Below are 57,671 nucleotides of genomic sequence, written 5' to 3'. Positions count from 1 at the left end.
CAGTGCCTAGAAAAAGTAGGGTGAAAGTAACAGCTAATCGCATACGCTTGGGTTTTGTCTTGTTGTTGCCCGGGAAAAAGCTGCCCGGGGGGCAGTATCAGTCCTATTGTTGTACGTATCCCCGCTGAAATAGTTGGGATTGACGGCAATACAACCGTCAAATTGCTATATAAATTGTGGAACTGCAACTTTTTTTATGAATCAGGGCGGAGCTGATCGATCTTTTCCGCCAGCCAGCTCCGGTTGAAAATGGTGGGGGTGCGTTCAAAATCTTCCATCAGCCGCTTTAGATCGCGGCGGTAGCGCTCAGCGGTTAAGAACTCGCCCTGATACTTGAGCACAGCGGCCCTGCGGGTGAGCTTGAACAAATTGTAGTAGCCCTGCCTGCGGCTGTCTGCCATAAGCTGATTTCTGACCAAGTATTGCTTGAAAGAGTCTACCAGGGAGAGCAGGGGCTCAAAGGCGCCTAAGTCATAATAAGTGCGCAGCATGAGGGCTTTGGCCCCAAGGCTGTAGCGCAGGTCGCTGTACTCGACCTGTGCGAGCAGCGCCAGTGCTTTCCCGTACTCGCCTGCAGCATAGTGGTAAGCCGCTAAGTTGAACCGGTAGGCATTGCCCCTTACGCTATCTGGCAGCAGGGGGGCGTATTGGGGCAGGAAAGACCTGCACCAGGACAGCTCGCCCAGCCGTATAGCGGTGGTGACGATGTTCTTGTAATGCCACTCTGAGAGGAGGCCGTTCTCCAGCAGCAGCCCCATCTCCAGCTGTGCTTTGTACAGCCGGAAGATCTCTTGCAGGAAGGCCCCATCTCCTGCGTTGATTTTTTGGATACAGAAATTTTGGAGGTAGTTGTAAATCCGTTTGAGCTCTTGCTCTTCAATGCCTGCTTGTTCCTCTTGAACGACCCTGAAGGCGGCCGCATACTGCTCGTTAGTGCTCTGCCGTATCATCTCGTACAGGCTCAGGTAAGCCTTGGTGAGGGCGGGCAGCTTTCCGGGCGGGCAGCTGCGGGCGTACTGTACGGCTAAAGGCTCAAAGAAATCCTGGTGTGCGGTGTTCAGCAGCCGCCCTCTGATGATGGCTTCACAGCTGTCTTTTAGTTTGGCTGTGGCAAAAGCATGGTTCAGGTGCTGCTGTTTTTCGGGCAGGCTATTCGCTGATATGCCGATTGCGTGGGCGCTGAAAAGGTGGTCTGCTTCGGCAGCCAAGGCATACTTTTGCCACAATTGCCCCTCGCCGGCAGCCTCCTCCGCCAACAAGCTTCTTTTGGCCTGTGCCAGCTCCTTTTCGAAAATGCCCCAGAGCCCTCGGTGCCGCAGGGCTTGAAGCCTCAGCCCGCTGCAGGTGCCTTCGCTTTGGCGGAGCTGCTCGAGCTCTAAAAACGCTAAGGCCAGGCGCCAAGTGTAAGTAAACAGCAGGGCCAGCTTGGGCTGATCATGCTCCTTTCCGGGGAATAGCACTGCCCATAATGCCTCCCTGCTGCAGCGGGCAGGGCTGAAATCGGGGTAAATGCTGCTCAGGTGGGCAGAAAGCCGCTTCACCCCCTCATGCTTGTTGTGGTAGGGCGAGTGCGTAAATTCCCGGAAACGGGACATCTCCCGACGGTCGAATTGAGCAAGGGCCTGGAGTAGTTTGTGCTGATGCAATTTTATCCAAATATAAGTTGAGTTAAAAAATTGTTAATCATAAAGTTAAGGGTAAATACGATGATGAAAATATCAAAAAATCTCTAAAAATGTAGTTGTTGAGGGGCTGGCTTAATTGCATTTTTGTAATGTGGAGCCGAAATCAGTTGTCCAAGTACTGTGCCCGGCCCAGACCATAATCCAATATTTTGCAGAAAAATAGCCGCCTTATGCTTTCAACCATGAACAAAATCCTGCTGCGCTCTATCCTGATCACCCTGTTGGGGGCCCCTTTTGCCATAACAGCCCAGCCACTGTGCCTGGACTTTGAGGGTTTCCCCGAAGGCCCTGCATTTGGCCCGTTGCTAGGCCAAAGCCCTGGCGACACCCTGTTCGACAACCAAGGGCTTGTGGCGATCGCCCGCCCGTTCCAGTACCTCAACGGGCAGACTGGATTCCTCAATGCCTCCATCGAAGGGCCCGGGCTGGGCTGGCTGGATAGCCGCTTCCTTTTTATGGGCAATAATGCGCTGGAGCTCCGTTACCCGGAAGCGGTGCAGGAGGTGTGCTTTGATTTTTTTGATGGAGGCGGGGAGATCAACCTTAGCGTAAACGGGGGCGAGCCGCTTCTGCTGACCTCCTTCAGCGGTATACCAGAGGGGGCTTTTCCCGGGGTCGCTGTAGAACTGACGCTCCAAACAGGCAACAGCGCTCTTCCTCAAGGGCAATTGTGCCTAAGGGGCAACATCACAGCCCTGCTTGTCGGTGGGCAGGAATTGGGGATAGACAACGTCTGTGCAAGCCAAGAAGCAAGCCAGGATAGTGGGTGCATCGGCTTCAACGCGTTGGCTTCAGGCGCTTACGGCAGCAGCTCAGGTGTTCAGCCTGGCACCACTTTTTACACGGAAGCTGGCGTCCCCATGCTCCTGCTGCCGTTCCAATCGCTTTTTTGGGCTACTGCTTATGGAGATGTCATTGCAGGGGCTGCAACAGGCAGTTTTACTGCAGCTGCCGGGCATGCGGCCCGTTTTCAGGAGGCCAACCTGGTGTTGGACCTTACGGGCTACCCTGAGCCTGTAGTAGAAGTGGTGGCAGATTATTATTATGAGGGCGGGGCAGTCAACTTTGCTGCCAACGGCGCGCCTTTTCTTATTCAGGGCAGCCTGCAGGCAGGCTTTTTTGCTTTAGCTCCTGGTGCAACCCTCGAAGTGGTGCCGGACAGCCCAAATGCAGCACAGGGCACCCTCCGCTTTTCAGGGGGCTTGCAGACCCTCCTCATGGGAGGGGCTGATGGGCTTTGGCTGGACAACATCTGCATCAACCCTGAGCCTCCTGCCTGTGCGCTTTCCGGCTTGGCGGTAAGCTTCCTGCCCTGCGAGCAGAATGCCGGGTTCTTTGTGGAAGTGGATGTGTCTTATGAGAACCCCGTGTCAGATACCTTAGCCATCTCTGTCGGGGATTTTGTTTTCTACCAGGCTTACGCCGACCTCCCTGCAACAGTCGGGCCGATACCGGCTGCCCCTGCTAACCTTTACGAGGTCTTTGCTTTTGATGAAGCCGACCCATCCTGTTTTGTAGCAGACACCCTGGCTGCTGCCCCCTGTGCCTCCTGTACCATGTCTGGCATGACACTGGCCCCGGCGGGGCTCAACGAATGGGGGCAGCAGCTGGCTACGCTGGATTTCGATTTTACGGCCAGTGCTTCCAGCCCGTACTTTTTCTCCTTGTATTTCGATGGGGAACTGTTTGGCTATTTCAACAACAACGAGCTGCCGCTGACTTTCCCCGTGCCCTGTACATCCGGCCCTGTGCCTGTGCTCAGCGTTTGCCGTGGCAGCAATAGCCTGTGCTGCACAGAGCTGCCCATAATATTTGCGCCATCGTGCGAAGCAGCATGCAGCTTAGAATGGGCGGGCAATGGCCCGGTAGGGCTGCCCGAATGTACGCCCGGGGCTGAGGGGTTCTACGATGTCAGCCTTAACTTTCTTGGTGTAGAAAGTGGGGACACTCTCCTTGCGGTATCAACCCTTACCGGTGGCGCTGCAGTTGGGGTAGTGGATGAGGGGGGCGCAACTTTCACCCTGCCGCTCATCCCTGGCAATACGGATGAGATCTACGTGATGGCTTTTGGCAGCCCCGGCTGTTTTACCCAGCAAATTGGATTTGACATTGCCTGCGAGCTGTGCGAGGTCTCCGGTTTTGTTATGGAGCCCCTGCCTTGTTCGCCCGGCGATACGGCCTTTTATGCCAATATCGACTTTGAAGCGAGCGGGATACATAACGATACCTTTCGGTTTTACGTAAGCAATACTTACCAGACGATGGTATCCCAATCTGATCTGCCTGCCACGGTGGGGCCTATCCCATTTTCCTTCACGGGCATCAACTATGCTACAATCAGCGATTTGAACGGCGGCTGTGGCGCTACAGTAGCCTTCATTCCGCCAGATTGTGAAGATGGCTGCCCATTGGGCGCCCCTACCGCCGTGGGCACTGGCGCTGGCTGCAACGAGGACGGGACCTACAACGTGCCCATTTTAGTGCCTGGGGTGCTGCCCGGTGAACCTCTTGCCGTTGCTTCCCCGGCAACAGGGTTTGCCCAAGTCGTGCAGTACGGGGCAGGAGGCAGTGCCATCCTACAGCTGAACGGCTGGCCCGCCCCGGAAGGAGGGCTGGACAGCTTGGTGATCTGCCTAGATGAGCAGCCGGGCTGCTGCACGGCAGTGGAGGTAGAAGTGGATTGTGAGCCGAACTGTTCGGTAGATGCTGTTCTTGATATCGTTTGTGGCAATCAGCCGGGGACCTTTCTGGTGTATGTCGCAGAGGCCTCCCCCGGGCCGGTATTCACGCTGGCCACCTCTTTGGGAGAGTCCAGTCAATTCCAAGCGGCTCAGCTCCCTGCCTTTGTAGGCCCCTTTTCCTATCCTGGGCCGAATGCGAATATCAGTGTGGAAGTCAGCAATGGGTCCTGTGCGCCTTTTGTGTCAGAAGGGCATAGCCTAAACTGCTTAGAAGCTTGTGGGCTCGGCTTCACCGGGCTGGCGAATGAGCCAGAATGCGACGATGAAGGTTTTTACCATGCTACGCTGCAACTGACCGGTGTGTCGCCGGGCGATAGCATACTGGTCATTGGCCAGTTCAGCAATTACCAAGCCCTGGCCGAGGTAGGGCCCAACCTTGGGGTAGAGGTGAACCTGCCAGACCCTGGCACTGGTTTTGATGCGGTGACCATTTGCAACCTCGAATTGTCCGACTGCTGTATCGAGGCGAGTTTCGATATTGAGTGCCCCCCTCCGGCCGAGTGCCAGTTCCAGTTTGTAGAGGCCAGCCCTTCCGTCTGCGAAAACGGGCAATTTTGGATAGAGCTCTCCGTCGGGGTACAAGAGCCGGGCAGCTTGGGCTATCTGGCTTTTGTAGATGGCCAGGTCTTTGGCCCATTCCCGTATAATGGGCAGGCGGTCAACCTAGGCCCATTCACGGCGGGCGGAGCGGCGGTTTACGATATACTCGTACTTGACTTCGAGTTGCCTACCTGTTTTGGCTACACGGAGATCGGGCCGATAGACTGCGAAACGGAGCCTTGCGCAATTTCAGGGCTTACAGCGGTGGCAGGCCCTTGTGAGCAAGATGGCACCTATAGCCTTTTTGTAGATTTCGAGCTGGCCAGCCCGGGCAATGAATTCGTAGAATATTTCATCAACGGTGCTTTTGCCGGGTTCAGCCCGGCCAGCGAATTCCCAGGGGCCATCGAAGGGCTAATGCCGCAAGGCGGGGGGCTGTTTACTTTTGAAATTTGTGTGAACGACCAGGCCGAGTGCTGTGCGTCGGCCACCTTTGAAGCGCCAGACTGCGACAACACGCTCTGCAATATTTCCGACTTGCTTGTGGGCTTTGTCGAGTGCGATGAGGAAGGGTTCTATGTGGAGGCCTCGTTCAACAGTACCGGGGTGGAGCCCGGAGAGGAGTACCAGGCCGTTGTGAATGGGGTTGCATACGGGGTATTCACCTACGGGGGGGCTTTTCCAATCCTTGGCCCTTTTGACCCTTTCACCGATCAGCTTTATGAGCTGACAATAGCAGACTTAGGCCATCCCAATTGCACGGCCTCCACTGAATTTGTAGCATTTGATTGTACAGGGCTGGGGGAAGAAGGGTGCTTTATGTTCGAGCCCTATACTGGTTTTGCAACAGAGCTTGCCGGTGCAGGCGTGCTAGGTGCCATGGAAGGCTTGCAGGTAGGCTATGAAATAGCAGAAAACGCAGTTCAGCCTATCGTAAGCGTGCGTGAGGTTGGCAATATCCCTGGCTTCCTGACGGGCACGGGCGCGGCTTTATACTTCCGCAATGCACAATTCACCGTAGAGCTCGGCAGCTTGCCGGCTAACACTTCAGCACGTACCCTGAGCATGGATTATTGGCTGGGGGCAGGCACAGACAGTTTGTGGGTGACCGCCAATGACTGGTCTGAGCGCATTTATGTGCCCTTCGTTTCCAATACATATACTTTAGAGAATGGCATAGTGCTGGATTTTATGGTCCTGGCGAGCAATTATGGGCGCCTTTCGGTAACGGGCCCGCTCGAGTACTTTGCGGTTCAGGCTTATCCATGGCAGGCAATGGCCATCGACCACCTTTGCGTAGGTGCTTTCCTTGAAGAGGATGGCTGCCTAACTTTTGAGCCCTTTGCAGGCTTTCAGAGCCCGTCTTCTACCGGTGGGGATGATTGGGCTGTGGTTGGGACAGCCTCCGGGGTAGAGCTGGCTTATCTGCTGGGCGATTTCTGCAATTGTGCCCTTTGGGTACAACCCTCTGCCGGAGTCAGCTATTTTGATGCTGCGGCAGGAGAGATGTTGGGCATGGAGCAGGCTTTGGCCCGGTTCGTTTTTCAGCAGCCTGCTGCTCAGGTCAGCTTCGATTATTCCATTCAGGAGTCGGACTTGAGCTACCTCCGCATTGACGAGTTCATTCACGTCGGTTTGGATACCCTGGGCTTCAACATTCCGATAGCCCTTCCCGATGGGAATGTCCTGGAAAAACGTTGGCCAGCCGATAGCCCCAACGGGGGGAACAGTGCACAGGTCATCATCACCGGAGCGCTCAGCGAGTTTTATTTAGATGGTTCAGGGTTTGTGGACAACCTCTGCTGGGAGCCTGTGGAAGAAGAAGTCTGGCCGGGCGATGCCAACGCGGACAACCTGGCCCATCATGTCGACCTGCTGAGCATAGGCCTGGCGTACGGTGCGCAGGGGCCGGAGCGGACGGCTCTGGGCAATAGCTGGGAGCCCGCTTCTTCCATGAACTGGGGGCCTTCCTTTGCCGATGGCACCAACTTTAAGCACGCCGACTGCAATGGAGACGGTATTATTGATGAGCAGGACATCGCAGCCATCGAGCTCAATTATGGCTTATCGCACGGCCCGCAAAACAACTTGCCCGAACTGCCGGGCACTGCCCTCGACCCGCCTGCTTATGTGGATTTCCCCGACAACCAGCCAGATGGGGCCATTTTCCAGGCTCCGATCATCGTGGGGGAGGCCGCTCAGCCGGTCAGCAACGCCTATGGTATTGCCTTCACCGTGACTTTTGACCCGGAGGTCATAGACCCAAGCTCCATTGAAATCGTTTACCCCGTAAGCTGGTTTGGCGAGCCGGGCATCAATACGGTCAATATCCACAAGATATATCCGGAAGAAGGGCGCATAGAAATGGCCCTGAGCCGCATCGACCACAACAACGTTTCTGGCCATGGGCAAGTCGCATACATTATTGGAGTAATTGATGACATTGCTGGGATACAGGAATCGGGCATAGCGCTAGAGCATATCCTTTGCCTGGATAAGGACGAGGACCTGTTGCCCATCCAAGGGCTGGAAACCCACTTCACGGTGGTGCGGGATACCGGCAATGAGCCGCCTGAGGGCGAAGGGCTGTTTAGGGTGTTCCCCAATCCCACCACAGGAAGGGTAGCGGTTGTCAGCCCACAGGGGCTGCCACTGACCGGCTTGAAACTGTACAGCATTCAGGGGCGGGAGCTGAGCCTTCCTGCAAGCACAGCGCCCGGTGTCATTGACCTGGGGCACCTGCCTGCCGGCGTTTATCTGTTAGGGGTATCAACGGGGGAGGCCACCATCTACCGGCGCATTATCCGGCAGGCCCCTTAGCCAAGGATTTGGATTGAGCCCTGCGGGGGCGGCCCGGTTGGAGCGGGCTGCCCCCGCAGTTTTTGGGCGATATCGCTCCTTGGGGTAAACAATCCCCGGCACTGGCCTTGTTCCTTTTTCAGATTCTCAAAACTGAATGAAATGAGCAATATGGAACATTGGAGCCTGGAAGGGAAGACGGCCTTGGTAACGGGCGCAAGCAAAGGCATAGGCAAAGCCGCAACTGAAGAACTGCTGCGCTTGGGGGCGTCTGTGATATTCCTGGCCCGTTCTGCTGATCTGATCCGGGAGAATCAGCAAGCTTGGGAGGCGAAAGGCTGGCCGGCTTACGGCATGGTGGCTGATATAGCAGAGGCAGCCGGCCGGGAACGGGCAGTGGAAGCGGTCCAATCGCGTTTTGGCAACCTGGATATCTTGGTCAATAATGTAGGCACTAACGTAAGGAAGCCTACCCTGGAAGCCACACCGGAGGATCTGCAGGAGGTCATGCATGTGAATGTCGCCACCGCTTTTGATCTTAGTCAGCGCCTGTACCCTTTGCTCAAATCTGGCGCGGGGGGCAGCATCATCAACGTTTCCTCCATTGCTGCTCAAACGGGCGTGATGTGGACCACGGGCATTTATGCCATGTCCAAAGCTGCTATGGACCGTATGACTCAATTCTTAGCGGTAGATTGGGGCTCGGACAACATCCGCGTCAATGCGGTCAACCCTTGGTTTATTTCCACTTCCCGGGTAGACCGGGTCTTAAAGATACCAGAGAAAGTAGCCGAGATCAACGCTGCCACCCCGTTAGGCAGAGTAGGCACCCCTGAAGAAGTCGCCCGCACAATCGCCTTTCTGGCCATGCCGGCATCTTCTTACCTGACCGGGCTGACTATCCGTGTGGATGGCGGGTTCTCTCAAGTTGGGATTCAGTAGATATGGAAAAGACAGATATGCGCCCGCTTTACCCTTATCCAGCTTGGGCGCCCCCTGGGCTAGAGCTCGAAGCCTGTGTGGAAACTTTAGAGGAAGCTTTGGCAGCTGAGGCAGCAGGGGCTACTCGGCTTGAGCTTTGTTCCCGCCTTGATCTGGGCGGGCTGACCCCCGCCTTCTCATTGCTCAAAGATGTTTTGGCGGCAGTACGCATACCTGTCAAAGCCATGTTGCGTGCCCGGGGAGGGGGCTTTTGCTACAGCATAAGCGAAAAACAGGCTCTGCTGCCAGCCCTGCAGCAGATGTTGGACGCCGGGGTGCACGAGGTCGTTACCGGCGCCCTACAACCAGACGGCAATCCCGACCTCGAGTTCATGTCAGCGCTGACGAGCCAAGCGCCGGGCATCCCCTTCACCTTTCACAAAGCGATAGACGAAGCATCAGAGCCAGTTGCGGCAGCCCGTCAGCTCAGTCAGGTAGAGGGCATACGGTACATCCTGACCTCAGGAGCTCAGCCCCGTGCCCTGGAGGGGGCGGCTACCATACAGAAAATGCAGGCCGCTGCAGGCCAAGGCATCATCGTCATCGCAGCTGGGAAGGTGACCCGGGAAAACCTGGCCGGCTGGCACCGCAGGATTGGAGCCCGTGAGTACCATGGCCGGCGCTTGCTGGGCCGTTTAATAAAGGGTTAAAAACCATAGGGGGGTAGCAGCCTACCCCTTTTTTGCTTAATTTTGTGTCTTAATCTCTTCTAAGGAAGTGGTTTTATTAAGAAGGGTGGAGAGAACAGGCTCTGAGAAACCCTGGCAACCGCGCCGCTTGGCGAAAGGTGCCAATTCCTGCCAAAGCTGCCTGTGGCAGCGCTTTTTGGGACAATAAATCCATTTATGTACGCAGTTTTTTATCCCCTTTGATTTTCCAGGGGCCCGCTGGGCCGGGCCCAGATATTTAGCAAAGGTTCAACCAAGCGCCAAGGGGGGAGCGTACTTCATTTTAAAGCGGCAGCATGTTGGAGTATTTAAAGATTAATGACGGGCTGAAGCTCGAAGGGGGAGGGGCGCTCCCTGTAGTAAACATTGCTTATGAGACCTTTGGGGCAATGGCCCCCGGCCGGGATAATGTAATCTGGGTCTTTCATGCCCTTACCGGCAATACTGCTGTAGACGACTGGTGGGCAGGGCTGTTTGGCAAGGGCAAACTGCTTGACCCTAGCCGCTATTTCATTGTGTGTGCCAATATGCTGGGCTCCTGTTACGGGAGCACCAATGCCAGGAGCCTGAACCCCAAGACCGGGCAGGCTTATGGCAAGGATTTCCCGCTCATCACAGTGCGGGATATGGTAAAGGCGCATCAGTACCTGCAGGCGCATTTGGGCATCAGCCAGATCCGGATGGGCATAGGCGGCTCTATGGGCGGGCAGCAACTGCTGGAATGGGCGGTATCAGACCCGGGCCTTTTCCAAAGCATTTGTGTGCTGGCTACGAATGCTGTCCACTCCCCGTGGGGCATTGCGTTCAATGAGGCTCAGCGCATGGCGCTTCAGGCAGACCCCACCCTATACGATGCAGGCCCTCAGGCTGGGGCTGCTGGCTTGGCTGCGGCCCGTTCTATCGCTATGCTTTCTTACCGCAATTACCGGACCTACCAGAACACACAACAGGAGGCCGCCCCCGGTCTGCTGTCCGGCTTCCGTGCGGCTTCCTATCAACAGTATCAGGGGCAAAAGCTCGTGCGCCGCTTTGACCCGCTGTCCTACCTTGCCCTTGGGCGGGCAATGGACAGCCATGACCTTGGTCGGGGCAGGGGAGGTGTGGAGAAAGCCTTGAGGCGAATCACTGCTGACGCCCTCGTGGTCGGCATACATTCCGATGTTTTGTTCCCGGTAGAGGAGCAGGCGCTGCTCGCAGCCCATATCCCCCGGGCACAGTTGGAGCTGTTCGACAGTACCTATGGGCATGATGGCTTCCTGATTGAATACCAGGCCATCGACCGCCTGGCCAGGCCTTTCCTGGAAGGCAGGGCAGAGCTGCAGGAAGCCGGCAAGTACCGGCTGAGGCGTCAGCGGCGCAACGGGTTTGGCTTCCGCCCGCTTCAGGCACTGCCTGGCACAGAGCATTTCTAGGGGTAGTTCTTTTGCCCTATGCGTTTTATGCCGGGATTTGGCACTTCGGTTTTGGGCCGAGCACAGGGCAAGCTATATTTTTTGCTGCAGCAGCACAGATTTCGCCTCCGCAGGAGAACAAAAAGGATGAAAATATCATTTTATTCCTATCTGAATTATATGGAATAAAACTCATCACTTTAAATTCCCAACGATTATGTCCTTACGACTAGGAGAAGAGGCTCCCAATTTTACCGCCAAAACCACTGAAGGCGAGATCAATTTTCATGAATGGCTGGGCGATAGCTGGGGCGTTTTGTACTCCCACCCTGCAGACTTCACTCCAGTCTGCACCACCGAGCTGGGCCGCACTGCAGCCTTGAAAGGGGAGTTCGCCAAACGCAATGTCAAGGTCATTGCCCTTTCTGTAGACCCCTTAGCAGAACACCTGAAATGGGTGGGGGATATAGAGGAGACGCAGTCTGTCAAAATGAATTTCCCGATCATCGCCGATGAGGACAAACAGGTGGCGGTTGCTTATGATATGATCCACCCTGAGGCCAATGAGAAGTTCACGGTCCGGTCGGTTTTTGTGATTGACCCCAATAAGAAGGTGCGCCTGACGCTGACCTACCCGCCCTCTACCGGGCGCAATTTCAATGAGATTCTGCGCGTCATCGATTCCCTTCAGCTTACGGACAACTACAGCGTAGCTACTCCTGTAGACTGGGAGGACGGGGATGAGGTTGTGATTTCCCCTTCGGTTTCTAGCGAGGCTGCCCGGGAAAAGTTCCCTAAAGGGTTCAATGAGGTGAAGCCTTACCTGCGGCTTACGCCTCAGCCCAACCGGGATTAAGCGCTTGTTTGTAGCTTTTGCTGTTGAAGATCCATACTTTATGAACTTGCTTCCTCACTGGGTTTTCAGTTGAGCCCCTAAACTCAAATGGGCGCAAGCTAGATTGTCGTTTTTTGCTTGCCCAGCTTGCTTCGCGTGATGGGCCTGCCCCTGCCATAGGGCAGGTGCCGCTATGCTGCGGGGCTCGCTGTCCGCTCGGCCCCTCGCCCTACAGGCGTCGGGTCTGGCCTTCGGCCACCCCTTCGCAGCGCTAGGCCAATGCCAGGCTAGTGCCTTAAGCCCGAAAAGCATAAACGCCTGCGGCATGTTGGTTCATGCCCGCTCAAATCTAGTGGCTTTGCCAGAACCTAGCCGGTCGTGCTGGTACAGCAAGTGGGGGTGAATCCTTGATTTTCTTGACCAAAACGCCCCAAACTGGGCAATGTGCAAAGCTGAGAAAGGGCTGGCCGTTTACTGCCGGCCCTTTCTCATAGGGTGCAGGCATAGCGCGGGCCTGACGGGCACAAGCCCTGAGTCCGCCCGGTAAGGGCAAAGGCAACAGCCGATGAGCAAGGCGGCCACCACGAGGTGCAGGCTGAGGGAAGCCGTCAGGAAGGCCAGGTGCCGTTGAGGGATCATTGGGCATCGAGCCAAAACCGGCTGGCCCGGTCAGCTCCATCCTCTGAACCGCTAGGCAAACACTAGGGCCGCTGTGACGAGGGGCGGTATCCCGCGCTTACTGTAGGAGTGGGGTGATCCGCGCCGCCCGATGGTGCCATGTTCCCCCAAAATGGCTATTTTGAGGTAAAAAGGGCATGAAGCGTTCACTTTTCCGGCCAGTTGGCGAGCTGCTCTTCATTTTGGCTATGGCATTTGCCCTTTTACAGCCCTACTTGTGGTTAGATTTTTGGAATGACGAGCTGTATACGCTGCGTTACTTCGCTTTGAAACCCTTGTCTACGATAGCCACTGACTACCACGTCCCGAACAATCATATCTTTTTCAACCTGCTCAACCGGCTGTATTTGTCAACAATCGGGGTGGCAAGTTTTGATGCGTTGTTGTCTCATCCGATTTGGCTGCGGCAGTTGTATCTGTTGTATGCTTTCCTGGCCATATCGGCCGTATACTTTGTAGGCAAGCGTTATGCCGGGCATTGGGCTGGGCTGATTGCAGGCATATGTCTGGCAGGCATGCCAGGTTTTATGAATTTCGTGCTGCAGGCGCGCGGGTATGGGCTGAGCATGTTCCTTTTGTCCATATTGTTGTACGGGGCATGGGGCTTTTGCCGCAGGCCCTCATGGCGGTATTGGTGGCTGCAGGTTTTGGCCGGAGGGCTATTGTTTTATACAGTAGCCTCCAATTTGTATGTGCTGCTTGGGCTGGGCGGGTATTGGTTTGGCGAGCTGGCCCTATCGTTTTGGCGGCGTGATGGCAGGGGCAGCCGCACCGCTTTTTGGGGCGGGAGCGCGGCAGTTGTTGGCATTGTTTTAGGCTTGTTCGCTTACAGCCCGGTTTTTGGGCAGGTGTTCAGTAACCCGTACGTGACCTATTCCCCTTTTCAGCTAGACCGGCTCACCTATCCGCTGCGTGGGGCATTCCTGGCCTTTATAGGAAGGAAATGGCTTCTGCTGCCCTTGTTGTTGCTGGGGGGCTGGGCCGGTCTCCGCCAGAAAAGCAAACCTGAAGCCTGGCTGTTGGCATCGATATTGGCTATGCCTTTTTTGTTGGCTTTTGCCTTTGGCAACCCTGCCCCGCAACGGGTTTTTGTTGTGCTTGCTCCAGCATTTGCATTGCTTAGCGGGCTATTGCTCGAACAAGCTTTGCGGCTCGTGCCCTGGCCGGCACAATGGGGCAGGGCAGGGCGTTATGGGGTCGTGCTAGCCTTAGCAGCTTATGTGCTGGCCACTTGTTTCCAAGAGCGGCAGGCGGTGGACAAGCGTTTGATGGAGGATATCAAAACGGGCGGGCGGAGCCAAGATGCTTTTTATCAGTATTATTCAGCCCATTATCAGCCACGGGCAGAAGTGTCCCGGCTGAGCCAGCTTTTGCCCCCTTCTGGCGCGCCCGTTGGGATTATTGGCTGCGAGCCACATGGGCTGACTTATTTCCTTGCAGCAGAGGGTATTGCGCATGCCCAAGATGCAACGCCCGAGGAGCTGCTGCAGGGAAGGGATACTGCTTTTGTATTCAGCAGCAGGCCGCTGAGGGTGCTGAGTGATGCTTTCGGCTGGGGAGGGGAGGTCCTCAGCCCTGAGCTCAATTACCATACCTTGCTCAGGGTATGGGTTGAAAAGGAGGGCAAAGCGGCAGTAGGCGAGCTTTCCAGTATGGCGCTTGCTGGCCAATATGCGGCAGAGGGTGTGCCGCAGCTATGGCTGCCAGATAGCCTGCCTGCGCTATCGGAGGCAATGGCTATGGCCGATACGGCATTCCTGTTGTCTGGGCCTGGGAGAAGGGGGCAGCATCAGTCTACTTGGCTAAAGTATGGCATCCGGGCAGATACTGTTGGTTCAAAAGGCGGCATTGCGCTTCTGCGCTTAGCCCCCCGGTTGATGCAGAGCCCCCCTGAGCAGCTTGCAGAAAGCACTGCTGTATCTGGGCAGCAGCCTTACAGCCCACCTTTTTGGGACACCCTGTCCCCAAGCCAGGCCATGGCCGAGGTGATCTGGCTCAGAGCCAGCCTGAGCTGCGCGGCCGGGCAGTGCGGCACCTGGGTGGCAGAATGGCAGCGTGGGGGCGAGCTTTATCATTGGGCAGGGGAAGACATCAATGTTTGGGCACCAAGAGGCGGCAGTGGCAGGCCGCTGCTCATCCCAATAGCTGTTCCTGATGGAGTGGCCCCCGGCGATGTCCTGAAAACTTATTTTTGGAGCCACAACGGTGGGGACATGCAGGCCGGCCGCGCTTCTTTGTATTTCCGGCAGCCGGGATAGGCTGTCAGTGAAGGCCAGGGGCCGCCGCAATTGGTGAATGGGCAAAGGCAATAAAGGGGCGCAAACCAGATTGTCGTTTTGTTTTAGCCTGCCCAGCTTGCTTTGAGGATGGGGCCTGCCCCATCTGTAAGGATAGCTGTCCCCCCCTATGCCCCTTCTCGAGCATGGCTGGGCTGGCACAGATGAATATCGAAGCCCTTGTTGCCCGGGCAGCCCTAGCCAGCTGTATGAGGCGAGCGGTAGCCCTACAAAAGGAAAGGAGCAACCACTTGCGTGGCCACCCCTTACACTATGAAACACTATTCATTAATTTTTAACAGTGGAGTATGGGTGAAATCGGGCACAGGCTTGAGCGGTATCGGGATAGCGTACTTTGACCTCTTAGAAGACCTTCCAAAGTTGAGTAAAAAACGGCGTTTTTACAAGAATATTTTCCCGTTCCACCACCCCTGCTCAATGATGGCGCCCTTTTTTTTATAAAATTCAACAGCAGGGGCATTCCAGTCCAGCACCTGCCATTTAGCTAGGGCACAGCCCCGCCGGCGTGCTTCCGAAAGGAAGGCGTCGAAAAGTTGGCCCCCTATGCCCTGCCTGCGGAAAGGCTCCGCTACCACGAAGTCTTCGAGGTAGAGCATTTTCCCCTTCCAAGTGGAATAGGTCATGTAGTACAGCGCCATGCCGGCTATGCTTCCGTTCTGCTCGGCTACGAGAGCCTGGAACACGCCTTCGTCAAAGTGAGCATAGTAGTCTTCCAGTGTAGCGACGAACTCGCCTTCTGCCTTTTCGTAGCGGGCCAATGCTCTGACCAGTTGATGGATGGCAGGGAGGTCTGTCCTTTCTGCGGGCCTTATGGTAGTCATTGGATTTTCAGGTTTAGCGTAAGTAAGAAGCCCCGTTGACATCTAGGATGCAGCCGGTAGCGTAGGCTGCCCCTTCTGTAGCGAGGAAAAGGATACAGTGGGCGATCTCCTCCGGACGTGCTACCCTGCCGGTAGGGCTTTGTGCTTTTACAGCTGCCCCGCCCTCGCCGTCGAGCACATGAGCTGCCATATCGGTTTCTACAAAACCTGGGGCTACTGCCCCCACAAAAATATGGTAGGGGGCGAGTTCCTGTGCCAGAGACTGCGCCAAGGCATTCATGCCAGCTTTGGAAGCTCCGTAGGCGGTATGTTCGGGCTCGCCCCGGAATGCCCCCCGGGAAGAGACAAACAGGATTTTTCCAGGCATGCCCTGCCCCATCATCTGCCGGGCTACGCAATAACTGGTATGTGCAGCGCCCATGAGGTTGATGCCGATGGTTTGGGACCAGCTCTCCTGCCAGGCGGCATAATCGCTCTGTGCAACTGGATGAGGAAAAAAGACCCCGGCATTATTGACCAAGATGTCGATCCCTCCGAGCTCTTCAGCAACAGCACCGACCATTCGGAATACGGCATCGGGCTTGCTGATGTCTGCCCGGACAGCGAAGTGCCCGTTCCCGGGCATAGCTTTGATGGCTTCCTCTGCAGCCTCCTTGTTGGAGTGGAAGTTGATGGCGACCCGTGCTCCTGCGCGGGCAAAAGCCACAGCCGCTGCCCGGCCAATGCCGCGGGAGCCACCGGTTATCAGTACGCGCTTTCCAGTAAAATCCATAGCTTTTTTTGTTGGTCTACCGAAGGTAAGGAATCCCTTGCCGATTACCTCAGCAGGGCGAACAGGAATTGAACGTAGACGATTTTTATCACCAAGGAGATGGGCAGCATAAGGGTGAAGCCCACGTTGGGCAGTTTGTTACCTGCTTTTTCTAGTGCGAAATCGAGTATGGCAGGCTGGCTGCCGACCATGCCCATCAGGAAACTGAACGGGATTTTGAGCACTTTGTACCCAATGAAAAGGGTGGCTACTGCCGTCAGGAAACTGATGATGGTGCCTGCCAGGAAGATGATGCCGCCTCCGCCTCTTGACACGGTATCTACAAAAGTATGCCCTGAATTGACGCCTACGCCGGCCAATAACAGGATGAGCCCAATTTGCCGAAGGGTAAGGTTGGCACCGTAGGGCAATGTCCATACCACCGGGCCGGTACGCCGCAAAGCACCCAGCACAAGCGCTACGATGATGGGGCCGCCGGCATAGCCCAATTTAAAGGATACGCCGCCGGGAAGCTCAAAGGTGATCATGCCAAGCAGCAGCCCCAGGGCCATCCCCAATCCAAAGGAGAGCAGGTTGATCCGGCTAAGGGCATCGTAGGAGTCGCCAAATAGCTGGGAAATCCTTGGGATATCCTGCCGCCGGGCCACAAACCGTACCCGGTCTCCCAGCTCGAGCACAGTCTTGGAGTTGGCCAGGAGGTCGATATCGCCCCGCCTTACCCGGGTGATGATGGCAGCAAAGCGCTCGTTCAGGTTGAGGGTAGACAGCCGCTCGCCCGCGATATCAGGGTTGGAGACAAAGAAGCGCCGGGTATCATATTCCGAGCGGTCGTAAGACAGGCGGAAGGGCAGTATCGGCCCAATGATGGGCGAAAGGCGTTCGATCTCTTCTATGTCTGCCACTACCGCCAGCTGATCTCCAGCCTGTAATATGGTATCCGGGTTGGTCAGCAGGGTTTCTTCCCCACGCTGTAGCCGGCCGAATACGGCGTTCACCTGGTACTTGCGCTTAAAGTCCCGTAATGCTAAGCCTGTTGCTTCAGCGGTTTTGACTTCCAGGGTGCGGCTGGTCACGGTTTGCCTAACGGGGTACTCCGCTTTTAGCGCTTGCTCCTCCTTCCGGAAATCAATGCGCAGTAGCCGCCGCATCAGGTTGATGGCCACCATGACCCCAAGGACGCCCATAGGGTAAGAAAGGGAGTAGCCTACTACAGCACGCTCGCTCAGCAGTTTGGCTTGGGCTGGCTCCATGCCAAGGTTGGTGATGGCATCCAATAAGCCAGCTAGAGCTGGAGTATTGGTGGTACTGCCAGCGTAGATGCCAGCAGTGGTGCTAGCCTCAAAACCAAAGAGGTAGTGTAGCCCGAAAGCGGCACTGGCTGAGAAAGTCAGCATGAGGATGACAAACAATATGTCTCTAGAGCCCCGCTGCTGGAAGGTAGAAAAAAAGCTCGGCCCGCTGCTCAGCCCTATGGTGTATACAAAGATGGCCAGCCCCAGGAAGATGATGATATCCGGTATGTGAAGGTCAGGGCTCAGCCCGCCAAATGCCAGCCCGACAAAAAGGACTGCTGCGACGCCCAAGTTGCTGCCCCGGATGCGGATGCTGCCGACTCCGTAGCCTATGCCAGCTACGATAAAAAGAAGAAGTACGGGGTTTTCAATAAATGCTTCTACCATAGATGGGGCGGCGTTTGGGCTTTTGTGCCATTCTGGTGGGGGAGGCCCGCAACAAAACTACTAAAGTAAGAAGAACTTGGGCATAGTTGTTCAGCCTATCAGTGGCATTTGGTGTTCTTTGGGTGCTATAGCCCCAAAATAAAATCAGCCTGCTGAGCAAAGAGTAGGTCCCAGCAGGCTGATGTCGGGCTTTGGCCCAGTGAGGTTATTTGAGGTTGCCGACGTACTTGAACAACCGCTCCCAGCGGATGCCATTAGCCATACTGCCCTCTTTGGTAGAGAACCAGATGATAATGGGCTTGCCGACCATGTGGTCTTCGGGGACAAAGCCCCAGACCCGGCTGTCTTCTGAGTTGTGCCTGTTGTCGCCCATGGCCCAATAGTAGTCCATCTGGAAGGTGTAGGAATCTGCAGCCTCCCCGTTGATGAACACCTGGCCATTTTTAACGGAGAGGTCGTTGCCCTCATAAGCACTGATGACCCTCTCGTAGAGGGCGATGTTCTCCGGGCTGATAGCGACCGTAGCCCCTTTTTTGGGCACATAGACCGGGCCGTAGTTGTCTACCGTCCAACCTGGGAAGTGAGCGGAGTCGTGAGGGAATAGCTTTTCCGGGTTGTTATCGAATTTGCTGACGTCAAAAGGCTCGATAGCAATGCCTGCATCCATGGCCTGCACTTTCTCTTTTTGCTCATTGGACAAGACGATGATGAACGCATTGTTGCCCTGCTGTGCGATGACGTCTTCGGAAGAAATGCCCCAGTCGCTAAAGGGCTGGGTGTTGATCTGTGCGTTTGGGAAGCTGACCAAGTACATGAACTGCAGGTGCTCGGGGTTGTCTGCGGGCTTCCCGTTGATGAAGACCTGCCGGTCGCGGATAGAGACGCTGTCCCCGGGTATGCCGATAGCGCGTTTGATATAGTGGTCTTTTTTGTCCATAGGGCGGGTCACCAGTTTTTTGGCGCCGCTTTTTATTTGTTGGGCATAGCGCGGCGGGATAGCCCCCCTCCGGTAATCGTGTATGCTCCAGGTACGGTTGGGGAAGATGTAGACGCTGTCCCCTTCCGGATAATTGAAAACGATAGGGTCGTTGCGGTCTATGGCCTCAAGTGCAGGCAACCGGTAATAGGGTAGGCTAGGCTTCTCCAGGTAAGACTCTGCGTCTACTATCGGTGCACGGTTGTGCAATAGTGGGATCATGGCGATCGTCTCAGGGGTGCGTATGCCATAGTGGGCTTTGCTGACAAAGAGGAAGTCGCCCACAAGCAGGGAGCCTTCCATAGAGGAAGTAGGGATGACGTAGGCCTCAATGAGGAACATACGGATGAAAGCAGCGGCAAACACAGCGAAGGTGATGGCTTCTACCCACTCCCTGACCGGCCCTTTTTTGTAGGGGTTGCTGGCCATGAGCTTATTGTACTTGCGCGTCTGATTGCTAGCTTGAGCCTCTTCCAGCTCAGCTTTGAAAGCAGCTTCCTTGGCCAGTGCCGGGCCGTCGTAAGTTTCATCTGCTTTGAAAGCGAGGTAAAAGAAATAGAAAGGCGCAAAGAGCACTGCGAGCACACTGTCCCAATAGCCATAGTGGCGGAAAGAGCGGGCCATGTCTATCATCAGGCCGGCGTAGATGAAGATGTTGACCACAGGGAAGAGCATCCATACGGCATGGGCAGGTTTGCGGCCCACCAATTGGGCAAGGACAATGAAGTTCAGCCCGGGCACGAGCCCTTTCCAGCCTTCTTCTCCGGCTTTCGGGAAGAGGAAAAACAAACTGGCGCTCAACAATAGGTAGCCCAGCATCAGAAAAACGAGAAATCCCATAAATAATGATTAGCGGCCTGCGCACTGCGCAAGCCAGTTGATGTTTAGCCGTTGCTCCCGGCCGCCTGCAAATATACTTCTTACAAATTGCTTTGCAACTGCACAGGGGCAATTCGCTATGGCGCCGGCCTAGCGATGCGAAGGGGTGGAAGCCCGCAGGGCCGAGCGGATAGCGAGCCCCGCAGCGTAGCGCCGCCTGCCGTCAGGCAGGGGGAGGCCCCACAACGAAGCTATATGGCTTGTGCTCAAGCGCTAAGGTAACAGGCAGGAGGGTGCTTGCTGTAAGCCAATAGATGAACAGCAGCCGTTTTGGGGCCAGCGCAGCCTAAATGTGCCAAGTTTTTGGGCAGCCGGCAGATAATTGCGATATTGAATTTTAATTCCTAAACCCCTGGCCTCATGCACAAACAAACACTTGCACTTCTGCTCTTATTATGGCCCTCTGCCATTCTTTTTGGGCAGGATCCTTTTTCCCTTCACTTTTTTGGCAACCAATCGGTGTTCAACCCTGCCCTGACAGGGCACCGGGGCGCTCTTTCTGCAGATTTCAAGGTGAAGTCCCAATGGGCTTCGGCCCGGGTGGCGAATTTCCGTTCGGCCCGTATCAATGTAGAGGAGAGCCTGCCTTGTAGCATCTTAGACTACGGGCTGCAGCTGGGCTTTGATGAGGAGGGGGATGGGCGGTTTCAGACGCTGGATGGGGCGCTGAAATTTGCGGGCACATTGCCTTTTGTTGGGCCGAATAGTGTGCACAACATCCGTGTGGGCGCTGCGTTGGGGTGGTCCCAAAAGCGGATCGACTTCAGCCGGCTAGTCTTTTCGGATCAGCTGGATGCCAAGTACGGCAATATTTTTGGCACCTCCTTCACGCCCCCCAATGGGGGGGAGTCCCGGGTGTTCTTCACACCTTCTCTGGGGCTGGCCTACAAGGCCCTATTGAATGCTGGCGCTAGGCAGGCGACGAGCCTTGCTGCCGGTGTCAGCCTGCATAATGCGTACTCTCTGGGCGAGGATATTTTTGGCAATGAGGAGTCTGTATTGGGTTTTGGCGCGCGCATACCCGCTCGTTTTTCTGCTTTTGTGGAAGCAGAGTTTATCCCTTATGCGAGCCGCCGTTCCTTTTTCAGTATCCGCCCGCTGCTGCTGATGGAGCGGCAGGGGGAAGACTTATGGCGGCCTGGCGGCCGCCTCAGCTATGTGGAGGCCGGTGCCCGCTTTAGCCTCAACCGGGCGCTGGGGCTGGGCATTTTTTATCATTTCAATGGGCGGCCTGCAGCAGATGGCTTTCATACCAATTGGTTTACTTTCACTGCGGAGGCCGGCACGGTCTTCGGCAGCAGCAGCAATCAGCGGGTAGACTTGGGCTTTGCCTATTCCAACAACTTCACAGGCTTGCGCAATGCTGTGGGGGCGCTGTATGAGTTTACGCTCTCCTTCCACCTGCTCAGCAGCCCCGGCTGCCGTATCATGGGGCGCCCGGGCGGTGGCCCTGGGCAGCAAATGCCCTGCCCTGCGATGCGGGCATCCTCCCGCCAAAAACTTTTTGAAAACATCTGGTACTAACCCCGCCTAACCTCCATGCTATTATGAAACAGTATCATCTCTTTTGCATCTTGCTCACTGGCCTGAGCCTGCCCGCTTTCGGGCAGAGCTGTGACTGCCTAGAGGATGAGTGCGGCGACATCATCTCTTCTTACACCATCGCAGGCGATCAGACGGTAGTGTGCGATGGGTTTGAGTTCACGGTGCTGAACACTTCCCCGGCAGTCGATTACGATTACTTTGTTTGGGATTGGGGCGATGGCACCCTGGATACGACTTTCACTACAGAGAGCATTTCTCATACTTACAATATCCCGGACAGCCTGGTCTGTGAGGACGACAAGACCAACTTCTTCATCTGCCTCACGGTCTATCGGGAGTGTGGCACGGGCATCAGCTGCCACAATACGAGGCAGCCGGTGGGGGTTGTGCACCGCCCGTTGGCACAATTTGATGCTGAAAACGCCCTTTGCCAGGATGACGAGCTGGGCGTACAGAACGCTTCTTGCAATGCGGACACCTACAGCTGGGATTTTGGCAATGGTTTCACCTCTACGGAGGAAAACCCCAACTATGTTTACCCGGATACGGGGCCCTATACCATTTCGCTATCTGTTGCCAATGAGTGCGCTTCGGATTCGTATACACAGTCGGTTTCTATTGTCGAGCCCCCTGTGGCGGCCTTTGAGACTGGGCTGGCGCAGGGCGATTCCCTTTGTGCGCCTGCTTCCCTTTCCCTGGCCAACCTCAACGATCAGCTGCTGACGGCCTCCGTCTGGAGCATCTTCCCCAATGATACGGCCAATTGGGTTTTCCAGGATAGCCTCATGACGGTGTTCTCTGATGAGATTGTCATCAGCCTATTGCAGCCTGGGCTATTTGAAATTGGCATTACTGCGCAAAATGCCTGTGGCAGCGATATGGCATCCTTGACATTGCCTGTATACGACCTTCCTTTCGTGAATTTGAACGCCCCGGAAGTTTTCTGCGACTCAGCTGTCGTTACCTTGAGCACGCTGGGGTACGAGGCTGCTGGCGATATCAATACCTACACTTGGTTATTCACGAATGGGGACATCCCCTCTGCTGATACTGAAGACTTCGGTTCAGTGGTTTTTTATGAAAGCGGTGAAGTATCCCTCTCGGTGGGCGGGCCCTGCGATGACGTCTCTGACGCCGTGCCCATTACGGTGGCTGGCACGGAGGCCATAACACTGGGCAACAACCCGTCTGCCCTCTGCCAAAGCAGCCCCGATGTGCAGCTGCAGGCCGGCCCAGCCGGCGGCATTTGGTCGGGGCCCGGCAATGCCATTTCAGAAAGTGGGGTGCTCTCGCCCGGGGCCCTTACGCCGGGCACTTATACTTTTACCTACAGCACTGGGGCAGGTGCATGCGAAAACGAAGCGGCAGTGGAAGTGGTTATTGAGCCTGATGTAGCAGTAACCCTGCAGGATGTCCCGACGGGTTGTGAATCCCTGGCTGTTCAGCCCGATCCTGGCTACTCTGGCACGGGGCTGACCTACTGCTGGTTTTATCTGGATGAGGGGGACTGCTTTTCAACAGATTCCCTGCCCGGCGATATTGTGCTCAATGGGCCTGGGAGCAGGGAGCTGGCCGTTTTGGTATCCGGTACTTGTGGCACTGCTGCCGATACGGTATCCCTTTCTGTTCAGGCGGCAGTAGAAGTGGAAGCGGTGCCCATAGATGAGCCGCTATGTTCTGGCTCAGGGCCTGTCAATTTGCAGGTGAATGCGGACGAGGGGCAATGGGTGGGGCCTGGGATTTCAGATCCGGCCGATGGGGTGTTTGACCCGGGCAGCGTTCCGGCAGGGGTGTACAGCTTAGTGTACGTGATCGACAACGGCGCCTGCACAGACAGCGATACCATCACGGTGGAAGTGGTGGACTCAGAGGCCGTCCTTTTTCCGGACACCTCCTATTGTGTTGATGCAGGTATACAGCAGCTGTTCGCCAGCCCGGGCACTGGCGTTTGGTCTGGGGGAGGGGTGACTGCAAGTGGGGCTTTTGACCCTGAGCAGGCAGAGGCCGGGCCCAATGCCATAACGTATACCTATGTAGACGGCAACAACTGCGAGGTGGTGCAGCAGGCTGAAGTCTTTGTCGCCCCACTGCCACAGGCCGGCTTCAGTATAGATGGCTCGCCTTGTATTGGTTCTGCCTTTACCTTTCAGGACGGATCGGCCCTGGCCAGTAGTTACAGTTGGGATTTTGGGGACGGAGGGCAAAGCTCGGAAGCTTCTCCAGGGTATAGTTATTCCACTCCCGGCACGTACACCGTCACGTTGGGCGTTACTTCTGCATTTGGGTGTGAAGCTCAAAAGGACACGGTGCTCTATATTACCACCCCGCCTGTAGCTGAATTTGCCTTAGCCGAAACAGAGGGCTGTGCCCCATTCGGGGTATCGCTTGTCAATACCAGTTATGGGGACAGCATACAGCAGTTTTGGCAGTTGGAAGGCGACACGCTTTTCGGCCCTCAGCTGAGCGGGCTCGTTTTGGACAGCATCACCACAGATTCTATCTTTGACCTCATCTTGACGGTGTCCAACTTTTGTGGCCCGGACACACAAATGGCGCAAATCTTGGTACATCCCTATCCGCAGGCCTCTTTCGGTATAAGCGAAGACGAGGGGTGTTCTCCGCTAGAGGTTTCTTTTGCTAATGCTACCGTAGGCAATGCCGACAGCTATCAATGGCAAATGGGCAATGGCTTGTCTGTATCTGACAGCTTGCCCCCGCCACAGCTGTATACTACCCCGGATACTGCCGTGAGCGTATATGAAGTGCGGCTGGTGGCCGAGAATGAATGCGGTGTAGATACCGTATGGCAGGACATAACGGTTTTCCCTCCTGATATTGATGCTTTCATTCAGTTGGATACGCTGAGCGGCTGTTCTCCGTTGGAGGTGCAGTTGCAAAACTTTTCCACTCCGGGGGCACGGAACAGCTGGCAGGTCATTGCGCCTTCTGGGGCCATAAGCGGGAGCGAACAGCCCAACCCGGTAGTTGTACTGCAAGAGCCTGGCCTCCATACGATCGTGCTTTATGCCAGCGGCTGTGGCCAGGATACCGATACGGCTTTCATCGAGGTACTTCCTGCGCCAGAGCCTGTGATGTCCTTGCCTGCTACGGCCTGTATGGGCGAGGTGGTAGCTTTTGCCCACGCTACACCTGACGTAGGCGGGGTTTTTTGGGATTTTGGCAACGGCCAGAACAGCACGCTGCCGGCCCCTGAGGCTGCCTACGATTCGGCGGGGCAGTACACGGTCAGCCTGACGGTTTACAGCCTGGCGGACAATTGCCCGGCTACACGGACAGAAACCATTACTATTTTAGGCCGTCCACAAGCTGCTTTTGCCCCTTCGCAGGTCAGTGGCTGTAGCCCGCTCAGTGTGGCTTTTGCGAATACGAGCCAAGGGGAGGGGGCGCTCAACTTTGTCTGGGATTTCATGGACGGGACCTCTGCCAGCTTTGAGGCCGAGCCTGTGCACACGTTTGAAGCGCCCGGGCAATATCCGGTGCGCCTGTCCGTAACGGATGAGCTCGGCTGTTTTGGCGATACTACCTTTTTCAACATCACGGTCCACCCGGACCCGGTCAGCAGTTTCTTCATCCCCGAGCAGTTGTATTGCCTTGGGGTGGATACCCTCTTCCTGCAAAATCAGTCTGAGGGCGCAGTGGCATACGAATGGGATATTTTTGGGGAGATGAGCACGCTGGTAGCGCCCATTTCCAGCCTGCCCGAGGCGGGGGCTTCCATCATCGAGCTGACCGCTATCAGTGCCAATGGTTGCCGGGATACCTCTGCCCGGGAGATAGAGGTGCTCAACAGCCCGGTTGCCGGGTTTGCATTTGGGCCTGACGCGGGCTGCCAGGGGCTGGCTGTTGATTTTGAGAATGCATCACAATGGGCAGATACTTACAGCTGGGATTTTGGCAACGGCAACAGCAGTACGCAGGTATCTCCTGCCCAGACCTTTGGCGAGGCTGGGAGCTATGCGGTGCGTTTGGTGGCCCTTTCTTTCAACGGGTGCCCTGCCGATACCCTTGTCGAAACGGTAACCGTCTATCCGGCTCCGGTTGCGGGCTTTGTTTTTGAGCAGCCAGAAGCATGCGGAGTGCCCCGGAGCGTGCTTTTCGAGAACACCTCAACTGGGAATATTGATAACCGTTGGTCTTTTGGAGAAGGCAGCACTTCTGCTGGCACCTCGCCTTTGTTCACCTATACTTCTCCCGGTGCCTTCTCTGTAGGGCTCATTGTAGAGAACGAGTTTGGCTGCCTCGATACCTTAGTGCAGGAAGTGGATATCCTTGGGCGGCCGGAAGCCGCTCTTGCCTTTTCCGATACACAAGGGTGCGAGCCGCTTTATGTGGAGATAGACAACTTATCCGAGCAAGCTGCCGAGTACGTTTGGCTCATTGAGTCCCGCCCGCCGTTTACGGTAGACCGGCCAAGCTTTGTCCTGCCAGAGCCCGGGCAGTATGACGTTACCCTGGTGGCGATTTATAATGAAGCCTGCCGCGATACCCTGCAGCTGGCCGATGCGCTGACCGTCTATCCCAGCCCGACTGCTGATTTTGATTATACGATTGACCCGCTCGAGAGCCGGCTGGGGGAGGTTTTGTTTTTCAATTACAGCAGGCAGGCCAACCGCTTCTTATGGGATTTTGGGGATGGCTTTACGACTACAGCCTTTGAGCCTTTGCACGAATTTAATTTTAATGACCGCCTGCCCGTAACGCTTACGGCCTACAATGATAATGGCGGGGTGTTCCTTTGCCAGCATGATACCACTATCTTTCTGCAGCCAGAGTGGATCAATACTTTTCATGCGCCCAACGCTTTCTCCCCTGACTATGGGGCGGGTGATGTCCGCGTTTTCAAACCTGTAGGGATAGGGGTAGATGCCATCACGATACGGGTATACGCTCCTTATGGGGAGCAGGTTTGGCATTCAGAGGAAGTGAGGGGCAATCAGCCGGCAGGGGCTTGGGATGGCACTTACAAAGGGGAGCCTTTGCCACAAGGGGCATATACTTGGATCGCAGACCTGACTTTCCTGAACGGAGAGCGCAGGCGGGCAACGGGTACGGTGACCCTGCTCCGCTGACGGCTATGGGCGTTGCCGTTCAGCCTAGAAAATAGCCGTGTTGTCGAAAAAAGCGTCAAATTGTACCAGATTCCGATATCATTGCGAGCATGGACCAAAAGAAGATTATGCAGGTACTCAAAAGTGCCCAAACTGTAAAAAAGATTGTCATGAGCGATTCTAACAGCCCAAGGAGCCAACATGCGGAGACCATCATCCGCAACCACGTCGTGTGGTCTATGGGGGCAGGTTTTATCCCGATATTGATTGCAGATATCTTCGCAGTCAGCGCTTTGCAACTAGATATGATCCGGCAGATGTGCCGTGCTTACGACCTTGATTTTTCGGAGACGCAGGGCAAAGCCATTGTGACCTCCCTCACGAGCACGACCCTTGCCCGTTTGGGCGCCGGCAGCATCGTCAAGCTTATCCCTGGTTTGGGCTCGGTAGTGGGCGGCGTAACGGTCTCGATTTTTGCTGGCGCGTCCACTTATGCTTTGGGGCAGGTTTTTAAGCGCCATTTTGAGTCCGGCGGCACCATTCTAGATTTTGACCCCGCCCGCTTGAAGAAGATGTACAAGGAGCAGTTCGAGAAAGGCAAAAAAGTTGCCGAGCAGCTGCGCAAGGACGATAAAGCCAAAGCCGAGGCTGAAGCGGCCAAAGCAGCTGAAACGGCTGCGGAAGGGCCGGTTGAAGGCAATAAGGCTACGGGCTCATCGGGCACCGATTCTCTGGCCCGCTTGCGGGAATTGGCACAGCTGCGGGACGCCGGGGTGATTTCGGAGGAGGAGTTTCAACAATTGAAGCAGAAGGTCATTAATGATTTTTAGGCGCTGCGAATGGTATAGGGAATAGCCCGGAGCGGCACCACCCCGGGCTATTTGGATTTGTGGCAGCGCCGGCCTAGCGCTGCGGAGGGGTGTCAAGCCCGATAGGGCCGAGCGGATAGCGAGCCCCGGAGCATAGCGGCACCTGCCGTTGGGCAGGGGCAGGCCCCCTCACATTGTGTAGGGGCAGAGAAGTAGGGCTCGTACATTTTCAAGATTGGGGCAGGCGGGCAGCGGGCTGAACGGATTGGCTTGTGAAATCCCCGTTTAGATATTTGTAGTAGGCGGCTACCGCAATCATCCCTGCATTATCGGTACAATACTCAAAGGCCGGGATATAGGTGTTCCAGCCTTCCTTTCCCCCCATGGCCTTCAGCCCTGCCCTCAGCCCGGAGTTGGCCGAGACCCCGCCTGCAATCGCAATTTCCTTGATGCCAGTCTGCCGGCTCGCTTTGCGCAGCTTTTTCAGGAGGATGGTCACAATGCGCTCCTGTACGGAAGCGCAGATGTCGTTGAGGTTGTCTTTTACAAAATCGGGCTCAGCCCGTACCTGTTTCTGCAAGTAATAAAGGATGGCCGTCTTTAGCCCGCTGAAGCTGAAGTCCAGCCCTGGGATACGGGGCTCTGGGAAATCGAACTTAGGCGTTCCTTTTTGGGCGAGCTGATCGATGACCGGCCCGGAAGGGTAGGGCAGCCCTAGCATTTTCCCGGTTTTGTCAAAAGCTTCGCCGGCGGCATCGTCAATGGTCTGCCCTAGCACTGCCATATCAAAAGGGCTGTTGACCTGAACGATCTGAGTATGCCCGCCAGAGACGGTCAGGCAAAGGAAAGGGAAAGCAGGCTTGGGGTCTTCTGCAAAGTGGGCCAGGATGTGCGCCTGCATGTGGTGCACTTCAATAAGCGGGATATTGAGGCTCAGCCCCAGTGCTTTGGCAAAAGAAACGCCGACAATGAGGGAGCCTAACAGGCCTGGCCCCCGGGTAAAAGCGATGGCGCTCAGCTCAGATTTATCCACTCCGGCATCTTTCAGCGCCAAGTCTACTACGGGGATAATATTGACCTGATGGGCGCGGGACGCAACCTCTGGCACTACCCCTCCGTATAAACGGTGAGCCTCTTGGTTGGCTACGCAGTTGCTGAGCACTTCGCCGTCGCGCAGGACAGCGGCGGAGGTGTCGTCACAGGAAGATTCGATAGCGAGTAAGGTAATGCTCATTGGGCGTTCCGTTCAATTGTGGACCGCAAAGGACAGGCTTTTCCTTCAAACGTGCAACTTCCGTGCGGCCAGCCACGAGGCTTTTACTTGACCAACACCAAAAAGACCGATTTCAACATGATGGCCAAAGCAAAAACAAAAGCCAAAGCCTTGGAAGCAGATGCTGTGCGCGCTGCTGAGGGCAATTGTATCATTTCGGCCGGCACGGCCATACAGGGCGATCTGCAATGCAGAGAGAACATCCGCTTGGATGGCAAGCTGCAAGGAGACCTGAAAGGGGAGCAGCGCTTGGTGCTGGGCCCAAACGGGGTGATTGCCGGGAACGTAACCGCAGGCACGGCGATAATATCTGGGCATATACAAGGCAATTTGGAGGTCAGCGGCCTGCTTCAGCTCACGGCCACTGCCCGGGTTGACGGGGAGGTATCTGCTTCCCGATTGGAGGTGGAAGCTGGGGCAGCCTGCAACGGCACCTTTAAAATAGCAAGTTAGAGGCATAGAAAATGCTGGGTTTGTTTTATCTTGCCTACCGTAATCAGGGCGCTCCCCCTGTTGGCGGTCTTCTTCTGCCTGTGCCTCAATAAAGCGCTGGGGTGGTGGCGGAGGGGGAAAATGCCCCGCTGAGGATGGCAGTTTTTCACGAGAAATTATTTATACTTGCGTCAAAACAAACCGAAAAATGAGAATAGTTATTAACTTGATTCTAGCCGCTATCGTAGTAGGTTTGGTCTACGTGCTTGTTAGCAGCATTCAGGAGCCTATTGCTTTTAAGGCTGAAAAAGAAAAACGCGAGCGCGCTGTGGTAGACCGTCTGATGAAAATCCGTACCGCACAGGAGGCTTATCGGAACATCAAGGGCGAGTTCGCCTCATCTTTCGATACCCTTTCACAGGTGTTGAAAACGGATAGCTTTGCTATTATCAAGGTAATCGGTGACCCGGATGACCCCAACTTTACTGGCGAGATCATTTACGATACCACTTACCTGCCGGCTTATGATTCTATCCGGACGGTGCTCGGCATGTCGCTCGATTCTCTGAAGTATGTGCCCTACAGCGGTGGGCAGGCGTTCGAAATCAAAGCTGACACAATTTCTTATCAGAGCACTATCGTGCCCGTTGTAGAGGTGGGCGTCCGCCGTGAAGCATTCATGGGGGCGTTCAAAGATCCTCGCTTTGCGCGCTACGACAGCGGATACGATCCTAAGAGCTTCCTCAAGTTCGGTAATATGAACGCACCAAACCTTTCGGGCAATTGGGAGAGGTAATCACGGATATCATATCACCTGCTTTCGAAAAAAGAAACACCAATAATTATGAACTGTCCATCCTGGCCGGGATGGGCAGTTTTGATTATGTGGTATGGTCTGCACAGCAGGAATTGCTTGTGCTGCGCCGGTACCGGCTGCCAAGCTCAGGGCTCTCCCCGGAGGCTGTGCGGGCTGTATCGGGCACAGATCTCTTGCTGCGCTCCCCCTTTAGGGCGATCACCCTGGGGGTGGCTACGCCTGCTCAGGCTATTGTCCCAGCCCGCCTGTTCAATAAAGCTCATGCCCCTCAGTACCTGTCTCATACTACAGCCTTGGCAGAGGGCACAGATGTGCTGGACAACCGCATCGATGCATTTGGGGCACAGCTGGTCTACCCGCTTCCCTCCTCGTTGAACGTCAGTTTGCGGAAGGCATTCCCCGGTTGCCGGGTATTCCATTTGGGCAGCGCGCTCATAGAGGGGCAGCGCCGTATGGGGTATGCTGCGCATCAGCCTGCACTTTTTGGCCATCTCCAAGGGGGCTATTTCTGCGTTACCGTGATCGAGGGCGGGAGCCTGCAGTACTTCAGCATCAACCCGGTGCAACATGCAAAAGATATCACTTACTTCCTGATGCTGGCCTACGAACAGTGTCAGCTCAACCCTGAAAAGCATGGCGTTTACCTTTCAGGGGCGCTCGCAGAGGATTCCGATGCTTTCCGAAGCATCAAGCGCTACGTTTTGCAGGTTCAGTTTTTGTCCCCCGGTGCTTATTTCAAGCTTGGGCAGGTGCAAAAGGAGCTACAGTTGTATCAATATTTCAGCCTGCTCAGCCTAAGCTTTGTTTGAGGGGGCATTTAGCGCATATTTGGAGCTCGTGCCTATTGCCATCAACGCTTGATGAACCTGGCTCCTGCACTAAATTTTCATTTAGCCCGCTAAGCTCGAGTGTAGTGGCTTCGCCAAGATCTTGCTGGTACAGCAGGTGTGTGTAAGTGCTCGATTTTTAAAATGGAACCGCCCCAAAAAGTGCTTAGTGCAGCGGCCGGCTGTCAAACATGCGCTAACCGTTAGTGGGCCCGGCTGGGGCGCAAACCAGATTGTTGTTATTTGGGCCTGCCCAGCTGTGAGGATGGGGGCCTGCCCCTGCCCGATGGCAGGAGCCGCTATGCTCCGGGGCTCGCTATCCGCTCGGCCCTAACGGGCTTGCCACCCCTGCGCAGCGCTAGGCCAATGCCAGGCTAAAGCCAGAAAAGCATAAACGCTTGGGATATTTTGGTTTACGACCCCCGGCTGTTGGCGTTGTTAGCCCTGCCAATCGCCTCAATGTGTTGTTGGCCAGAGCCCTGAATAGCGGATCTGCAGCTTGCGGTAATTTCCGCACATTAGGAGCTGTTGCCAACCACGGGCCTTTCTTCTTGTTCTTTTTGTTACATCAAACCTGAAATGCCATGCGTATTATTGGCGGCCAATTTAAAGGGCGTAGGTTCAACCCCCCTGCCAAAAACTGGCCTACCCGGCCTACAACGGACTTCGCCAAAGAGGGCTTGTTCAATATTTTGTACAATCAGCTTGAATTCGAGGGCTTGAAGGTCCTCGACCTATTTGGGGGCACCGGCAATCATACTTACGAGTTTATTTCCAGAGGCTGCCGGGATGTCACCTATGTGGATAAGTTCCCGGGCTGTGTGAAGTTTGCCCGCCGCACGGCCAAAGAGCTGGGCATAGAAGAGCATATCCGCATCGTACACGGGGATGTGTTCAAGTTCATCGCCTATGCAGGGGAGCAGTACGATTATATTTTCGCAGGCCCACCTTATGCTTTGCCTACGATTGACACCATCCCGGATGAGATTTTCAAGCATGGCCTGTTGGCCCCCGGAGGGCTTTTTGTTATGGAGCACAACCCCAATCATTCCTATACGGCCCACCCGCGCTACGATGGGGAGCGGCACTATGGCAAAACAATATTCAGTTTCTTCCGTCCGGAAGGGAACACCCAGTAAGGCTTTGCTTGTTACCTAATACTCAAAACCCGAATTTCATGAAGCTTCTTTTTTCCATTAGCTGCTTGTTGATTGCGCCCTTTTGGCTCGCCGGGCAGGACGTTTTTGATTTCACCGGCACTTGGGAGGGCATACTCACGCAGGAGGAGGGCGGGTATACGCCAGAGTATGCTTTCAAGCTCGTACTGGAGCAGGACGGGATGGACATCAAGGGGCGCAGCTTTGTCAAGTACGGCGAGATCTATGCTGAGATGGAATTAGAAGGCCGGCTGATCGGCAACCGCGCTATCCACTGGGAAGAGATCAAACTGTTGGACAACTGGAAGCACGAGCACATGGAATGGTGCTACAAAAGGGCAGACTTGTTTGTCGTAAAACGTGGGGCAAAGCCAAAATTAGAAGGGCCGTGGTCTGGGAATACCGGAGAGGCAGACTGTGTGCCCGGGAAAATCAAGGTGTCCCGGGTCTCCCCTCGTGCATGACCTTATCTGTTTTGGCTAAAAATGTATACTTTTGCCGCTTCGAAAAGACCAAATCCACATGACTATCATTCAGACGATTCAGGAAGGCGTAGCCCAGGCGGTAAAAGCCTTGTACGGCATAGAAATGCCTGCTGAAAAAGTAACACTGACGCCAACGCGCAAAGAATTTGAAGGGGATTATACCGTTGTGGTATTCCCATTCACCAAGGCTGCCCGCAAGAAGCCCGATCAGATCGGGGAAGAGCTGGGCGCCTATCTGGCTGATGCGGTGCAGGAGGTGTCGGGTTTCAATGTCATCAAGGGGTTCCTCAACCTGGTCGTCAATGATGCTTATTGGTCCGCTTTCCTGGAAGGCATTTATCAGGATAAAGGCTACGGGCGGCATCCTGCCAACGGGCAGAAAGTCATGGTGGAGTTTTCGTCCCCCAATACCAACAAGCCGCTCCACCTCGGGCACATCCGCAATATCCTTTTGGGCTGGTCGACTGCTCAAATACTGGATGCTGCCGGGTATGAAGTGGTGAAGGTGCAGGTCGTCAATGACCGTGGGATTGCCATTTGCAAAAGCATGCTGGCCTGGCAGGAATATGGAAACGGGGCTACGCCGGCAACAACCGGAAAAAAAGGCGACCATTTCGTCGGCAGTTTTTATGTGCTGTTCGAGCAAAAATTCCAGGAAGAGTACAAAGCCTGGCAGCAGTCTGAGGCTGGGCAGGAGGCCTTCAGCCAATGGAAGAGGGACGAGAAGGCAGTAGCAAAAGCGGAAAAGGCCATAGCGGAGGCAGCCCGCAAAGCAGAAGGGAAGGCGGAGCGCGAAGGCAAAACCTTCGATCCGGCCGATTTTACCTTGGAGAAGCACTTCTTTGGCTCCGTTTTCAAGAACACCTACTTCAATGCGCACAGTGCGCTTGGGCAGAAGGCCAAAGCCATGCTCCTAGCTTGGGAAGCCGGCGACAAAGAGGTCCTTACCCTTTGGAGCACGATGAACGGCTGGGTCTATGAAGGCTTTGATCAGACCTACGCCAAGCTCGGTGTTTCTTTCGATAAGCTGTACTTTGAGTCCAATACCTACCTGCTGGGCAAGGATGCGATAACGGAGGGGCTGGGCAAAGGGATTTTCTACCAGAAAGCGGATGGCTCTGTGTGGATAGACCTGACAGATGCCAAGCTTGACCACAAGCTGGTCTTGCGCAGCGATGGGACCTCTGTGTACATCACTCAGGATATAGGCACCGCACAAGAACGCTACAAAGACTTTGGGGTAGATAAAATGGTCTATGTGGTAGCAGACGAACAGGATTACCACTTTCAGGTCTTATTTGAAACCCTCAAGCGCTTGGGAGAGCCTTATGCTGCCGGCTTGCACCACCTGAGCTACGGTATGGTCGACTTGCCTTCCGGCAAAATGAAAAGCCGGGAGGGCACGGTAGTAGATGCGGACGACCTCGTGGCCGAGGTCGTTAGCGAGGCCCGGGCCAACGCACAGGAACGGGATACCCTTTCGGCCCTTTCTAAAGCGGAACAAGAGGAGATCATAAGCCAGGTAGGGCTCTCCGCCTTGAAGTTTTTCATCATCAAGGTGCAGCCTCAAAAGCGGATGACCTTTGACCCCAAAGAATCTGTAGATATGCAGGGGCAGACAGGCCCTTACGTGCAGAACGCTTATGTACGGGTGCAGTCGGTATTGCGCAAAGCAGCTGGCGGGGTGGATTTTGGCGGGGCAAAAGCATACGGCCCACTTGCTAATATTGAGCGCGAACTGATTGGGCAGTTGTATGCTTTCCCAGCGCTCATTCAGGAGGCAGCAGAAAGCTATGACCCATCCGGTATCGCTAATTTCTGTTATGACCTGGCGAAAAATTACCACCGTTTCTACCATGACCATAGCATTTTGAATGCGGAGTCTGCGGCAGCCAAAAGCTTTCGCCTGATGTTGTCGCAGGCTGTGGCCAATACCCTGCGCACCGGTATGAACCTTCTGGGGATTGAAATGCCGGAGCGCATGTAGCCCCCACACCGGCCAACCACAGTTTTTTGAAACAGACCAAACCAATTTTGGGATGACCAACGAGAAAAAGGAGTCGCTCAATTTTATTGAGCAAATCATCGAAGAGGATATCAACAACGCAAAGCATGGTGGCCGGGTGCATACCCGCTTCCCGCCTGAGCCCAATGGCTATCTCCACATTGGGCATGCTAAAGCCATCACCCTCAACTTTGAGATCGCTCAGCGGTATGGCGGGAAGACCAACCTCCGCTTTGATGATACCAACCCTACCACCGAAGACACAGAGTATGTGGAGAATATCCAAAAGGATATCGAGTGGCTGGGCTTCCAATGGGAAGGGGAGCCGCTCTACGCTTCTGACTATTTCCAGCAGCTCTATGATTTTGCGGTCAAGCTGATACAGAAAGGCAAAGCCTATGTGGACGATTCCTCCGCAGAGGAGATTGCGGCCATGAAAGGGGATATCGGCGTGCCAGGGAAGGAAAGCCCTTACCGCAGCCGGTCTGTGGAAGAAAACCTCGAGCTGTTTGCCAAAATGAAGGAAGGGGCCTTCCCCGATGGTGCTAAGGTACTGCGGGCCAAGATAGATATGGGGCACCACAACCTGTTGCTGCGCGACCCGGTGATGTACCGCATCAAACGGGACCGCCACCACCGCACTGGCGATGAATGGTGTATTTATCCTATGTACGACTTTGCTCATGGGCAGTCTGATTCCATAGAAGGCATCACCCATTCCCTTTGCTCTTTGGAGTTCATTCATCACCGGCCGCTCTATGACTGGTTCATCCAGGAACTGGAGATCTTCCCCAGCCGGCAGATCGAGTTTGCCCGCATGAATGTCTCCTATATGATCACGAGCAAGCGCAAGCTGCTCAAACTGGTCAGGGATCATCACGTGACCGGCTGGGATGACCCTCGCATGCCTACGCTTTCTGGCATGCGCCGCCGGGGGTTCCCTCCAATGGCCATCCGTACTTTCTGCAATAAAGCGGGCATCACCAAGCGGGAGAACCTCATCGATATGGGCTTGTTGGAGTTTTGCGTGCGCGATGAGCTCAATAAGACAGCCCCACGCATCATGGCAGTGCTCGATCCGCTCAAGGTGGTCATCACCAATTATCCAGAAGGCCAGACGGAGCAGATGACGGTTGTCAATAACCCGGAAGATGAAAGCATGGGCACCCGGGAAATGCCATTTTCCCGTGAAGTGTATATCGAGCGTGGAGACTTTATGGAGGACCCCCCCAAGAAATACTTCCGTATGGGGCCGGGCCGCAATGTACGCCTGAAAGGGGCATACATCCTTCATTGCGATGACTTTGTCAAAGATGCTGAGACAGGAGAGGTCAAAGAAGTACACTGTACCTATTATCCGGACAGCCGGAGCGGGGAAGACACCTCCGGAGTAAAAGCCAAGGGCACCCTGCATTGGGTCTCTGCTGCTCACGCGCGTACTGCCGAGGTCCGGCTTTATGACCGGCTGTTCAGCGACCCCACCCCAGATCAGCACGAGGGCAAGGACTATCTGGATTTCCTAAACCCAGATTCTTTGCAGGTTTTGGACCGGGTTTATGTTGAGCCCAACGTAGGGGAGCTGCAGCCTGGCGAACAGTTTCAGTTCTTGCGCATGGGGTATTACTGCGTAGACCCGGACTCGACCGCTGATCATTTGGTGTTTAACCGTACGGTGACCCTCAAAGATGGGTGGGCGAAAGCACAAAAAAAAGGCTAATGGCCTGAAAGCCAAGGGCTGTAATGCTTACAGTGGTACAGGTGGGCCTTGAGCCGCTGTGCTTTTGCAAGCCCAACAGAGTAGGGGAGTTCTGGAAAGCAGGGCTCCCCTGCTTTGTTTTAGGAGGGGCGTGAACTATAATGCTGCAGGCGTTTGCGTTTTTCGGGCTTTGGCCTAGCGCTGCGAAGGGGTGGCAAGCCCGACAGGGCCGAGCGGATAGCGAGCCCCGGAGCATAGCGGCACCTGCCCGCAGGCAGGGGCAGGCCCCCTCACATTGTGCAGGGGCAGGCCCAAGAAAAGACAAACTGGTTTGCGCCCATTAGGAGAGCAAGTGTGAGCGGCTTATTCCTCCTCTTCGGTACGGTCTGCCAGCATTTGGCAAATCTTTTTGAACTCCTCCAAGTCTTGCTCTTTGCGGTCTTCGAACATCCGCTTCACATTGCGCCCGCTCATGAACTCTCCGCTTCGGTGTATCCCTCTAAGAAAAGATTCATAGCCCTTCCCATGGTGGTAGTACCCTAAAGGGGCAATGACATAGCTGGCGACAAAGGCATTGCACTGCGTACAGGCGACGAAAACCTTATCCGACTCTCCGGGGGCACGGACGAGGATGTTCTTGACAGATGTGGCGCCACAATATTGGCAGTGCTGGGTATGTAATTCCATGGTAGGGCTAAATGCAGGCGGCATTAAATAAAAAGTGGAATATAGAAAATACTTGCCAAGCTGGTAAGCACCATGGCCATTAATGTCACCACGAGGCCCGCTTTGGCCATGTCCCCGACTTTGAAAAGGCCGGAGCCAAAAGCAATGGCATTGGGCGGGGTGCTTACAGGAAGGGCCATAGAAGAAGAGCACATAAAGGCAATGGCTATGCTCAGCAGCAAAGGGCTGGCCGGCAGTGAAATGGCTACAGGGAGCAGTAGGTTTGCGGTCGCTGTGTTGCTCATGACAGTCGTCATGCCAGCGGAGAGCAACAGTATGGTGCCAAAGATGAGTGCCAGGCTGCTTTCTGCCGGGATGAGGCCCGCCGCTTCAGCGGTCAGCCCGCTGGCGGTCAGGCAGCTGCCAAGGCACAGGCCGCCCCCCAGCATGAACAAGATATCCCAGGGCATATTCCTGAAGTCGGGTGTTTTGAGCAGCCCGCTGCCGTAGGCCAGCAAAACGCAAATCAGCCCGGTCATCCCTGTACTGATACCGGTCTGGCCACCGAGCAGCCACCCTAGCACAGTGAAACCGAAAATGCCAATAATCAGCCATTGTTTGGCCGATAGTGGCGCATTGGGCTGCTTGGCCTGTTGGTGCTCCATTTGTAGCGCTCCGGGCGGATAGAGGCGCAGCAGCAACAGCCATAGCCCACCTAGCAGCAGGGCTACAACGGGCAGGCTGATGGCCATCCACCAAGCGAAGGAGAGCTCCCAGCCTTGTTGTGCAAGGTAGGCCATTGCGATAGCATTGGGCGGGGTGCCGATCGGGGTGCCGAGCCCCCCGATATTGCAGGCAAAAGGGATGCCGATCGCTAGCGCTTTGGAAAAAGAATGCCCTTGGGGCAACTGCGCAATCATAGGGGTGACGATAGCAAACATCATGGCAGCGGTCGCCGTGTTGCTCATCCACATTGAAAGGAAAGCCGAAACCAGAAGGAGCCCCAACAGGACCCGGTCTGGCGCAGTGCCGGTGCGTGCAAGTAGCCACGAGGCCATGCGCTGTGCCAGCCCGTATTTGTTGAGCAGGGCACTGAGGGTGAAGCCGCCGAGGAACAGCAGGGTCAAGTCGCTGAAAAAAGCAAAGTAGAGGCTTTCCGGCTGATAACCGGGCTGCAGGGCTGGGGCGAGCCAAAGGACGCCCATAGCCAATACCCCAAGGCTCGAGATGTACAGGGGAAGGGCTTCGCTAATCCATAGATAGGCCGTGATGAGGAGTATGCTGAGCGCAATGCCCGCAGGTGTGGGCAGCCCGAGCCAAGTGTGCCAATAGCCTAATGCCTGTATGGCGGCAAAGGAAGCGCAGAGCACTGCTGCAAGGGCGGACAGTCGTTGGTTTGTAGGCATGGTGTCATTAATGAGCTGCAATATTAACCCGGGCAGCGCGCTCCGCCAAGTACGCCTAAGGTGATCTTTGTCATTAGTAGGGCTTGGCTACGAGCAGGTTATATCTGCTGTGGATAAAATATTAGGCTTTTTATAAACTGCCGTTTGATTCTGGGGTTGTTTGATGGGTTTTTGAAATTTTAAATGGGCATAGGACGGTTTGTTAAATTTATTATATTTACCGTTGGTCCTCTTTCGGACGGACTGAAGATGGGGCGGCTTTCAGCCCAATGGTTTCTGCTGGCCTGATGCCCCGGCTTGCTCACAGCCTCTGCAATAAAGCATGTTCAGAGCTCGTGGCTATTGTAAATCAGTGCTTTATGAAAATAGGTTCCCCACTGGATTTAGATTTAGCCCGCTAACCTTAAATTTGGTGGCCTCTTCATAACCCTGCCGGCCGTGCTGGCACAGCAGGCAGGCGTAAATTCTTGATCTTCATGGCAGAACTGCTTCAAACAAGCGCTGATGATCATCGGATGTAGCCGGTGTGGGCCTTGCTCTGTTGGCCCCGGAACAATTAAACCCCAAGCTAAATACACTTGATGCAGCGCATCAAGGCTAGGATCTAAAGTGCACAGCAACCCTTTTGCTGTTGTGTGCAGTCTGGCTTAGGCCAAAAATCGCGTTTAAAATTTTGAAAGGTGTCGGCAATTTGCATTTTCCTCCGGAAGCAAGCCGCGTAAGGCAACTATATTTCGTTCTGTACCTGTGCCTTTCAGGGCAAAGGGGGCGGCATCGCAGATAGTGCCTGCATAAGGCCTGTATATAGCAATCATTAGTTCATTAAAACGATTAAAGTATGAAGTACTCTACAAAGCTCAGCTTGCTGCTGGCTTTACTGTTCACTTCAGTGGCAGCGACTGCCCAATTTACCGTTACCGGTAATGTATCGGACAGTAGCGGCGAGCCGCTTATCGGTGTATCCATCATTGTGAAGGGCTCCACCACAGGCACAGTTACCGATTTCAATGGCGACTTTTCGCTCAACGTTGGCGGCGAAAGCGCTGACTTGCAATTCTCTTACACGGGTTTTGCTTCTCAGACCGTGAACGTAACTTCCGGCAGCAGTACCATCAACGTAGTGCTGGAGGAGGATATCGCCAACCTGGAAGAGGTCGTTGTGACGGGACTGGCTTCGGGCATCAAGCGCTCGAACCTGGCGAACAACGTGGCGACCATTTCGGGGCAGGAGCTTACCGAAGTGACCACACAGCAAACGGTAGACGGTGCCCTGTATGGCAAGATGACAGGGGTCAATATTGTATCTACCTCGGGCGCCCCTGGCGGCGGTATCGCTATGCGACTGCGCGGCGTATCTTCTCTTACGGGCAATAATCAGCCGCTCTTCATTATCGATGGCGTTTACATCAGCAACGTGGAGATCCCCAATGGCCTTCGCTTCGCTTCCGGTGCGAATGCAGGCAACGAGGAGAACGCTTCCAACCGTATAGCTGACCTCAACCCTGAAGATATCGAGAGCATCGAGGTCTTGAAAGGGGCATCTGCTGCGGCCATCTATGGAACGCGGGCCAATGCAGGTGTTGTGATCATTACTACGAAGCAGGGCAAAGCTGGCAAAACCAAGGTGCGTTTTGAACAGGACTTCGGTGCCAATACCATTCAGCGCTATGCGGGCCGCCGTCAGTACACTGCTGATGAGGTGGAAGCCGCATTTGGCGCAGACGAGCGCAAGCTGTTCGAAGAAGCACAGGCTGCCGGGGAGATCTTTGATTACGAAAAGGAGATTTACGGCAATACCGGGTTCATCTCTGATTCTCGCCTCTCCGTTTCAGGGGGCAACGACAAAACCGTCTTCTACTTCAATACCAGCTACCGGGACGAAGAGGGCATTATCGAAAATACGGGCTTCGACCGTTTTTCTATGCGCCTGAACGTAGACCACAAAATCACCGACAAGATCCGCATTGGGGTCAACACCAACTACATCAACTCTTTCGCCAGCCGGAGCTTTACTGGCAATGAGAACGAGGGCGGATTGAGCTACGGCTACAACCTGGCTTTCACCCGCGACTGGGTCAACCTTTTCCCTGATGAGCTGGGCAACTATCCATTCAACCCTAATGCAGCGGGCAACCCTATTTTTGTGCGGGACAATACCCTTAACGAAGAGCGCAACAACCGCCTGATTTCTGGTGCCAACCTGGAGATCAACCTCTTCCAAAATGATCAGACCGTAGTTAAGGTGACCGGTAATGCGGGCTTGGATTTCCTCTTCAACGAGACCTTTGTCTATGTGCCAGAGACGCATCAGGGGCAGGTAGGGCGTCAGAATGGCTTTATCGGCGCTGGCCGCAACAAAGCCTTCAACTACAACTATCAGTCTTTCCTGGTAGTAGACCATTTCACGGAAAGCAACATCAATTTTAACACACAGGTGGGCGTGTCTTACCTCAACTTTGACCGCAACTTTGTCCTCAATCAGGCTACACAGCTCATTCCGGGGCAGCGCAGCCTCGATAATGCTGGCGCACAGGAAATCATTCAGACCCTCGGCACAGAGGAAGAGTTTGGTTTCGTGGCTCAGGAGCAGATCAACTTTGACGATAAGATTATCGGTACCCTTGGTATCCGCTTCGACAAATCAAGCTTGAACGGCGACCCCAACAAGTATTTCGCTTTCCCGCGCGCGTCTTTGGCTGTGAACGTAGCGAACTTTGACTTTTGGAACGTAGGAGCAGTCAGTCAGTTCAAACTGCGCGCAGCTTACGGTGAAACCGGCTCTTCTGCCGCCTTCGGCTCGCTGTTCACTTCTCTGGTCAGCACCAATATTGACGGGCAGGTGGGCGTTCGTGCAGGTGGCAGCCTGGGCGATGCGAACCTTGAGCCGGAGACTTCTCAGGAATTGGAGTTCGGTGCAGACATCGGTATCCTGGACAATAAGCTGAACTTGGGTATCACCTACTACATCCGCGATGTTGAGAACCTGCTCTATCAGAATAGCCTACCGACGTCAACGGGCTTTGTCAATGAGAGCCGCCGTGACTTGGACCTGCGCAACCAAGGGCTTGAAATCTCTCTTGGCCTGACCCCTGTCCGCACGGAGTCGTTCACTTGGAATTCGAACGTGAACTACTGGTTCAACCGTTCAGAGGTGACCCGTTTGGGCGTGCCTCCGTTTGTACCGCCTGGCGTTGCTTTTGGTTTGGGCTTAGGCACTTTCTTCGTGGAGCAAGGGCAGCCGATTACGCAGTTCAAAGGGAATGGGCCTGAAGGGCCAATCACTATCGGCGATTCAGAGCCGGATTTCCAGTTGGGCTGGTTCAACCAGATCAAGATTGGCAAAAACATTGATTTCAACTTCCTGACCCACTGGAAACAAGGGGGCGATGTGCTCAACCTGACCCGCCTGCTTACGGACTTGGGCGGCGTTACGCCAGAGGAGTACAGCGATTTGGAAGGCTATATCGAAGACGGTTCTTACTTCCGCCTGCGCGAAGTAGGCCTGTACTACACCCTTCCTAAGTTTACCAACGCCATCAGCCGCCTGCGCGTCGGGGTATCTGGCCGCAACCTGATCACGCTGACGGACTACAGCAGCTACGACCCTGAGGTGTCTACCAAAGGGGGTTCTGGCTTGTCCAACAGCATTGAAGTGACTCCTTTTCCGAGCTCACGTCAGGCGTACTTCCACATTACAGCGGAGTTTTAAACCTTGTTTTGTCTAATCAAAAAGCATTGTCTTTATGAAAAATATAGTATTGATTTTTTCTGCTCTGGGCTTGATGCTGCTTTCAGCCTGCACCATAGAAGAGCAGTTTGACCCCAACGGGCCTAGCGTGTCGGGAATCCTGACCAACGCTGAGCCCAACGAGCTGGACCTGCTGGTGTACGGTGCGCTTTCGCGCATGCGTACCAGCTGGGACAACTATGTGACTTCTACGGGCACAATCGCCCGGGAGCTCTACCTGTTCAATGCTGACCCTCGGAATACCGAGGATCTGCTTGGCAAAGATGGGCGCAGCTTGGACAACAACACCTTCTACCTCACTGGGCCGTTCGCGTCGAGGTATCAGACAGTGAAGAACTGCAACTTGCTGCTCGATGCTTTGGCTAGTGCTCAGGGCGCAAGCGAAGCGGAGTTGAACGGCTACCGCGGTTTTGCCAAAACCATCAAAGCCTTGATGTTCTTGCAAGAACTGATGCGCTTGAATGATAATGGCATCCGTGTAGACGTGGCCGACGCGGACAATCTCGGCCCGTTTGTGGCCAAAGGCGAAGCGTTCGCTGAGATACAAAGCTTGCTGCAGGAGGGCTTCAATGATTTGCAAGGTGCTGATTTCCACTTCGACCTCGGGCGTGGCTTTGCCGGTTTTGATACTCCGGCTTCTTTCGCGCAGTTCAACCGAGCGATTGCAGCTCGTGCCGCTGTGTATGCCGGTCAGTACGGGGATGCACTGGGTTACTTGGAAGATTCTTTCCTGGACTTGGGCGGCGATCTGATGGCTGGCCCTGAAATGGTTTTCAGCACTGCTTCTGGTGATGTGCTGAACCCTGTGTTCAAGCCAGCTGGGCAGAGCGGTGATCAGATCATCGTGCACAACGACCTCATCAGCGACATCCGGGAGAATGATACGCGGATCAGCAAATTCCGTGAGCGCGTGAGCGCTACTTCTCAGGATGGGCTCAATGGCACACACGAGATTGCGCTCTACGAGAACGCTACCTCTTCCATTGATATCATCCGCAATGAAGAGCTGGTGCTCATCTATGCCGAGGCGAATATTCAGGAGAACAACTTTGGCTTGGCAGTAGATGCCCTGAATGTCATCCGCAATGCTTATAGCTTGGGCGATTACACGGGCGATGAGTCCCGCGACGCTCTGATCGACGAGATGCTGTATCAGCGCCGGTACTCTTTCTGGGCAGAAGGCCACCGCATGTTCGACTTGCGCCGTTATGGCCTGTTGAATGCAGATTTCCTGCCCATAGACCGGGAAGGAGACTTGGTGTTCAATCAGTTCCCCATCCCGCTGAGCGAAAACCCTTAATCAGGGGAGTATAGCACTATAACAGGGCCGCCCTTTCTGTTGATACAGGAAGGGCGGTTTTGGTGTAGGGCGGGCAGCAGGAGCAAAAAATAATGCAGGCCCGCCAAAAAAATTTACATTGGGCAAGGCTGCCTGCCCATAATCTCAATTTTAATGGTTGCAGGCTGTACAAAATATTAGGGCATTTATTGATCAGGAAGGCAGCGCAGCAGGCTTAAGTCAATAGGCGCGATCAGCAGGCAGGGCAGAGATGCATGCGGAATTCGTTTACCTTTGCAAGAATGGCGGGGCCCTCCTGCCTGATTTTGGTCAACTCAAGAGATAATTTATGAGCCAACAAGCATTTGATAAGCTCTGGAAAATGATAGGGCTGCGCTACACCTCTCACCCTTGGCATGGTATAGAGATTGGAAAAGACGCGCCAGAAGTGGTGACTTCTTTCATCGAAGTTATCCCTTCGGATACTGTAAAGTACGAAATAGATAAACAGACGGGCTATCTGAAAATTGACCGCCCTCAGAAGTTTTCAAATATTGTGCCGGCCTTGTACGGCTTTATCCCCCAAACTTACTGCCGTGATGGCGTAGCGGCCATTTGCCAAGAGAAGACCGGGCGCACTGATATCATAGGCGACGATGACCCCTTGGACATTTGTGTGCTCACCGAGCGGGAGGTCACCCATGGTAATATCATCGTCCGTGCCATTCCTATTGGCGGCTTCCGTATGATTGACGGAGGGGAGGCAGACGATAAAATTATTGCGGTGCTGCGCGAAGACGAGGTCTATGGCAACTGGCGCGATATTGCAGACTTGCCGGAGAATGTCATCAACCGCTTGAAGCACTATTTCCTGACGTACAAGCAGCTGCCTGGCGAAGAACCTAAATGCGAAATCACCCACACTTATGGGCGGGAAGAGGCGATGGAGGTCATCCGGGCCAGCATGGATGACTATAACGCGGTATATGGCAACTTGGAGGAAGCGCTTTCACTGACACTTTTCGAGGCGTTCAACTTCAGCAACCGGCAACAACAGATACTGAAAGACTTGGGGTAGTGCATGGGGTACCGTGCTGTGCCTCCTCCTCTTTCTTCCCTTTGGTTGGGCAGCCCGGTTATTTTCACCTTCTTATCCAGCATTTGCACCATTTGCTAGCCCTGGCACGGCATGCAAAAGCAGGGCGCGTGAGTGATGCGGAGCCCCTTTAGGCCCGTCAAGGGCTGAGCGGCAGCGAAGGGCGCAGTGTAACGGCCCCGCTTTCCTGGGCTTGCTCAGCGCGCGGGGCACGCCCTAGTCCATTGCCCAAGCCCATACCTGTCCTATTTGGGTATGGGCCTGGGGTACGGGCTTGTTCAGAACCCTTGGTTGAGCCCTTTCGCTATGGGCGGCACACCACTCTTCATCCAATCTGGCATAGGTGCATCAAGTAGGTAGTAGTCGAAAAACTGTTGCATGCGCTGCATGAAATCGCGCCTGTTTTCGGGCTTGCGCACACCGTGTGGCTCGCCATTGTAATTGAGTAGCCAAGCGGGCTTGCCGAGCCTGCGCAGGGCGACGAAAAATTCAATGCCCTGATACCAAGGGACGGCCCCGTCTTCGTCATTGTGGAGGATAAGGACGGGGGTATTGATCTTGTCGGCGTAAAAGAGGGGGGAGTTTTCAATGTAGCGCAGGGGTTTGTCCCAGAGCGAGCCGCCCAGGCGGCTTTGGGTATGCTCGTATTGGAACATACGGCTGAGGCCAGAAGCCCAGCGTATACCGCCGTAGGCAGAGGTCATGTTGACAACAGGGGCGCCGGATTCTGCACACTTGAAGAGGTCCGTTTGAGTGATGAGGTAGGCAGACTGGTAGCCGCCCCAGCTGTGGCCTTGTACGCCCAGGCGGTCTTTGTCGATAAAGCCACGGTCGAGCAGTGAGGTGACCCCGGTGGTGATGGCATCGAGCGCACTTTCGCCGGGGTAGCCTACGCGGTAGTGGATGTCGGGTATGAAAATGACGTAGCCCCGGCTGGCGTAGTAGGGGAAGTTGATGAAGGAGCGCGGGTACCGGGGCGCCCAGTGGGTGTGCAGGCGGTCGGCATAGCGCTCGTAGAAGTAGGTCATCATGGGGTACTTCCGGCTGGGGTCAAACCCTTCGGGCTTGATGAGGATGCCTTCCATGTGCTGCCCATCGGCCCCCGTCCAGGAATAGGGCTCAGCGGTGCCCCATCGGTAGCTGCTTTGCTGTGGGTTGGCTTTGCTGATGGCGGTATGAGATTCGAGGTTGTCGGTGCTGATGCGGAGGTCAGGGAACTCGGTGAAGCTCTCCCTGGTAAACAGCAGGGTGTTGCTCTTAGCCGCCTTTTGAACGCGGGCGCTGTAATCGAAAGGCCCTTTCTGGATCTGGTTTTTCACGCCAGTGTGGATGTTGAACCAAGCGTAGCCCGAGCTTTTGTCCTCCTCGCTGAAGGTATGGAACAGCATGGGGCGCACTTCCTCGATGGAGCGTTCTTCCGGGTCGAGGGTGATATAGCGGTAGCGGGTCCGGCTTTTCCGGCCTTCGGTCAGGTTGTTGGGGGCAAGGTTGTCGAGGGGGTCGATGAGCCAGATGTCGTAGCGGTCATAGAGCATGATGAAGTCATCTTCGGTGGTCCAGCCCGCAAGGCCGTATGGGCTAGGGTGCATGGGGCGGTCGTTGAGCTCATCATAAAAAGGAGTGCTGACAGCTGTGGCCAGGGTGTGGAGCTCTTTTTTCTCAATGGAGTAGGCGTACCAGATAGAATCTGGCTGGCTGTACCAATAAGCGTAGCGGGCCTTTGGGGACAAGCGGGGCGAGCCGGCTATGCCTTTTGCGATGCGGGTGCTTTTTCCGGTCTCCACCTCGATGAGATAAATATCGCGGCGGACAGGGAAGCCTTCCCAGCTTGAAGGCAGGACATAGGGCTCTTCATTGGTGCCCAGGGCGTAGGCGGCATTGCCTTCATTGCCGAGGGTGATATCGGGTATGCCAGGGCGGCCCAATTGTACAGCTTGGCGGGTGGAGCTCAGCCATACGCAATCATAAGATTTTTTCCGGGTGCTTTCCAGGCGCACTTCTTCTTGTGTATACAGGCGTTTGTCTTGGTAGGTCCATACTTCTACCTGCACTTTCTCTTCCTCAAGCAGGGTAGTGTCTGGCAATAGAGGAGGGGGAGCGATCCCAAAGAACAGGCGGTCCCCGTTTTCGGAGAATTCGGGGGTCCTGTGCTCGCTGATGAGCCAGCCGTCGGGCAGGAAAGCCGCTGCGGTATCTGCTGCAGCTGTAAGTGCCCCATTCTGCCAATGGTAGAGCGAATAGGGCGTCGCTCGGTGCTCAAGGGTATCCTGTAGAGCCAGGAAAGCGGCACGGGTGCCTGATTGATGAATGGCCATTTTGCCGTAGTGGCCTTGCCCGGCAAGCAGGGGCGTGAGCTGCCGGGTAGGGCAGTCGAAGAGGTAGATGCCCTTCTGAAAGCTGCTGTCCTGCCCAGTGCTGTGGATGAGGAAGCGCGAGGCTTCTTCTGCAGCGGTGAAAGACTTGACGTAGCGGATGCTATCTTCCTGCCCGGTACGGAGGTTGCGGATGACAAGGGTGCTGCCATTGTCGTTGTTTTCCTTTTTGACCTTGACAGAATCCGGCAGGCTGCTATCTCGGGGCATGGGCTCCAGGTGATAGGCCATCCATCCTTCCCATTTTTCGGGCATGTAAAAGGCTTTCACGTTAGGGATTTTCAAGGGCTGGCTTTCGCCTAAAGTGAGCAGCGCAAGGGTGTCATTGGGCAGGTCTTTTTTCTTGACTTTTCGCCTGCGCATGGCCTTCACCGTATCCTGCAGCGGGTGGATCTCGAAAGCTAGGAAACGGCTGTCGAAGCTGAACTGTGCATTGGAAGCGTGTGGGAAGGTTAGGGAAGATTGGCTGCTAGCCTGGTAGAGGTAGACGGACGGGTCGCCTGTATTGGGCTGCAGGTGGTAGGCTGCCCACTGCCCGTTAGGGCTCAGTTTAGGGTCTTCTATTTGGTTCCATTTGTCGATAGCGTCTAGGGTAAGGGCTGGCTTTTGCCCGGCGAGGGGGGTAGCCAAGGATAAGGAAAGGGCAATAAACAGGTAGAATGATTGGCGCATGCTCTTCTTTCTTTGCGGTAGGTCAATAGATCAGCCGTGCTGTTGGCCGGCCTTGCAATAGGGTAACAGGCATGGAAATTAATGGTTTTTGAAAGGATGGCCATGCTTTTCCTTGAAATAATGAAGGCCGCCGGGCGAGGCGGTGCGTTTAAGGTATGATTTTGGAGCCGTGCAGGCCAGGGCGCCTCAGAGGGTGTCGTTGCGGAGGGTAGCCTGCCCAAGCGCTTTGGCAATGCCGGGGTCCTGAAGGGCTGCCTCCAAGCGTTCGGCGTGGCGGTCATGGTGAAGGTCTGAGGCTGCGTAATCGATCAGCCCGGCTTTTAGTAGAGCAAGGGCGTTTTCTCGTGTAGGCTTGCCATAATACCCTGTAAGGGATAAAAGGTTCAGCTGGAATTCGCAGCCCCGCTCCCTCAGCTCTTGGTAGCGGCTCATGCGCTCCCTTAGGAAGAGGTAGCGCTCCGGATGGGCAAGGACGGGCCTATAGCCTTTGGTCTGCAGGCGGAAAAGATAGGCATCGAGTTTGGGCGGCTCAGAGATGAAGCTCATTTCTACGAGCACGCGGTTGCCAGGCAGGGCAAGGAGATTGCCGGTTTCAAGCAAGGCTTCAAAGCCTTCGTCCATCAGGTACTCTGCTGCTGCATCCAAGGGGAGGCTGATGCCTGCTTCCTGCATAGCTTTCCTTACTTCATCCCTTTTGGCCAGAATGGCCTCTGGAGTATTGGGGTAGAGGTCGGCCATGATGTGGGGCGTGGTGATCAGGCGGGTAAAGCCCATATCAGCAAGGCGCCGGATGAGCCGGAGGCTGTCCGCCATGTCTTTGGCGCCATCGTCAATGCCTGGCAGCAGATGAGAGTGGAAATCGGTGCCTAAGAACCTGTAACTGCCTAGCGGGCGTGTTTTTTTGAAAAAGCTGAACATAGTGGCAATTGAAGCGCATGAAAAAAACGCCCGGCGTTACTGCCGGGCGCAACCGTTGTTTTGCTGTACGGCCCTACTTGACGTGCTCCCGGAAGTAGTCGAGGGTTATTTTCAGCCCTTCTGCCCGGGGTACGGTAGGTTCCCAGCCAAGAATCTCTCTGGCTTTGGTAATATCAGGCTGCCGGACCTTGGGGTCGTCTTTTGGCAGCTCTTTGTAAGTGATTTTCGCGTCGGGGTTGCCGACCAGCGCGAGGATTTCTTCCGCAAAACCCTTGATGGAGATTTCGTCGGGGTTGCCGATGTTGACCGGGAGGTGGTGTCCGCTCAGGAGCAGGCGGTAGATGCCCTCTACGAGATCGTCTACATAACAAAAGGAGCGGGTTTGGGAGCCGTCTCCAAATACGGTCAGCCCCTCGCCCCTTATGGCTTGCGCAAAGAAAGCGGGGAGGGCGCGCCCGTCGTCAACACGCATGCGCGGGCCATAGGTATTGAAGATGCGCACAATACGGGTTTCCACGCCGTGGAAGTTGTGGTAGGCCATGGTGATGGCTTCCAGGAACCGCTTAGCCTCATCGTATACGCCCCTTGGCCCGACCGGGTTGACATTGCCCCAGTAGTCTTCTTTTTGTGGGTGGATGAGGGGGTCGCCATACACTTCAGAAGTAGACGCGACGAGTATACGGGCTTTTTTGGCTTTTGCCAGCCCAAGAAGGTTGTGCGTGCCCAGTGCGCCTACTTTGAGCGTTTGAATAGGCATTTTGAGGTAATCAATGGGGCTGGCTGGAGAAGCGAAGTGGAGGATGTAATCCAGCTCTCCGGGCACGTGTACGAACTTGGTGATATCGTGGTGGTAATATTCGAACTCCTTAAGGGGGAAGAGGTGCTGAATATTGTCGAGGCTGCCGGTCAGGAGGTTGTCCATGCCAATAACATGGTAGCCCTCCTTGATGAAGCGGTCACAAAGGTGTGAGCCGAGGAAGCCGGCGGCGCCGGTGATGAGTACTCGTTTCATAGAGGTATAACATTAAGACGGGGGCGTGGACGCCCCCGGGATGGTTGTGAATTTAGTTGGCTTGAACGGTGTTGCGGCCTATGCTATCGTAATAGAAGCCCTCTGCAGCCATCGTTTTGGGGTCGTAAATATTGCGGCCGTCAAAAATAACAGGCTGGGAGAGGAGCTCTTTGAGCACCTTGTAGCTTGGGCTGCGGAAAACAGGCCATTCGGTAATGACGGCCAGGGCATCTGCGCCGATCAGGGCTTCGTACTGTTCCTCTACAAATTGGATCCGGCTGCCAAAAACGGCTTTCACATTATCCATAGCCTCCGGGTCGAAGGCTTTGATGTCCGCCCCGGCTTCCAGCAGCTCTTCAATGATGGTCAGGGCAGGGGCTTCCCGTATATCATCGGTATTGGGCTTGAAAGCAAGCCCCCAGATCGCGATGGTTTTCCCATTGAGGCTGCCGCCAAAGTGGGCGATGATCTTCTGGCTAAGGATCTGTTTCTGCTTGGTATTGACCCCCATCACGGCATTGAGGATGTTGAAGTCGTAGCCGTATTCTGTAGCCGTTTTGGCCAAGGCCTGTACGTCTTTGGGGAAACAGGAGCCTCCGTAGCCAACGCCAGGGAAAAGGAACCGCTTGCCGATACGGGTATCGGAGCCCATGCCCAGGCGTACCATATCTACATTAGCGCCTACGCGCTCGCATAGGTTGGCGATTTCATTCATAAAGGAGATGCGTGTGGCCAGGTAGGAGTTGGCCGCGTATTTGGTCATTTCCGCAGAGCGCTCGTCCATATAATAAATGGGGTTGCCTTGCCGGACAAAAGGCTCGTATAAGCGGCCCATGACTTCCCTTGCCCGGGCTGATTCTGTGCCAATGACGACCCGGTCCGGCTTCATGAAGTCTTCAACCGCTACGCCTTCCCGCAAGAACTCAGGGTTGGAGACCACATCGAAGAGGCTTTCGGACAGATTTTCTGCCAAGAGGGCGTGTACTTTCTCGGCAGTACCTACCGGGACCGTGCTTTTGTCGACAATCACGGTGTATTCTGTTATGATTTTGGAGAGGTCGCCGGCAACGCCCAGGACATAAGACAAATCCGCTGAGCCGTCTTCACCGGGGGGCGTGGGCAGTGCCAGAAAGATGATCTCTGCCCCTTTGATGCCCTCTGCCAGGTTGGTGGTAAATGTCAATCGGCCTTGGCGGGTATTGCGGTCGAATAGGGTGTCCAGCCCAGGCTCATAGATGGGGATCTCTCCGTTTTGCAGGCGGTTGACTTTATTTTCATCGATGTCAACACAGGTCACGTGGTTGCCTGTTTCTGCAAAGCAGGTGCCGGTGACCAAGCCGACATATCCTGTTCCAATAACTGCAATATTCATAAGTGGTGGGTTATTTCGTTTGATTATAGATACTTTTTGAAACCGCCTTTGTCCTGTTTTTGCTCTTCTGCCGGGGCTGCTGCTGCTTTAATGCGCTTGAGCCTGGAAGGCTCTATGGCCATGTGGATAGAATAGCCCATGGTCTCGAGTGCTACAACGAAGTTTTTCTCGTTTTGCTGCCCCATAAGGATGCCCTTCACGCCGGTCATGCTGCCGCCTATGATTTCGACCTGATCGCCCACGGCGAGGGTGCCCTGCTGCACTTCCATTTCCACCTCTTCCCCTATGATGAGCCTTAAGATATCAATTTCCCGTTCTGGGATAGAAATCAGGTTGCGGGAAAAGGTGACAAAGCGCAGGACATCATCGGTTTCTAATACCGGGACGTACTCCTGCTTTTTAATTTTGACAAACACGTAGCAATTGATGAGCGGCAGCTCCAGGTGTTTGACTTTGCGGGTATATTTCCGGGTAACCTTTTGCAAAGGCAGGAAGTGTTCTATGCCTTTGGCTGCTAGCCGCTTGGCCACCATCTTCTCGCGCTTGAAATTGGTGTATACCGCAAACCACCGGGCTTCCTCGTTGGAAAGATGGTTTTCTTTTTTCTCTTGAGCAGCAATGCTCATGGTTAAGGATTTTGGGGTTGAGAAATCAGATGCTTAAAGCCGCCAATACGTGATGCCGGCACCCTCAGGAGCCGGGTAAACGCCCTTGATGTCCATGATTACAGGGTCTGTTTTGCAGATGGACTTGAAGTAGCCCATGTCATAGGCTTTGTATTCATTGTGGTTGACGGCCACAAGCACAGCGTCGTAGTCATCTGATATATTGTCTACAAGGGTGAGCTTGTACTCTTTTGCCACTTCATTGGGGGAAGCGTGCGGATCGGTAATGTGCACGTTGATGGAGAACTGCATGATTTCCCGGGCAAGTTCTGCCACTTTTGAGTTCCGGATATCGGCCACGTTCTCTTTAAACGTAATCCCCATAATAAGCACCTTGCAATTGCCAGGGTTTTTGCCTTTCTGAATCAGCATCTGCACCAGCCGTTTGGCGATGAAGCCCGGCATGCCATCGTTGATGCGGCGCCCACTTAGGATGACCTGCGGGTCATAGCCCAGCTGTTTGGCCTTGTGGGTCAGGTAGTAAGGGTCTACGCCTATGCAGTGCCCGCCTACCAGCCCCGGGGTGAACTTGATAAAGTTCCATTTGGTAGCCGCTGCGTCTAGCACCTGATTGGTGTCAATGCCCATTTTGTCGAAGATGATGGCGAGCTCGTTGACAAAGGAGATATTCAGGTCCCGCTGTGTGTTTTCAATGACTTTAGCGGCCTCAGCGACTTTAATGCTCGGAGCCTGATAGATGCCAGCGGTGATGATGGCACCGTAGGTCTTCGCGATTTCAGCAAGCGCTTCCTCATCGCTTCCGGACACGATTTTCAGGATTTTATCTATTGTCCGTTCTTTATCCCCGGGGTTGATGCGCTCGGGAGAATAGCCGATTTTGAAATCGGTGCCGAGTTTCAGCCCCGACTCCGCTTCGAGGATGGGCAGGCAGTCTTCCTCGGTACAGCCAGGGTAAACCGTAGATTCGAAGATAACGTAATCGCCTTTTTTCAAGGCTTTCCCTACGGCGTGGGAGGCCGATAGCACCGGGCTGAGGTTGGGTACCTTGCTCTCATTTACGGGTGTAGGGACGGCAACGATATGGAAATGTGCGTCTTTGAGCATAGCAGGGTCAGCGGTAAAGGTGATCCGCTTGTTGTCGAAGGCGGTGCTATCCAGCTCTTCGGAGGGGTCTATGCCTTGCTTCATCAGTGCCACCCGGTCTTCGCTGATATCGAAGCCGATCACTTCGAAGTCGCGGGCAAATTCAAGGGCCAGGGGAAGGCCTACATAGCCCAGCCCAATGACAGAGATTTTCTTTTTTCTTTGTTGCAGTGCCTCAAACATGACTTTTCGTTTTTAAGGGGTTAGCGGTAGCCGGCGGCCAGGAGGCGGCCATTGGGCGGCTGCCCGCCTGATATATTCGTTCTATCATATCCACGACCTTCATGCCTTCAAGGGCATTTGTGGTGGTTTCTTTTTGGCCTTTGAGCACCTCTACGACGTTTTGGATGACATGATGGTGATTGGCGGCGGAGCCTTGGTAGCCACCGTACTCATTGGCGGGCTGTGCAGCCGGCAGCTCCGGCATGTCATAGCCTTCAATATGGCAATAGGCGACTTCGTTCATATACTGCCCGCCGAGTTTCACCGTGCCTTTTGAGCCAACTGCCGTCAGCGTGCTCTCAAAGTTTTGCCCCCATACTGCTGTGGAGAACGTCAGGCTGCCCATCCCGCCCTGCACGAGCTCAAAAAAAGCGGTGCCGCTATCTTCAAAAGCCGTGGTGTGGCTGTGGGCAAAATCATAAAACTGGCTCTGTATGCGGTGAATGTCCCCGAAGATCCAGTACAGAATGTCTATGAAATGGGCAAACTGAGTGTACAAAGTACCCCCATCGAGCTGAGGATGGCCGTGCCAGGGGTGGGGGGCGCCGCCCGGGCGGTAGTACCTTTCATCCCGGTTCCAATAGCATTGCACTTGTACGAGGTGGATGTCCCCAAGCAGGCCTTGTTTTATCAGGCCATGCAGCCACTGCGCAGCAGGGGAATAGCGGTTTTGCATTACGCAGAACACTTGCCGGGATACATTCAGGGCTTTATGGATGATACGCTCGCAATCTGCCCGGCTCAATGCCATAGGTTTTTCTACCACCACATGTTTGCCGTGGCTTAACGCGCTCAGGCTCTGCTCTGCGTGCAGCCCATTGGGGGTGCAGATACAGCAGACGTGGATGCCAGGGTTGGCGCTGAGCAGTGCTTCCCAATCCTGGTAAAAAGGCACATTCTCCGGTAGGCCCAGCGTGTTTTCTGCTGCTATATCACAGACGGCGGCGAGCTCGCAGGCGGGGTTGGCTGCAATCATGGCAGCGTGGCGTTTCCCGATATGGCCGAAACCCGCAATTGCAAACCTTACGGGGCCGTCGATGTGCATCATAATTGTTCTGGTTTTACCAATCCATTGGTGAGGGCGTACCACAGCCCTGTCTCGGGGCACTGTGCCCGGGTGCCACCTTTGAAATCTAAAGGCAGGCCTGCGCGGCTCCGCCATCCGGCCTGCCGGGCGGGCGCGCCGACGACCAATGCGTGTGCAGGCACATCCTTAGTGACCACTGCCCCCGCGCCGATAAAAGCATAGGCGCCGATCCGGGCGCCGCAGACTATCGTGGCGTTGGCACCGATAGTAGCCCCTTTTTCGATGTAGGTCGTCTCATACTGCCCCTGCCTGTTGATGGCAGAACGGGGGTTGCGCACATTGGTGAACACTGCGCTCGGGCCTATGAATACTTCATCTTCGCAAATGACCCCCTCATAAAGACTGACGTTGTTTTGGACCTTCACGCGGCTGCCCAAGCGGACCTGCCCGGCGATGAATACGTTCTGCCCCAGATTGCAGGCTTCGCCCACTACCGCACCAGGCATGATATGGCAGAAGTGCCAGACTTTGGTGCCCGGTCCGATTTGTGCCCCGTCGTCTATGCAGGCGGTCGGATGTGCGAAGAAAGAACTGCTCATGCGCCAAAAAAGGATTTGACCGCCTTGGTGATATGGCTCAGTGCGGCTTCGTCCAGCTCCGTATGCATTGGGAGCGAAATGACTTCCCCGCACAAGGCTTCCGTTACCGGCAATTGTACATCCGGGTTGGCCATTGCCCCTTTATAGGCTTCTTGATGGTGCAATGGGACTGGGTAGTAAATCATATTGGGTATGCCCTGCTCTTGCAGGTGGGCTTGTAGTGCATCGCGCTTCCCGCCGGCTACCTTTAGGGTATACTGATGGAAAACGTGGGTTGACTTAGGGTCTCGGGCCGGTGTAGCCAGCTCTGCCACTTCTGCGAAAGCAGCATCGTAATAGGCTGCTGCCTGCTGACGGGCTTCGGCATATTGGTCCAAGTGTTTCAGCTTGATGTCTAAGATAGCAGCCTGTATGCTGTCGAGGCGGGAGTTAACGCCGATCATATCGTGATAATAGCGCTTCACCTGCCCGTGGTTGGCGATCATTTGCAGCTTTTGCCCCAGTTTTTCATCATTGGTGTAGAGGGCCCCGCCATCTCCGAAAGCGCCCAGGTTTTTGGATGGGTAAAAGGAGGTACAGCCAATGTGGCCGATAGTCCCTGTTTTTTGAGTATGCCCGTCAGCGAAGGTGTAATCAGCGCCGATGGCCTGCGCATTGTCTTCGATGACCCAAAGCCCGTGCTTTTCCGCCAGGGCCATAATGGGCTCGAGGTCGCAGCTCTGCCCAAAAAGGTTGACCGGCACAATGGCTTTAGTGCGGGGGGTTATGGACTGCGCTACAATTTCAGGGGTGATGTTGAAGGTGTGTGGGTCGACATCCGCCATGACGGGCTTCAGCCCCAGCAGGGCGATGACTTCTGCTGTAGCTACGTAAGTGAAGGCAGGCAAGATGACTTCGTCTCCGGGCTTCAGCCCAGCGGCCATGAGCGCAATTTGGAGCGCATCTGTCCCGTTGGCACAGGGGATGACCTGCTTTGCGCCGAGGTAAGCCTCCATATTGGCTTGGAAACTGCGCACTGCCGGCCCGTTGATGAAAGCCCCGGAGCGGATCACCTCAATGACCGCTGCATCAATTTCACCCTGCAGCTTTTGGTATTGAGTTTTAAGGTCGACCATTTGTATGTTCATAGGAGAAGTAGCCATTCGTATTGGTTTATGATGATCTTTACAGTTGTTTCAATGCCTTTTGTGCCACCGTTTCCCCTATGGCAAGGGAAGCGGTAGCCGCCGGTGAAGGGGCGTTGCATACGTGGATGGCCCCTTTTTGTTCAAGGATGCGGAAATCGTCGATCAGGGTGCCATCTGGCGCACAGGCCATAGCTCTTACCCCTGCTCCGCCCCTTTGCAGATCGGCCTCGCCCACCTCCGGTATAAGGTGCTGCAGGGCCCGTACAAAAGCCGCTTTTGAATAAGAGCGGTAAAGCTCTCCCAGCCCGTCTCTCCAGTATTTCCGCGCAATCTGCTGAAAGCCCGGGAAGCTGAGCGTTTCAAGGAGCTCTTTATAATTGACATCCCAACGGCTATAGCCTTCTCTTGCGAAGGCAAGTACAGCATTAGGGCCCGCCTCTATGCCTCCGTGTATCATACGCGTATAATGCACGCCGAGGAAGGGGAAGTTGGGGTTGGGCACAGGGTAAACCAGGTTGTTGACCAAGTGCTGCCGTTCAGGTTTAAGTTCATAGTATTCTCCGCGGAAAGGCAGTATCTGCAGGCCGAGGCCCGGGGTAGTCTGCTTAGCCATTTTGTCGGCGTAAAGCCCGGCACAGCTGATGACAAGCCGGGCTTGCAGGGCTTGCTTTTCCGTTTGGACCAGCATTTTGCCGTTGGGCTGCCGCCCTATCTTCAAAACCGGCTCGCTAAAGTACGCTTTTCCTCCTTTTTCCAAAACCAAATGCAGGTAGCGTTCTGCTACGGCCTTGTAGTCGATAATACCGGCCTGCGGCACCCATATGGCTTCCAATGCATTGACATGCGGCTCTATTTCCCGGCATTCGCCGGCAGAGATGATTTTCACCCCCTGCATGCCGTTGGCCCTGCCCCGTTCCAATATGCCGCGCAGCCGGGGCTGCTCTTCCGCACGGGTGGCCACAATGACCTTCCCACAGATATCGTGCGGGATATCGTGCTGCCGGGCAAAGCCAAGCAGATAGCGGTAGCCTTTTGCACAATTCAGTGCTTTGGAGCCGCCCGGCTTGTAGTAGATCCCGGAGTGGATAACGCCGCTGTTGTGACCGGTCTGATGCCGTGCAGGGCCTTCTTCTTTCTCCAAGATGGCGATTTTGAGCTTTGGGGAGATGCGGGATAGCTGATAGGCGGTAGCAAGCCCTACAATGCCCGCGCCGATCAGCGCTACGTCGTAGCTGTTGGGTTCGCTCATGCCTCTTTATCTTTTGACCATAGCAGCAAGGGGGAAGGGTGGAACTGAGCAAGCACTGCTACAGAGGCTTTCTCACTGGGGTAAAGCAAAAAACGGATTTTCCGGTGTACTGCCTTTTCAGCTTTCTCAATCAGCTCGAGCAGGTAGCTGCGGTCTATCTCCCCAAAAATGAGCAAGTCAATGATCGGGCTGTCTGTGCCGCGGGAGAAGTCGCCGATCAGGAAAACCTTCTCTACATTGCCCAACCGCTCTATCACTTGTTCGATAATGCTGTTGAGCCCAATTTGCTTGAGCAGTATCCGGTGGACTTCCTCGAAGAGCGGGTGCTCGGCGTTGGCCCGGAATACTTTTTTATTGCCGACCAGCTCTGCATTCAGCATCCCGGCTTCCTCCAAGCGGTTCAGCTCCACGCGGATCGCATTGGAGGATTCCCCAAACTCTTGCTGTAGGCTCCTCAGGTAGCCGGTAGTATTGGCATTGATGAAGAACTTCTTCAGGAGCTTTATCCGTGTTTTGCTGGATATCAGCGTTTCTATCATATCATAATGAGTAAAAAAAGTACTCAAAAAGAACTAGCTCATGCCGCAAGTTTAGATAATCTTTTTCAAAAGAATGCGTGTAGCGCAGAAAAAATAATGGTGTATTTCCAGTTGCTGAATGCGCTTTGCTGTCCACAGGGCAGGTATGGCAATAACCCTGCTATCGCGCTCCACGCTGCCAAATGCTGCCCTGTTCATATGTCTGCAAGGCTATTTTAAGCCTGAGTAAGCTAAAGACCGTTTGCCGTATTTGGGGCCTGCCCCTGCCCGATGGCAGGTGCCGCTATGCTCCGGGGCTCGCTGTCCGCTCGGCCCTACCGGGCTTGCCACCCCTCCGCAGCGCTAGTCCGGTCCCGTCCTGCAGCCGGTAAGGCTGAAGCGGCCCAGAAATTTTAGACTTGATATTCCACTTGCAACCTGCCGGCTAAGCTAGTGGTCTGTCAAGTGTTAATTTATGGGTTGAGTGGGAGCGAATTTTGAGGCTAATCAAGGCGGATGTTCCCGCGCATAGCAGCGCTACGTAAGGGGTTGTCCAACGAAGAGTAGCCTCAAAAGTCGCCGCAGGCAACCCCTAGTTTTAGCCTTGACAGACCACTAGGCCAGCACCTTTCAATCGATGATAAAGAACCGGGCTGCCTGCTGCCGGTCGGGAGTGCGCAGTACAGCGGCATAGCTGCCACGTGGCAGCCCCTGTAGCCCGAAAGCCATGCTTTTGCTACCTGATGGGACCGTTAATTGCTT

At 54.8% G+C, this 57,671-nt stretch carries 40 protein-coding genes and 1 riboswitch (2 of these 41 cut by a window edge); of the genes, 19 read left to right on the top strand and 21 right to left on the bottom strand.

The window, feature by feature from the left end; genetic code table 11:
* Together FRY97_RS02430 and FRY97_RS02425 are read right to left on the bottom strand one after the other, a co-directional pair.
* Positions 1-43, bottom strand: the beginning of a protein-coding gene (locus FRY97_RS02430; protein WP_147165831.1) for a septal ring lytic transglycosylase RlpA family protein. 1,088 nt of this gene lie to the left of the window's left edge; the window shows 43 of its 1,131 coding nt (coding positions 1-43); it begins with the start codon at positions 41-43; the stop codon falls past the left edge of the window.
* A 151-nt stretch (positions 44-194) separates the two neighbouring features.
* The gene (locus FRY97_RS02425; protein ID WP_147165830.1) at positions 195-1,646 is read right to left on the bottom strand and encodes a hypothetical protein; all 1,452 of its coding nucleotides are present in this window, start codon (positions 1,644-1,646) and stop codon (positions 195-197) included.
* A 209-nt stretch (positions 1,647-1,855) separates the two neighbouring features.
* On the opposite strand from FRY97_RS02425, the gene FRY97_RS02420 reads away from it, so the two are divergent.
* The 6 genes from FRY97_RS02420 (at position 1,856) to FRY97_RS02390 (ending at position 14,576) form a co-directional block, all read left to right on the top strand.
* The gene (locus tag FRY97_RS02420; protein WP_147165829.1) at positions 1,856-7,786 is read left to right on the top strand and encodes a T9SS type A sorting domain-containing protein; all 5,931 of its coding nucleotides are present in this window, start codon (positions 1,856-1,858) and stop codon (positions 7,784-7,786) included.
* A 141-nt stretch (positions 7,787-7,927) separates the two neighbouring features.
* Complete coding sequence (locus FRY97_RS02415) at positions 7,928-8,707, top strand: SDR family oxidoreductase (protein ID WP_147165828.1); 780 nt, start codon at positions 7,928-7,930, stop codon at positions 8,705-8,707.
* A 2-nt stretch (positions 8,708-8,709) separates the two neighbouring features.
* Complete coding sequence (locus tag FRY97_RS02410; RefSeq protein WP_147165827.1) at positions 8,710-9,396, top strand: copper homeostasis protein CutC; 687 nt, start codon at positions 8,710-8,712, stop codon at positions 9,394-9,396.
* A 70-nt stretch (positions 9,397-9,466) separates the two neighbouring features.
* Positions 9,467-9,586, top strand: a riboswitch (SAM riboswitch).
* Between the two features lie 124 nt (positions 9,587-9,710).
* Positions 9,711-10,826 carry a homoserine O-acetyltransferase family protein gene (locus FRY97_RS02405; RefSeq protein ID WP_147165826.1) on the top strand — a complete coding sequence of 372 codons (1,116 nt, stop codon included), beginning with the start codon at positions 9,711-9,713 and terminating at the stop codon, positions 10,824-10,826.
* 196 nt (positions 10,827-11,022) lie between these two features.
* Positions 11,023-11,661: a peroxiredoxin gene (locus tag FRY97_RS02400; RefSeq protein ID WP_147165825.1), complete on the top strand. Its 639-nt coding sequence runs from the start codon at positions 11,023-11,025 to the stop codon at positions 11,659-11,661.
* 794 nt (positions 11,662-12,455) lie between these two features.
* Entirely contained in the window at positions 12,456-14,576 is a 2,121-nt protein-coding gene (locus tag FRY97_RS02390) for a glycosyltransferase family 39 protein (protein WP_147165823.1), read from the top strand.
* A gap of 419 nt (positions 14,577-14,995) precedes the next feature.
* Here the strand turns inward: FRY97_RS02390 and FRY97_RS02385 are convergent, their stop codons facing one another.
* From FRY97_RS02385 to FRY97_RS02370, 4 genes are all read right to left on the bottom strand, one after another.
* Positions 14,996-15,436: a GNAT family N-acetyltransferase gene (locus tag FRY97_RS02385; RefSeq protein WP_147165822.1), complete on the bottom strand. Its 441-nt coding sequence runs from the start codon at positions 15,434-15,436 to the stop codon at positions 14,996-14,998.
* A gap of 13 nt (positions 15,437-15,449) precedes the next feature.
* Positions 15,450-16,208: an SDR family NAD(P)-dependent oxidoreductase gene (locus FRY97_RS02380; protein WP_147165821.1), complete on the bottom strand. Its 759-nt coding sequence runs from the start codon at positions 16,206-16,208 to the stop codon at positions 15,450-15,452.
* A 44-nt stretch (positions 16,209-16,252) separates the two neighbouring features.
* Positions 16,253-17,887 (bottom strand): aspartate:alanine exchanger family transporter, encoded by a 1,635-nt coding sequence (locus FRY97_RS02375; RefSeq protein WP_147165820.1) that lies wholly within the window; start codon positions 17,885-17,887, stop codon positions 16,253-16,255.
* Between the two features lie 205 nt (positions 17,888-18,092).
* Positions 18,093-19,703, bottom strand: coding sequence for a S26 family signal peptidase (locus tag FRY97_RS02370; RefSeq protein WP_147165819.1), 1,611 nt, complete (start codon positions 19,701-19,703; stop codon positions 18,093-18,095).
* Between the two features lie 399 nt (positions 19,704-20,102).
* Here FRY97_RS02370 and FRY97_RS02365 point away from each other — a divergent pair, with 399 nt between their 5' ends.
* From FRY97_RS02365 to FRY97_RS02355, 3 genes are all read left to right on the top strand, one after another.
* Complete coding sequence (locus FRY97_RS02365) at positions 20,103-21,266, top strand: type IX secretion system membrane protein PorP/SprF (protein ID WP_147165818.1); 1,164 nt, start codon at positions 20,103-20,105, stop codon at positions 21,264-21,266.
* 23 nt (positions 21,267-21,289) lie between these two features.
* Positions 21,290-26,377 carry a PKD domain-containing protein gene (locus FRY97_RS02360; protein ID WP_147165817.1) on the top strand — a complete coding sequence of 1,696 codons (5,088 nt, stop codon included), beginning with the start codon at positions 21,290-21,292 and terminating at the stop codon, positions 26,375-26,377.
* A gap of 149 nt (positions 26,378-26,526) precedes the next feature.
* Positions 26,527-27,186, top strand: coding sequence for a DUF697 domain-containing protein (locus FRY97_RS02355; RefSeq protein ID WP_246141518.1), 660 nt, complete (start codon positions 26,527-26,529; stop codon positions 27,184-27,186).
* Between the two features lie 208 nt (positions 27,187-27,394).
* Here the strand turns inward: FRY97_RS02355 and tsaD are convergent, their stop codons facing one another.
* Positions 27,395-28,399 (bottom strand): tRNA (adenosine(37)-N6)-threonylcarbamoyltransferase complex transferase subunit TsaD, encoded by a 1,005-nt coding sequence (tsaD, locus tag FRY97_RS02350; protein ID WP_147165815.1) that lies wholly within the window; start codon positions 28,397-28,399, stop codon positions 27,395-27,397.
* A 117-nt stretch (positions 28,400-28,516) separates the two neighbouring features.
* On the opposite strand from tsaD, the gene FRY97_RS02345 reads away from it, so the two are divergent.
* From FRY97_RS02345 to FRY97_RS02315, 7 genes are all read left to right on the top strand, one after another.
* Positions 28,517-28,891: a bactofilin family protein gene (locus tag FRY97_RS02345; RefSeq protein ID WP_147165814.1), complete on the top strand. Its 375-nt coding sequence runs from the start codon at positions 28,517-28,519 to the stop codon at positions 28,889-28,891.
* Between the two features lie 187 nt (positions 28,892-29,078).
* Positions 29,079-29,666 carry a hypothetical protein gene (locus FRY97_RS02340; RefSeq protein ID WP_147165813.1) on the top strand — a complete coding sequence of 196 codons (588 nt, stop codon included), beginning with the start codon at positions 29,079-29,081 and terminating at the stop codon, positions 29,664-29,666.
* On the top strand, positions 29,654-30,496 hold the full coding sequence (locus FRY97_RS02335; RefSeq protein WP_147165812.1) for a DUF3822 family protein: 843 nt from the start codon (positions 29,654-29,656) through the stop codon (positions 30,494-30,496). Before FRY97_RS02340 ends, FRY97_RS02335 begins: the two co-directional genes overlap by 13 nt.
* A gap of 602 nt (positions 30,497-31,098) precedes the next feature.
* Positions 31,099-31,653, top strand: coding sequence for an RsmD family RNA methyltransferase (locus FRY97_RS02330; protein WP_147165811.1), 555 nt, complete (start codon positions 31,099-31,101; stop codon positions 31,651-31,653).
* 38 nt (positions 31,654-31,691) lie between these two features.
* Complete coding sequence (locus tag FRY97_RS02325; RefSeq protein WP_147165810.1) at positions 31,692-32,135, top strand: hypothetical protein; 444 nt, start codon at positions 31,692-31,694, stop codon at positions 32,133-32,135.
* A 58-nt stretch (positions 32,136-32,193) separates the two neighbouring features.
* Entirely contained in the window at positions 32,194-34,143 is a 1,950-nt protein-coding gene (gene argS, locus FRY97_RS02320) for an arginine--tRNA ligase (RefSeq protein ID WP_147165809.1), read from the top strand.
* A gap of 52 nt (positions 34,144-34,195) precedes the next feature.
* Positions 34,196-35,878, top strand: a complete 1,683-nt coding sequence (locus tag FRY97_RS02315; RefSeq protein WP_147165808.1) for a glutamine--tRNA ligase/YqeY domain fusion protein — start codon at positions 34,196-34,198, stop codon at positions 35,876-35,878.
* Between the two features lie 342 nt (positions 35,879-36,220).
* Here the strand turns inward: FRY97_RS02315 and FRY97_RS02310 are convergent, their stop codons facing one another.
* Positions 36,221-36,544, bottom strand: coding sequence for a hypothetical protein (locus tag FRY97_RS02310; protein ID WP_147165807.1), 324 nt, complete (start codon positions 36,542-36,544; stop codon positions 36,221-36,223).
* Positions 36,545-36,567: 23 nt separating this feature from the next.
* Positions 36,568-37,929: an SLC13 family permease gene (locus tag FRY97_RS02305; protein WP_147165806.1), complete on the bottom strand. Its 1,362-nt coding sequence runs from the start codon at positions 37,927-37,929 to the stop codon at positions 36,568-36,570.
* Between the two features lie 838 nt (positions 37,930-38,767).
* Between FRY97_RS02305 and FRY97_RS02300 the strand changes: the two genes are divergently transcribed.
* The 3 genes from FRY97_RS02300 to FRY97_RS02290 all read left to right on the top strand — a co-directional run bounded on the left by FRY97_RS02300 (position 38,768) and on the right by FRY97_RS02290 (position 44,034).
* Complete coding sequence (locus tag FRY97_RS02300; protein ID WP_147165805.1) at positions 38,768-41,638, top strand: SusC/RagA family TonB-linked outer membrane protein; 2,871 nt, start codon at positions 38,768-38,770, stop codon at positions 41,636-41,638.
* A 34-nt stretch (positions 41,639-41,672) separates the two neighbouring features.
* Positions 41,673-42,977, top strand: a complete 1,305-nt coding sequence (locus tag FRY97_RS02295; RefSeq protein ID WP_147165804.1) for a RagB/SusD family nutrient uptake outer membrane protein — start codon at positions 41,673-41,675, stop codon at positions 42,975-42,977.
* Positions 42,978-43,305: 328 nt separating this feature from the next.
* Entirely contained in the window at positions 43,306-44,034 is a 729-nt protein-coding gene (locus FRY97_RS02290; protein WP_147165803.1) for an inorganic pyrophosphatase, read from the top strand.
* Positions 44,035-44,330: 296 nt separating this feature from the next.
* On the opposite strand, the gene FRY97_RS02285 is transcribed toward FRY97_RS02290, so the two are convergent.
* The 12 genes from FRY97_RS02285 to FRY97_RS02230 form a co-directional block, all read right to left on the bottom strand.
* A complete protein-coding gene (locus FRY97_RS02285) occupies positions 44,331-47,096 on the bottom strand; it encodes a S9 family peptidase (RefSeq protein WP_147165802.1) in 2,766 nt (921 codons plus the stop codon).
* 186 nt (positions 47,097-47,282) lie between these two features.
* Complete coding sequence (locus tag FRY97_RS02280; RefSeq protein ID WP_147165801.1) at positions 47,283-48,014, bottom strand: tyrosine-protein phosphatase; 732 nt, start codon at positions 48,012-48,014, stop codon at positions 47,283-47,285.
* A gap of 73 nt (positions 48,015-48,087) precedes the next feature.
* Positions 48,088-49,026, bottom strand: coding sequence for a UDP-glucuronic acid decarboxylase family protein (locus FRY97_RS02275; protein ID WP_147165800.1), 939 nt, complete (start codon positions 49,024-49,026; stop codon positions 48,088-48,090).
* Between the two features lie 52 nt (positions 49,027-49,078).
* Positions 49,079-50,398, bottom strand: a complete 1,320-nt coding sequence (locus FRY97_RS02270; protein ID WP_147165799.1) for a UDP-glucose dehydrogenase family protein — start codon at positions 50,396-50,398, stop codon at positions 49,079-49,081.
* 23 nt (positions 50,399-50,421) lie between these two features.
* Complete coding sequence (locus FRY97_RS02265) at positions 50,422-51,024, bottom strand: UpxY family transcription antiterminator (protein ID WP_147165798.1); 603 nt, start codon at positions 51,022-51,024, stop codon at positions 50,422-50,424.
* A 33-nt stretch (positions 51,025-51,057) separates the two neighbouring features.
* Positions 51,058-52,350 carry a nucleotide sugar dehydrogenase gene (locus FRY97_RS02260; RefSeq protein WP_147165797.1) on the bottom strand — a complete coding sequence of 431 codons (1,293 nt, stop codon included), beginning with the start codon at positions 52,348-52,350 and terminating at the stop codon, positions 51,058-51,060.
* Positions 52,343-53,437, bottom strand: a complete 1,095-nt coding sequence (locus tag FRY97_RS02255) for a Gfo/Idh/MocA family protein (protein ID WP_246141516.1) — start codon at positions 53,435-53,437, stop codon at positions 52,343-52,345. Before FRY97_RS02255 ends, FRY97_RS02260 begins: the two co-directional genes overlap by 8 nt.
* Complete coding sequence (locus tag FRY97_RS02250; protein WP_147165796.1) at positions 53,434-54,015, bottom strand: acyltransferase; 582 nt, start codon at positions 54,013-54,015, stop codon at positions 53,434-53,436. Before FRY97_RS02250 ends, FRY97_RS02255 begins: the two co-directional genes overlap by 4 nt.
* Positions 54,012-55,157, bottom strand: a complete 1,146-nt coding sequence (locus tag FRY97_RS02245) for a DegT/DnrJ/EryC1/StrS family aminotransferase (RefSeq protein ID WP_246141515.1) — start codon at positions 55,155-55,157, stop codon at positions 54,012-54,014. Before FRY97_RS02245 ends, FRY97_RS02250 begins: the two co-directional genes overlap by 4 nt.
* Before the next feature lie 22 nt (positions 55,158-55,179).
* The gene (lhgO, locus tag FRY97_RS02240) at positions 55,180-56,391 is read right to left on the bottom strand and encodes an L-2-hydroxyglutarate oxidase (RefSeq protein WP_147165795.1); all 1,212 of its coding nucleotides are present in this window, start codon (positions 56,389-56,391) and stop codon (positions 55,180-55,182) included.
* Positions 56,388-56,930 carry a helix-turn-helix domain-containing protein gene (locus FRY97_RS02235; RefSeq protein ID WP_147165794.1) on the bottom strand — a complete coding sequence of 181 codons (543 nt, stop codon included), beginning with the start codon at positions 56,928-56,930 and terminating at the stop codon, positions 56,388-56,390. The genes lhgO and FRY97_RS02235 overlap by 4 nt, the downstream gene beginning before the upstream one ends.
* Before the next feature lie 609 nt (positions 56,931-57,539).
* On the bottom strand, positions 57,540-57,671 hold the 3' portion of the coding sequence (locus tag FRY97_RS02230) for a lamin tail domain-containing protein (RefSeq protein WP_170254463.1). 966 nt of this gene lie beyond the right edge of the window; only the last 132 of its 1,098 coding nucleotides appear in the window; its start codon lies beyond the right edge, outside the window; its stop codon occupies positions 57,540-57,542.

This window comes from Phaeodactylibacter luteus, from assembly GCF_007993045.1.
In the GTDB taxonomy this organism is placed as follows: Bacteria; Bacteroidota; Bacteroidia; order Chitinophagales; family Saprospiraceae; genus Phaeodactylibacter; species Phaeodactylibacter luteus.
This window is presented reverse-complemented; position numbering and strand designations above follow the sequence as displayed.

What these genes read in the sequence shown, in the direction of transcription:
- FRY97_RS02420 (WP_147165829.1), top strand. Translation starts at nt 1,856, where the DNA reads ATGCTTTCAACCATGAACAAAATCCTGCTGCGCTCTATCCTGATCACC.
- FRY97_RS02415 (WP_147165828.1), top strand. Translation starts at nt 7,928, where the DNA reads ATGAGCAATATGGAACATTGGAGCCTGGAAGGGAAGACGGCCTTGGTA.
- FRY97_RS02410 (WP_147165827.1), top strand. Translation starts at nt 8,710, where the DNA reads ATGGAAAAGACAGATATGCGCCCGCTTTACCCTTATCCAGCTTGGGCG.
- FRY97_RS02405 (WP_147165826.1), top strand. Translation starts at nt 9,711, where the DNA reads ATGTTGGAGTATTTAAAGATTAATGACGGGCTGAAGCTCGAAGGGGGA.
- FRY97_RS02400 (WP_147165825.1), top strand. Translation starts at nt 11,023, where the DNA reads ATGTCCTTACGACTAGGAGAAGAGGCTCCCAATTTTACCGCCAAAACC.
- FRY97_RS02390 (WP_147165823.1), top strand. Translation starts at nt 12,456, where the DNA reads ATGAAGCGTTCACTTTTCCGGCCAGTTGGCGAGCTGCTCTTCATTTTG.
- FRY97_RS02385 (WP_147165822.1), bottom strand. Translation starts at nt 15,436, where the DNA reads ATGACTACCATAAGGCCCGCAGAAAGGACAGACCTCCCTGCCATCCAT.
- FRY97_RS02380 (WP_147165821.1), bottom strand. Translation starts at nt 16,208, where the DNA reads ATGGATTTTACTGGAAAGCGCGTACTGATAACCGGTGGCTCCCGCGGC.
- FRY97_RS02375 (WP_147165820.1), bottom strand. Translation starts at nt 17,887, where the DNA reads ATGGTAGAAGCATTTATTGAAAACCCCGTACTTCTTCTTTTTATCGTA.
- FRY97_RS02370 (WP_147165819.1), bottom strand. Translation starts at nt 19,703, where the DNA reads ATGGGATTTCTCGTTTTTCTGATGCTGGGCTACCTATTGTTGAGCGCC.
- FRY97_RS02365 (WP_147165818.1), top strand. Translation starts at nt 20,103, where the DNA reads ATGCACAAACAAACACTTGCACTTCTGCTCTTATTATGGCCCTCTGCC.
- FRY97_RS02360 (WP_147165817.1), top strand. Translation starts at nt 21,290, where the DNA reads ATGAAACAGTATCATCTCTTTTGCATCTTGCTCACTGGCCTGAGCCTG.
- FRY97_RS02355 (WP_246141518.1), top strand. Translation starts at nt 26,527, where the DNA reads ATGAGCGATTCTAACAGCCCAAGGAGCCAACATGCGGAGACCATCATC.
- tsaD (WP_147165815.1), bottom strand. Translation starts at nt 28,399, where the DNA reads ATGAGCATTACCTTACTCGCTATCGAATCTTCCTGTGACGACACCTCC.
- FRY97_RS02345 (WP_147165814.1), top strand. Translation starts at nt 28,517, where the DNA reads ATGATGGCCAAAGCAAAAACAAAAGCCAAAGCCTTGGAAGCAGATGCT.
- FRY97_RS02340 (WP_147165813.1), top strand. Translation starts at nt 29,079, where the DNA reads ATGAGAATAGTTATTAACTTGATTCTAGCCGCTATCGTAGTAGGTTTG.
- FRY97_RS02330 (WP_147165811.1), top strand. Translation starts at nt 31,099, where the DNA reads ATGCGTATTATTGGCGGCCAATTTAAAGGGCGTAGGTTCAACCCCCCT.
- FRY97_RS02325 (WP_147165810.1), top strand. Translation starts at nt 31,692, where the DNA reads ATGAAGCTTCTTTTTTCCATTAGCTGCTTGTTGATTGCGCCCTTTTGG.
- argS (WP_147165809.1), top strand. Translation starts at nt 32,194, where the DNA reads ATGACTATCATTCAGACGATTCAGGAAGGCGTAGCCCAGGCGGTAAAA.
- FRY97_RS02315 (WP_147165808.1), top strand. Translation starts at nt 34,196, where the DNA reads ATGACCAACGAGAAAAAGGAGTCGCTCAATTTTATTGAGCAAATCATC.
- FRY97_RS02310 (WP_147165807.1), bottom strand. Translation starts at nt 36,544, where the DNA reads ATGGAATTACATACCCAGCACTGCCAATATTGTGGCGCCACATCTGTC.
- FRY97_RS02305 (WP_147165806.1), bottom strand. Translation starts at nt 37,929, where the DNA reads ATGCCTACAAACCAACGACTGTCCGCCCTTGCAGCAGTGCTCTGCGCT.
- FRY97_RS02300 (WP_147165805.1), top strand. Translation starts at nt 38,768, where the DNA reads ATGAAGTACTCTACAAAGCTCAGCTTGCTGCTGGCTTTACTGTTCACT.
- FRY97_RS02295 (WP_147165804.1), top strand. Translation starts at nt 41,673, where the DNA reads ATGAAAAATATAGTATTGATTTTTTCTGCTCTGGGCTTGATGCTGCTT.
- FRY97_RS02290 (WP_147165803.1), top strand. Translation starts at nt 43,306, where the DNA reads ATGAGCCAACAAGCATTTGATAAGCTCTGGAAAATGATAGGGCTGCGC.
- FRY97_RS02285 (WP_147165802.1), bottom strand. Translation starts at nt 47,096, where the DNA reads ATGCGCCAATCATTCTACCTGTTTATTGCCCTTTCCTTATCCTTGGCT.
- FRY97_RS02280 (WP_147165801.1), bottom strand. Translation starts at nt 48,014, where the DNA reads ATGTTCAGCTTTTTCAAAAAAACACGCCCGCTAGGCAGTTACAGGTTC.
- FRY97_RS02275 (WP_147165800.1), bottom strand. Translation starts at nt 49,026, where the DNA reads ATGAAACGAGTACTCATCACCGGCGCCGCCGGCTTCCTCGGCTCACAC.
- FRY97_RS02270 (WP_147165799.1), bottom strand. Translation starts at nt 50,398, where the DNA reads ATGAATATTGCAGTTATTGGAACAGGATATGTCGGCTTGGTCACCGGC.
- FRY97_RS02265 (WP_147165798.1), bottom strand. Translation starts at nt 51,024, where the DNA reads ATGAGCATTGCTGCTCAAGAGAAAAAAGAAAACCATCTTTCCAACGAG.
- FRY97_RS02260 (WP_147165797.1), bottom strand. Translation starts at nt 52,350, where the DNA reads ATGTTTGAGGCACTGCAACAAAGAAAAAAGAAAATCTCTGTCATTGGG.
- FRY97_RS02255 (WP_246141516.1), bottom strand. Translation starts at nt 53,437, where the DNA reads ATGATGCACATCGACGGCCCCGTAAGGTTTGCAATTGCGGGTTTCGGC.
- FRY97_RS02250 (WP_147165796.1), bottom strand. Translation starts at nt 54,015, where the DNA reads ATGAGCAGTTCTTTCTTCGCACATCCGACCGCCTGCATAGACGACGGG.
- FRY97_RS02245 (WP_246141515.1), bottom strand. Translation starts at nt 55,157, where the DNA reads ATGGCTACTTCTCCTATGAACATACAAATGGTCGACCTTAAAACTCAA.
- lhgO (WP_147165795.1), bottom strand. Translation starts at nt 56,391, where the DNA reads ATGAGCGAACCCAACAGCTACGACGTAGCGCTGATCGGCGCGGGCATT.
- FRY97_RS02235 (WP_147165794.1), bottom strand. Translation starts at nt 56,930, where the DNA reads ATGATAGAAACGCTGATATCCAGCAAAACACGGATAAAGCTCCTGAAG.